Source organism: Pedobacter sp. UBA4863 (genome assembly GCF_002399615.1).
Taxonomy (GTDB): Bacteria; Bacteroidota; Bacteroidia; order Sphingobacteriales; family Sphingobacteriaceae; genus Pedobacter.
Map to the genome: position 1 here is coordinate 1 of NZ_DHDZ01000058.1, position 41,102 is coordinate 41,102.

At 37.7% G+C, this 41,102-nt stretch carries 35 protein-coding genes; 22 read left to right on the forward strand and 13 right to left on the reverse strand.

Annotated features, from left to right (window positions below; translation table 11 throughout):
* Window positions 1-49 precede the first annotated feature (49 nt).
* Both B3I52_RS14540 and mqnB read right to left on the reverse strand, forming a co-directional pair.
* A complete protein-coding gene (locus tag B3I52_RS14540) occupies window positions 50-901 on the reverse strand; it encodes a menaquinone biosynthesis family protein (protein WP_293302545.1) in 852 nt (283 codons plus the stop codon).
* A gap of 45 nt (window positions 902-946) precedes the next feature.
* Window positions 947-1,570 carry a futalosine hydrolase gene (mqnB, locus tag B3I52_RS14545; protein WP_349678685.1) on the reverse strand — a complete coding sequence of 208 codons (624 nt, stop codon included), beginning with the start codon at window positions 1,568-1,570 and terminating at the stop codon, window positions 947-949.
* A gap of 235 nt (window positions 1,571-1,805) precedes the next feature.
* On the opposite strand from mqnB, the gene B3I52_RS14550 reads away from it, so the two are divergent.
* The 5 genes from B3I52_RS14550 to B3I52_RS14570 all read left to right on the forward strand — a co-directional run bounded on the left by B3I52_RS14550 (window position 1,806) and on the right by B3I52_RS14570 (window position 11,176).
* Window positions 1,806-2,216: a 6-pyruvoyl trahydropterin synthase family protein gene (locus B3I52_RS14550; RefSeq protein WP_293302628.1), complete on the forward strand. Its 411-nt coding sequence runs from the start codon at window positions 1,806-1,808 to the stop codon at window positions 2,214-2,216.
* A gap of 12 nt (window positions 2,217-2,228) precedes the next feature.
* Entirely contained in the window at window positions 2,229-2,864 is a 636-nt protein-coding gene (gene folE, locus B3I52_RS14555) for a GTP cyclohydrolase I FolE (protein WP_293302547.1), read from the forward strand.
* 93 nt (window positions 2,865-2,957) lie between these two features.
* Window positions 2,958-3,842, forward strand: a complete 885-nt coding sequence (gene fabD / locus B3I52_RS14560) for an ACP S-malonyltransferase (protein WP_293302550.1) — start codon at window positions 2,958-2,960, stop codon at window positions 3,840-3,842.
* A gap of 162 nt (window positions 3,843-4,004) precedes the next feature.
* Window positions 4,005-7,730, forward strand: a complete 3,726-nt coding sequence (locus B3I52_RS14565) for a sensor histidine kinase (protein WP_293302552.1) — start codon at window positions 4,005-4,007, stop codon at window positions 7,728-7,730.
* On the forward strand, window positions 7,730-11,176 hold the full coding sequence (locus B3I52_RS14570) for a hypothetical protein (protein WP_293302555.1): 3,447 nt from the start codon (window positions 7,730-7,732) through the stop codon (window positions 11,174-11,176). The genes B3I52_RS14565 and B3I52_RS14570 overlap by 1 nt, the downstream gene beginning before the upstream one ends.
* A 266-nt stretch (window positions 11,177-11,442) precedes the next feature.
* Here B3I52_RS14570 and B3I52_RS14575 read toward each other — a convergent pair whose 3' ends face one another.
* A complete protein-coding gene (locus B3I52_RS14575; protein ID WP_293302557.1) occupies window positions 11,443-13,023 on the reverse strand; it encodes a peptide chain release factor 3 in 1,581 nt (526 codons plus the stop codon).
* A gap of 318 nt (window positions 13,024-13,341) precedes the next feature.
* On the opposite strand from B3I52_RS14575, the gene B3I52_RS14580 reads away from it, so the two are divergent.
* From B3I52_RS14580 to B3I52_RS14590, 3 genes are all read left to right on the forward strand, one after another.
* Window positions 13,342-15,210 (forward strand): T9SS type A sorting domain-containing protein, encoded by a 1,869-nt coding sequence (locus B3I52_RS14580; protein WP_293302560.1) that lies wholly within the window; start codon window positions 13,342-13,344, stop codon window positions 15,208-15,210.
* A gap of 159 nt (window positions 15,211-15,369) precedes the next feature.
* Window positions 15,370-16,416, forward strand: coding sequence for a 3-oxoacyl-ACP synthase III family protein (locus B3I52_RS14585; protein WP_293302561.1), 1,047 nt, complete (start codon window positions 15,370-15,372; stop codon window positions 16,414-16,416).
* A gap of 124 nt (window positions 16,417-16,540) precedes the next feature.
* Window positions 16,541-17,485 carry a Smr/MutS family protein gene (locus tag B3I52_RS14590; protein ID WP_293302564.1) on the forward strand — a complete coding sequence of 315 codons (945 nt, stop codon included), beginning with the start codon at window positions 16,541-16,543 and terminating at the stop codon, window positions 17,483-17,485.
* A gap of 223 nt (window positions 17,486-17,708) precedes the next feature.
* Here B3I52_RS14590 and B3I52_RS14595 read toward each other — a convergent pair whose 3' ends face one another.
* From B3I52_RS14595 to dcd, 4 genes are all read right to left on the reverse strand, one after another.
* Window positions 17,709-18,584 carry an SDR family oxidoreductase gene (locus B3I52_RS14595; RefSeq protein ID WP_293302567.1) on the reverse strand — a complete coding sequence of 292 codons (876 nt, stop codon included), beginning with the start codon at window positions 18,582-18,584 and terminating at the stop codon, window positions 17,709-17,711.
* Between the two features lie 84 nt (window positions 18,585-18,668).
* Window positions 18,669-19,433, reverse strand: coding sequence for an enoyl-CoA hydratase/isomerase family protein (locus B3I52_RS14600; protein WP_293302569.1), 765 nt, complete (start codon window positions 19,431-19,433; stop codon window positions 18,669-18,671).
* Window positions 19,434-19,511: 78 nt separating this feature from the next.
* Window positions 19,512-22,208, reverse strand: coding sequence for a TonB-dependent receptor plug domain-containing protein (locus B3I52_RS14605; RefSeq protein WP_293302572.1), 2,697 nt, complete (start codon window positions 22,206-22,208; stop codon window positions 19,512-19,514).
* Window positions 22,209-22,336: 128 nt separating this feature from the next.
* On the reverse strand, window positions 22,337-22,873 hold the full coding sequence (gene dcd, locus B3I52_RS14610) for a dCTP deaminase (protein ID WP_293302574.1): 537 nt from the start codon (window positions 22,871-22,873) through the stop codon (window positions 22,337-22,339).
* A gap of 172 nt (window positions 22,874-23,045) precedes the next feature.
* Between dcd and B3I52_RS14615 the strand changes: the two genes are divergently transcribed.
* The 4 genes from B3I52_RS14615 (at window position 23,046) to B3I52_RS14630 (ending at window position 26,097) form a co-directional block, all read left to right on the forward strand.
* Window positions 23,046-23,693: a 4'-phosphopantetheinyl transferase family protein gene (locus B3I52_RS14615; protein WP_293302577.1), complete on the forward strand. Its 648-nt coding sequence runs from the start codon at window positions 23,046-23,048 to the stop codon at window positions 23,691-23,693.
* Between the two features lie 95 nt (window positions 23,694-23,788).
* Window positions 23,789-24,484, forward strand: a complete 696-nt coding sequence (gene lipB / locus B3I52_RS14620; RefSeq protein WP_293302580.1) for a lipoyl(octanoyl) transferase LipB — start codon at window positions 23,789-23,791, stop codon at window positions 24,482-24,484.
* A 68-nt stretch (window positions 24,485-24,552) separates the two neighbouring features.
* Entirely contained in the window at window positions 24,553-25,425 is an 873-nt protein-coding gene (locus B3I52_RS14625; protein ID WP_293302583.1) for a hypothetical protein, read from the forward strand.
* 63 nt (window positions 25,426-25,488) lie between these two features.
* Window positions 25,489-26,097, forward strand: coding sequence for an SGNH/GDSL hydrolase family protein (locus B3I52_RS14630; protein WP_293302586.1), 609 nt, complete (start codon window positions 25,489-25,491; stop codon window positions 26,095-26,097).
* A 74-nt stretch (window positions 26,098-26,171) separates the two neighbouring features.
* Here the strand turns inward: B3I52_RS14630 and mfd are convergent, their stop codons facing one another.
* Window positions 26,172-29,504 carry a transcription-repair coupling factor gene (gene mfd, locus B3I52_RS14635; protein WP_293302588.1) on the reverse strand — a complete coding sequence of 1,111 codons (3,333 nt, stop codon included), beginning with the start codon at window positions 29,502-29,504 and terminating at the stop codon, window positions 26,172-26,174.
* Between the two features lie 357 nt (window positions 29,505-29,861).
* Between mfd and B3I52_RS14640 the strand changes: the two genes are divergently transcribed.
* Window positions 29,862-30,419, forward strand: coding sequence for a hypothetical protein (locus B3I52_RS14640; protein WP_293302591.1), 558 nt, complete (start codon window positions 29,862-29,864; stop codon window positions 30,417-30,419).
* Window positions 30,420-30,575: 156 nt separating this feature from the next.
* Here B3I52_RS14640 and B3I52_RS14645 read toward each other — a convergent pair whose 3' ends face one another.
* The gene (locus tag B3I52_RS14645) at window positions 30,576-31,085 is read right to left on the reverse strand and encodes a transposase (RefSeq protein ID WP_293302593.1); all 510 of its coding nucleotides are present in this window, start codon (window positions 31,083-31,085) and stop codon (window positions 30,576-30,578) included.
* A 262-nt stretch (window positions 31,086-31,347) separates the two neighbouring features.
* On the opposite strand from B3I52_RS14645, the gene B3I52_RS14650 reads away from it, so the two are divergent.
* The 6 genes from B3I52_RS14650 (at window position 31,348) to B3I52_RS14675 (ending at window position 35,914) form a co-directional block, all read left to right on the forward strand.
* Window positions 31,348-31,653 (forward strand): DUF2752 domain-containing protein, encoded by a 306-nt coding sequence (locus tag B3I52_RS14650; protein ID WP_293302594.1) that lies wholly within the window; start codon window positions 31,348-31,350, stop codon window positions 31,651-31,653.
* A gap of 2 nt (window positions 31,654-31,655) precedes the next feature.
* Window positions 31,656-32,015 (forward strand): TM2 domain-containing protein, encoded by a 360-nt coding sequence (locus B3I52_RS14655; protein WP_293302597.1) that lies wholly within the window; start codon window positions 31,656-31,658, stop codon window positions 32,013-32,015.
* 203 nt (window positions 32,016-32,218) lie between these two features.
* Entirely contained in the window at window positions 32,219-33,316 is a 1,098-nt protein-coding gene (locus B3I52_RS14660) for a Nif3-like dinuclear metal center hexameric protein (protein ID WP_293302600.1), read from the forward strand.
* Window positions 33,317-33,442: 126 nt separating this feature from the next.
* On the forward strand, window positions 33,443-34,639 hold the full coding sequence (locus B3I52_RS14665; RefSeq protein WP_293302602.1) for a tyrosine-type recombinase/integrase: 1,197 nt from the start codon (window positions 33,443-33,445) through the stop codon (window positions 34,637-34,639).
* Between the two features lie 239 nt (window positions 34,640-34,878).
* A complete protein-coding gene (locus B3I52_RS14670) occupies window positions 34,879-35,712 on the forward strand; it encodes a hypothetical protein (RefSeq protein ID WP_293302603.1) in 834 nt (277 codons plus the stop codon).
* 28 nt (window positions 35,713-35,740) lie between these two features.
* Window positions 35,741-35,914, forward strand: coding sequence for a hypothetical protein (locus B3I52_RS14675; protein ID WP_293302605.1), 174 nt, complete (start codon window positions 35,741-35,743; stop codon window positions 35,912-35,914).
* A 49-nt stretch (window positions 35,915-35,963) separates the two neighbouring features.
* Here B3I52_RS14675 and B3I52_RS14680 read toward each other — a convergent pair whose 3' ends face one another.
* The 3 genes from B3I52_RS14680 to B3I52_RS14690 are packed head-to-tail and all read right to left on the reverse strand — an operon-like array spanning window position 35,964 to window position 37,142.
* Window positions 35,964-36,119 (reverse strand): hypothetical protein, encoded by a 156-nt coding sequence (locus B3I52_RS14680; protein WP_293302608.1) that lies wholly within the window; start codon window positions 36,117-36,119, stop codon window positions 35,964-35,966.
* A 21-nt stretch (window positions 36,120-36,140) separates the two neighbouring features.
* Window positions 36,141-36,410: a hypothetical protein gene (locus B3I52_RS14685; protein ID WP_293302612.1), complete on the reverse strand. Its 270-nt coding sequence runs from the start codon at window positions 36,408-36,410 to the stop codon at window positions 36,141-36,143.
* A 6-nt stretch (window positions 36,411-36,416) separates the two neighbouring features.
* Entirely contained in the window at window positions 36,417-37,142 is a 726-nt protein-coding gene (locus tag B3I52_RS14690) for a DUF4595 domain-containing protein (protein WP_293302615.1), read from the reverse strand.
* A gap of 103 nt (window positions 37,143-37,245) precedes the next feature.
* On the opposite strand from B3I52_RS14690, the gene B3I52_RS14695 reads away from it, so the two are divergent.
* From B3I52_RS14695 to B3I52_RS14705, 3 genes are all read left to right on the forward strand, one after another.
* Window positions 37,246-37,473, forward strand: a complete 228-nt coding sequence (locus B3I52_RS14695) for a helix-turn-helix domain-containing protein (RefSeq protein WP_293302617.1) — start codon at window positions 37,246-37,248, stop codon at window positions 37,471-37,473.
* A 150-nt stretch (window positions 37,474-37,623) separates the two neighbouring features.
* A complete protein-coding gene (locus B3I52_RS14700) occupies window positions 37,624-38,241 on the forward strand; it encodes a hypothetical protein (protein WP_293302619.1) in 618 nt (205 codons plus the stop codon).
* 132 nt (window positions 38,242-38,373) lie between these two features.
* Window positions 38,374-39,117, forward strand: coding sequence for a zinc ribbon domain-containing protein (locus tag B3I52_RS14705; protein WP_293302621.1), 744 nt, complete (start codon window positions 38,374-38,376; stop codon window positions 39,115-39,117).
* A gap of 93 nt (window positions 39,118-39,210) precedes the next feature.
* Here B3I52_RS14705 and gdhA read toward each other — a convergent pair whose 3' ends face one another.
* Entirely contained in the window at window positions 39,211-40,539 is a 1,329-nt protein-coding gene (gdhA, locus tag B3I52_RS14710; RefSeq protein ID WP_293302623.1) for an NADP-specific glutamate dehydrogenase, read from the reverse strand.
* Window positions 40,540-41,102 lie beyond the last annotated feature (563 nt).

A 41,102-nucleotide genomic window follows, 5' to 3' on the forward strand; every position in this document is an offset into this window, starting at 1 on the left:
TACTTCGTGGTCAGGGTCTGTTTAGCTAAATTAAGACCCAAAACTCAGGTTAGATCACATACAAAGACTGCCCAATTGGCGGAATTATTTTCTTTTTAGCGGCAATATCAAACAGTGTATCAATGGCCTTTCGGCCTTCAGTTCCTAAATCAACAGAATAGTTGTTTACGTACAATTCAATGTGTTTGTACATTACCTCCTCATCCATTGCTTGCGCATGTTGGCGTATAAATTCGAGCCCCGATTTTGGGTTTTCAAAGGCAAACTCTACCGATTTCCTTACTAGCCTGTTTACTTTTTCCTGAATTTCAATGGGTAGTTTACGGTTTACCACAATACCGCCCAACGGAATAGCACAGCCCGAAAACTCTTCCCAATAAGCGCCTAAATCAATCACTTTGTGTAAACCTTTAGCTTCGTAAGTAAACCTGTTCTCGTGAATGATTAAGCCCAAGTCAATCGCGTTATTCAGTAAAGCAGCTTCAATTTCCGAAAAAACCATTTCTTGCTTATTGGTCAATTGCGGATAGGCTACCCCCAACAAGAAATTGGCCGTAGTATATTTGCCAGGAATTCCAATTTTCAGTTCCCAATCCCCAGTTTTCAATTGGTTTTCAATACGCTCTGCATTTTCTTTCTTGCAAATTAAAAGTGGGCCAACGCCGAAGCCTAAGGCACTACCAGCATTTAACAGTGCATACTGTGCCGCAACATAGGCAAAGGCATGAAAGCTTAACTTAGTAATATCTAGTTCGCCAGCTAAAGCCTTCTGGTTAAGCGTTTCTACATCATCGTAAAACACTTTAAAGCTTAAACCTTCGGTAGCTATTTTACCGTGGATAAGCGCATCGAAAATAAACGTATCATTAGGACAGGGCGAAAAACCAAGAGTTAATTCCATGTGGTAAAATTACGAGATAGTTTTTAGTTGAATATCATTTCTGGCTCACAGTTTTTCTATGAAACTGATCAACCACTCATTCAAGTTTTGAACCGCCAAGCCTATTTGCCAACCTTCCCTATTACGAGGTTCAACATAGTTAGAAATACTGCGAACCTGCAAAGCAGGAATATTTAATTTAGTGCAGGCATAAAATACAGCAGCACCTTCCATGCTTTCGGTTTGTGGCCGATATAATGCAATAGTTTTTGTGATGCTTTGAGCGTTGCCATGCACTTTGTTCACCGTAATTCCTTTAACTTTTTTAAGTGTTGGTGCGGCATTGGCCGAGGATGAAAATTCGTTTTCGCCAAAACCCAGTTGAGGCAAAGTGATGAAATTTTCACCAGCTTCGGCACCCAGTTCTGCAAAAACATCTTGACTGATGTTCACGAGCGCTCCCAACTCGATTTCTCTATCGAAACTACCAGCGATACCTACGTTGAGCACTAAATTGTATTTATTGCTTAGTTTTTGCCCCAGTGCAAATGCCGTTGCCACCATGCCAACACCCGTAATTAGCACATCAAATTTTTCAGTTTCGATAAAGCTTGCACGTCTAAGGCTAAAATGCGTTAAGGCTTGGGCTATTTCTGCTTCGGTGGCTGCTACAATTAGTAGTTTCATCATGCTAATTAACGATTATTTTCTGGTTGTTTTATTGTTTGCATGCTTGGTTTTTAAGTTAACGATTGTGCTATGGCCTACACTTCGTAGATTTTGATAATCTTTACCACCCTCCCACTTATCGTAAAAAACAAACAGCGCTTTTCAGGAAAAGAATAACCAGATGGCAATATCTTCCGGCATCAAACCTCCGTCTATCGACTTTATACTGTATATTTGCACTTTATTTTTTAAGCAGATGATTTATATCACACGTAGAGAGAGCTTTAACGCTGCGCATAAACTATCCAGACCCGATTGGTCTGAAGATGAAAATACGGCAGTTTTTGGCAAATGTGCCAACCCAAATTGGCACGGACACAACTACCAATTGTACGTAACAGTTAAAGGCGAAGTAAATCCAGAAACCGGTTTTTTGGTAGATTTGAAATGGTTGAAAAAAGTAATTAACATCCACGTAATTGATAAGGTTGACCACAGAAACTTGAACCTTGATGTGGATTTTATGAAAGGCAAATTGGCATCGACAGAAAATTTAGCCATTGCCATATGGGATATTTTACAACCACATGTTAACGAAAGCGGTGCGCAATTGCACTGCATTAAAATATACGAAACTGATAACAACTATGTCGAATATTTCGGCTAACAGCATCTAAATATGGGACACAATCACGACCACGATGAGGAAGAAATATTTGGCTACCAAAAAGTAGAACGATATGACGAAGATAAAATTAATGGCGTAGCCACTCATTACAAAGACATTTTAGCACGCTTGGGCGAAAACCCAGAACGTGAGGGCTTATTAAAAACCCCCGAGCGTGTAGCTAAAGCACTACAATATTTAACCCACGGCTATGATATTAAGCCCGAGCAGATCTTAAAATCGGCCATGTTTAAAGAAGACTACAGCCAAATGGTAGTGGTAAAAGACATCGAAGTATTTTCGATGTGCGAGCATCACATGCTGCCTTTCTTCGGCAAAGCGCACATCGCTTACATCCCTAATGGACATATTGTAGGCTTAAGCAAAATTCCCCGTGTGGTTGATGCCTTTGCCCGCAGGTTACAGGTACAAGAGCGTTTAACCAACGAAATTAGAGATTGTATCCAAAACACGTTAAACCCGGCGGGAGTTGCCGTGGTAATGGAATGTAAACATTTATGCATGGCAATGCGTGGCGTGCAGAAACAAAATTCGGTAACTACCACATCGGCATTTACTGGTGGATTTTTGAACAATGATAAAACCCGTGCAGAGTTTTTAAGGTTAATTACAGCAAGCTTGGATTAACCCCCAACCACCTAAAGGGAGCTTTAATGCACAAGAGATAACTAGAATAAATAAATATTAATTTTTAATTTCCCCTTTAGGGGATTAAGGGGTATGAAGGCATATATTTTTCCAGGGCAAGGCGCCCAATTTGTAGGCATGGGCAAAGACTTGTACGAAAGCAGTCTGTTGGCGAAAGAACTTTTTGAAAAAGCGAATGAAATTATTGGTTTCCGTATTAGCGATATTATGTTTAGCGGAACTGACGAAGAATTGAAGCAAACCAACGTAACACAGCCTGCAATTTTCTTACACTCGGTTATTTTAGCGAAGGTGTTAGGAGACGATTTTAAACCAGAAATGGTGGCCGGACACTCCTTAGGAGAGTTTTCTGCCTTGGTTGCCGCTAATGCACTTTCTTTTGAAGATGGCCTAAAATTGGTAATTGCCCGTGCTAACGCCATGCAAAAAGCCTGCGAATTACAGCCTTCTACAATGGCAGCCATTTTAGGCTTGGCCGATGAGGTGGTAGAACAAATTTGCGCCGAAATTGAAGAAGTGGTAGTTCCAGCAAACTACAACTGTCCAGGCCAACTGGTAATTTCTGGCAGTATCGAAGGTATTGATAAAGCTTGTGAGCAATTAACTGCAGCAGGAGCAAAAAGAGCGCTAAAATTAAACGTTGGCGGGGCTTTCCACTCGCCATTAATGGAACCTGCAAAAGTAGAGTTGCAAGCAGCTATAGAAGCCACAGAAATTAAGGCACCTGTTTGCCCAATTTATCAAAATGTAAACGCACAGCCAACTAGCGAGCCTGCAGTAATTAAAGAAAACTTAATTGCGCAATTAACCGGCGCCGTAAAGTGGACCCAAACCGCAACCAACATGATTGCTGATGGCGGCAATGAATTTGTAGAAGTTGGGCCAGGAAACGTATTGCAGGGCTTAGTAAAAAAAGTAAGCAGAGAAGTACAAACAAGCAGTGCTAGCTTAGCTTAGTAATAGCACTAAGGGATTTCTTTTATACCAAAAACCTCGTAGTTTTTTAAAGCCTACGAGGTTTTTGTTTAAACAATTTCTTGGTTTATACCTTGCAAATAAAGATTTTGCTTTCAAGAAAGCCTCATTTCTGTATATTTATACCTTAAAGTTAACTTGAATTTGAGTACAGGACTAAAAATTAGGCTACTGATGCTGCTATTGGGCATTTGCTGTTTTATTACGGCATTGTCCCTTCGTAACTCGATAACTAAGAAAGCCCTGTTACAAAACCAAGCCAACGAACTTCAGGAAAACCTGCTGAAAAAAGAAAGCGTAATTTATGATTACCTCGCCAATCCGGCAAAACTAGAAGAACTGAAGAAAATTAGCGTTGACGAAAAATTAGCAGAAGATTTTCTTGCCACTTATCGTTCCAATGGCATTAACCTGTTAGTTTATAAAAACCAACAACTAGAATACTGGAGCACCTATAAAGTTTTTCCGCCAAACGTAGATCGGCTAAAAGAAGGAACCTCTTTTGTGCTGTTGGCCAACGGCTATTATGAGCTGGTAAAAAAGACCGTTGCCGACTATGTATTCGTTTTCATGATTACGGTAAAAACACAATTTGCTATTGAAAATCAGTACTTGAAAAATGAAATTTGGCCAGGAATTTTCGATAACAACACGCTACAAATCGCCTCGTTTGCTGATAAGCAAACCACCGAAATTTTCAACCTAAATAAAGAGTACCTTTTTACAGTTAAACTAAGCAATAGTTATTCGGACAACATTTTCACCTCCATACAGCTTTGGCTATGGCTAATTGGCACCTTTTGTGTTAGCCTTTTTGTAAATGCTTGTGGCCTGTGGTTGCTTCACAAAGGCAAGCCCCTGCTAGGTACTTTGTTGGTGGCAATTTACTTTATCGCACTCCGATTATCAGATTTAAAACTCTTTTGGCTAAACCATCGGTTTAACTTAAAAATATTTGACCCAACCATTTATGCCGAAAGTGATTTTCTGCCCTCGTTAGGAGACCTATTACTTAACGTATTGGCTTTAACCTGGATTTTTCTGTTCGTATATATCCATAGAAAAGATTACTTACTACCCAAAAGCATTGCCAATAAAAAGCCTTTAAATTACTTGCTGCTGGTACTGTTCGCTATAATACTTGGCGCTGTTGGCTTTTTGGTAGAAGATCTGTTTTTTGGTTTGGTGTACTATTCAAAAATAGAATTCAATATTAGCAATATCATTAATTTAGGGTGGATAAGCTCGCTAAGCATATTTATTCTCTGTTTAGTGTGGTTTAACATTTACCTACTTATAAGTACATTATTGGTATTAACCAAGCAATTTGTAATTAGCAACAAAGAAAAACTAATAGTGTTCTTGCTTTTGGTATTGGGCTATACCATTTACGAACTAGTTACAGACTACAATGTATTTTACTTGATTTATGCGCTGCTTATTTTCATGATTGCCTATGGCGAAGAACAAGACAATAGATTTTCTATTTCTGTGATGGCGGTCATTTTCTTGTGCATGGCTACCATTAGCGCAATTAAATACATTAGGTTTGAAGACGTAAAAGAAAGAAGCATAAGGGTTGGCATTGCCGAAAAACTCATGTACGAAGATGACCCAAAAGTAATGAATGCCGTTGAGCTTTTGGAGCGTAGTCTAGCTGCCGATTCACAAATTGTAAGCTATTTTAAACAACCCTTGCTCACTCAAACTACCAACTTTCACAACTATATTTCCAAAAATTATCTCGATGGCTATCTTTCTCGCTTTGAGTATAAGATGTTCGAGTACAACAGCAAAGACCAATCGCTAAAAAATGCAGAAAGCTTACCCATTAACAAGTATAAAAACCTCGTAAAATTTGGTGCCGTAAAAACCCAACAAACCAATTATTTCTATAGAGTTAACGACACTTTCGGCTTCCAAAATTATTTTGGGATTATACCAATTTTTGAAGGCGAAGACCTCTTAGGCACCATAGTAATAGAACTTACCTCGAGACCTTACGACTACAATACTTCTTTTCCAGAACTATTAATAGATGGTAAGTTAAAAAGCGATGAAAACCTTAGCAGCTACTCGCTTGCCTTTTATAAGGAAAACCAGCTTTTCAGTCAATCTGGAAAATACATCTACCCAATGGTAAACACCACTTTTAAGGGCGAAAAAGACAGAATAGCATTTGTAAACGAATACACCCCAGATTATGGTTATAGCCATGCAGTATATAAACCTGCCAACAATCGTTTAGTAATTTTAAGTAAAGAAAAAGTAAGCTTCACCTCTCGTTTAGCTACCCTTTCTTTCTTCTTTCTTATTTTTATCATTTTTGGGGCAATTACCTACCTTATTATTTGGTTAACCATCAATATCAGTGAGAGTCGAGGCGGCATCTTCAACATCAACAGGTATTTAATGATTAACGCCAACAAAATACTGTACAAAACCCGTATCCAATTCTCTATTATATTTTCTGTTGTGGCTACGCTAATTATTGTTGGCTGGACAACTTTTTTTAACATCAAACACCAATACCTAGAGCAGCAGAACGACCAAGTAAGGGAAAAGCTAAGAAAGGTTCAGTTGGCTTATGAGAAAGAAATTGCGATGGCTGGCACCATTAGCAACGACACCGAATCTCAGTTTGCATTTAACCAATTTGCCGACGTAAATGGGGTGTACCTTAACCTTTACGACATTAATGGCACTTTATACCTTACCTCGCTCCCACGCCTTTACGACCTTGGCATTATAGGCCGTAAAATGGGCCCAACGGCCTATATGCAATTGGCCGTACAACACAAATCTGAATTTGTGAACCCCACAGAAAAAATTGGTGATTTTGCCTATGCCGCAGCGTATGCGCCAGTAAGAAATACCGACAACCAAACCATTGCCTATATCAGTATTCCCTATTATGCCAACGAAAAAGAATATCAAGATAAAATTGGGTTGTTCATTAATACCTTAATCAATATCTATGCACTGGTTTTTGTGCTAATTGGGGTATTGGCTGTGTTTTTAGCCAACCAGATTACCAGCCCGCTTACCTTTATCCAAGAAAATATCCGCAAAACAAAATTAGGCCAAACCAACCAACCTTTAGTGTGGCACCGACAAGATGAAATCGGGGTATTTATCAAAGAATACAATAAAATGATTGCCGAGCTCGAAATTAGTGCCAATAAGCTGGCACGTAGCGAAAGAGAAAGTGCTTGGCGTGAAATGGCAAAACAGGTGGCCCACGAAATTAAGAACCCTTTAACCCCTTTAAAACTAGGCGTCCAGCTATTAGAAAAGTCGTGGAAGGAGAAAGACCCTAACTTTGAAAAGAAATTTGCAACATTTAACAAATCGTTTATTGAGCAAATAGATAGCTTGGCCACCATCGCTTCAGAGTTTTCTAACTTTGCGAAAATGCCCGATACCAAACTAGAAAAAATTGCTTTGATACCAATTATTGAGCAAGCTAAAGACGTATTTAATGCAATGGGCCATGTAGAAATCCCTATCTTAAATAAGAGCACTACAGAGATTATGGTATGGGGAGATAAAGATCAACTGTTGCGCTCTTTTAACAACTTACTAAAAAATGCCATAGAAGCTACTGATGGCAGAGAGAAAGGCATCATTAAAATAACTATAGCCAATAATGATGTACAAGCTTTTGTAGAAGTGGAAGACAATGGAAAGGGAATTGAAACTAGTTTACAAAGCAGTATTTTTAGGGCAAACTTTACCACCAAATCATCGGGTACTGGTTTAGGCTTGGCCTTTGTAAAACAAGCTATAGAAAACGCTGGCGGAAATGTAGATTTTTCATCGACAGCCAACAAAGGCACTATCTTCTATTTAACTTTCCCATTGGTATAATGATGTTTAGGGTTGGCCTCATATCGCTTTTAGTGATTTTGGTAAACACTGGAATAAAAGCACAGCTTAACAGCAACCAGCGTGTAAAAAAAATTACCAGCACCAATAGCGTAATTATCTTAGACAGCTTAAGTATTGTACCACAATCTGTAAAACTTTGGTATGCCGCAAATCTACCAGCCGATACCTCTTTGTACCATATAGACTATGCCAAAGCTACTTTTTTATGGAAGGGGGCCGAAGGTTTAACGCTTACCTTAAACTACAAGGTTTTTCCTATTCTTTTCTCGAAGAGTTATTTCCATAAAGATGTAAAACTAATAGCAGAATTACCGATAGACAACAGCGGCTTTTATAACTACAAGCCTCAAACCACAGAAAACACCCTTTTTTCGATGAAAGGGCTAAATAAAAGCGGTAGCATTTCGAGGGGAATTATGTTTGGCAACAATCAAAACCTGTCTGTAAACTCTAATATGGTGCTGCAAATGGCCGGTAAGATTGGAAATGACATTGAAATTTTAGCAGCCATATCTGATGACAACCTACCCATACAACCAGATGGGAATACACAACAACTGAATGAATTTGACCGTGTGTTTGTGCAAATTAAAAAAGACAGCACCATGCTTACTGCCGGAGATTACGAGCTAAAACGTCCGGATAGCTATTTCATGAACTTCTACAAACGTACCCAAGGGGCAATGATCAGTCATGATTTTAAAGCAGAAAATGGCATTAGATACAGCACTACGGTAGCTGCGGCAGTAGCCAAGGGGCGTTCGGCACGCAATCAAATTGTTGGGCAAGAAGGCAACCAAGGGCCTTACCGTTTAACCGGCAATAATGGCGAAACTTACATTGTAGTTATTGCCGGAACCGAGCGAGTTTATATTGACGGTGTTGCTTTGGTACGCGGTCAGGATAACGATTATGTCATCGATTATAACACTGCCGAAATTACATTTACCGCCAAGCAGCTCATCAACTTAAATTCGCGTATTTCTGTAGAATTCGAATATTCTGACAAGAACTATTCTCGCTCGTTAACTTATTTAAACCAACGGGTAGAAGCCGCTAAAATGGCCTTTCGCTTAAACTACTACAACGAAAAAGACAACAGAAACCAACCTTTCTTGCAAACCTTAAACAATGAGCAAAAGCAGTTCATGTCAACATTAGGTCGTGACATTTCGCAAGCCTATTACCCCAACGTTACCGAAGTACCTTTTAACGAGAATGAGATTTTGTACGAAAGGCTAATTTCAGCAGGAGGTATCGAATATTACAAATATGCTATCGATCCTGCTTTGGCCAAGTTTCGGGTAGGTTTTTCTTACCTTGGCGAAGGGCGAGGGAACTATCGTATCAACAGCCAATCGGCAGCAAACGGTAAGGTTTACGAATTTGTGGAGCCCCTAAACGGCGTTATGCAGGGTAGTTACGAACCCATTACCTTACTCATTACCCCAAAACAGCGACAATTAATTACTGTAGCTGCAGATTTCAAACCAAAAAAACAAAGCCTTTTCAGTTCAGAATTTGCCATCAGCAATAATAATGTAAACCTATTTGCTGATAAAAGTACTGCCAACACCACTGGCTACGGATTGAAATTGGAAGCCTTACATCCCATTTTATTAAATGAAAAAGGCCTCAAGCTAAATACAACTGCCAATTACGAATATGTAAGTAGCACTTTTAAGCCAATAGAGCGCTACAGAACGGTAGAGTTTAACCGCGATTTTAACCTAGAAGCGCTTACTACAACAGCAACTGAGCATCTATTTTCGGCAGGCTTACAGTTATTTAAAAAAGACACCCAAAACATTGGCTACACCTTAAATACATTTACAAGAACAGCGCAATACCAAGGTTATTTACACAAAGTAAATGCTTTATACAAAGCTGGAAAATATAGTTTTAAATACGATGCCAGCTTGCTCAATACTGATGCGACCACAAATGATGGCGCTTTCTTTAAGCATTTTTTAGATGCCAATAGAGAAGTGTTTAACCTCGTAGCTGGCTTTGTATTTGAGCAGCAACAAAACATCACTGCCGATAAACAAACCAATGCCTTAACTGGAAATAGTTTCTCCTACAACATCTACAAACTGTATTTACAGCGCAAGGCTAACCAAAGCAATCGTTATAAAATTGATTACAGCTTTAGGCAAGACCAATTGCCCCGAGGAACAGCATTACTAAACAGTTCGCATTCGCAAAACATTAACCTAGGAGTAGATTTAACCAAAAATGCAAACTCCACCCTTAGCCTAACAGCAGGCTACCGTAAAACGGGATATGAAAATGAATTTGCCTCGGTAAATAATGATGAAAGTTTGGTAGGCAGGTTAGATTACAACCTCAACGCAATGAAAGGTTTCATCCGTACTTCCGTTTACTACGAAGTAGGCAACGGACAAGAACCACGACGAGAAATTACTTACTTAGAAGTTTTGCCCGGACAGGGAATTTATGCTTGGAACGACTATAATGGCAACGGCGTTAAGGAACTAAACGAATTTGAGGTTTCCCGCTTTCCAGACCAAGCCAAGTACATCCGTATTTTTATTGCCGGAACCGAATATGTACGCACTAACTTTACAGGCGTAAATCAGAATATCAGCATAATGCCAAGTGCTATTTTAAAAGGCGGTAAGGGTTTACAAAAATTTGCAAGCCGATTTACCAACCAACTTTCCTATAAAATAGACCGGAAAATTTTAGCCAGCCATGGTTTCGAGGTCTATAATCCCTTCCATACCGGTATAGATGCCGCTAATCTCATCGCTTTAAGTTCTTTTTTGCGCAATACTCTTTTCTTCAATCGTAACAACCCGAAGTTTGGGGTTGATTTTAATTACTTGGCTGATGGTGGAAAAAGCTTTTTGAGCAATGGTTTTGATAGCCGTAAACGTAACGAAAGAGGTTTGCGAATTAGAACTTCGCCGGTAAGGAGCACGACCGTAAATTTCACACTTAATCAAGGCAATAAAAACTACAATTCAGAACTTTTTGCGCAACGCAATTATCAAATCAATTACTTGGAGCTATTGCCAGAATTTAACTACCAATTCAGTACCGATTTAAGGTTAACTTTTGCTGGAACCTACGGCAACCAGCATAACGCTAGTAGGTTTGGTGGCGAGAAAAACCAACACATCACCTTTAGCACCGAAACTCGCTACAATGTGCTAAAAAAAGGTGTATTAACAGGTAAAGTGAGCTATATCAACCATAAGTTTACTGGCGAAAGTAACAGTACCATTGGTTACGAAATGCTATCGGGTTTACAAATTGGCAACAACTACACATGGGGCTTGGGCTTGCAACGAACCGTTGGCAATGGCATACAGCTCAATATAAGCTACGAAGGGCGCAAATCTCCAGAAGTAAACGCAATTCATACGGGCAATATGCAAGTGAGAGCTTATTTTTAAAATGGCGAGATTAGCCGATAATCTTGCAACGTGGCACCCTTATCTATGGATTTGTAATCAATACAAATAGACTTGCAATTTGGGTTGTAAACCCAATGATAATGTTTCGGAATTACAAACCCCGAAGAGGAGAAACAAGCTTAAACGGTACTGCAAAAAAATAGCAGCACAAAATTTGCACTGCTAAAAAACTTATTTACGATAATCCTAACCCGAGGAGAGGTCTCTCACCTTTTAGGGAGAGATGCCCAACCGGCAGAGAGGGTTTACTTAAACTCGCTGGTAGTATGAAAATTAATATCTGGATAATCGCGTTTGGTCATCTCAATCATAAAATCATTATCAGCCAAATAAACCGGATTTCCTTCTTTATCCGTGCCAATGTGCTGTTGTTTCCGTTTTACAAATTCGTCCAATTTCTTCTTATCATCAGCAGTTACCCAACGCGAACGACTGTAAGTTAGCATACGGAACCTACATTTTGCACCGTATTCGTGCTCTAAACGGAAGTTAATTACCTCAAACTGTAGTTCGCCCACGGCACCAATTACCTTACGGTTGCCTGGTTGCATTACAAAAAGTTGCGCCACCCCTTCGTCGGTTAATTGCTCAATGCCTTTTTCCAACTGCTTGGTACGCATAGGGTCCATGTTTTCTACTTCTTTAAAAATGGCAGGAGAGAAACTAGGAATTCCTTTGAAGTGCAATTTTTCACCTTCGGTCAAGGTATCGCCAATTTTAAAGTTACCACTATCGTACAAGCCAACCACATCGCCCGGCCAGGCTTCCTCTACCAAACTTTTTTCGTTGGCCATAAAATCCATAGGGTTGGCAAACTTCATTTTCTTATCCTGACGGGTGTGGTAGTAAAACTTGTTACGCTCAAACTTACCCGAGCATATCCGTAAAAAGGCAATCCTATCGCGGTGTTTTGGGTCTAAGTTGGCATGAATTTTAAATACAAAGCCACTAAAGTTTTTCTCTTCAACTAATACATCACGCTCTTCTGCCTCACGGTGTTTCGGGCTTGGGGCAATCTCAATAAAAGTATCTAAAAGCTCTTTAATACCAAAGTTATTAATGGCCGAACCGAAAAATACGGGCGCCAACAAACCTTCTTTGTATAGCGAAACATCTAAATCGCCATAAACGCCGTTTACCAATTCGGTTTCGTCTTTTAAATTGCCCACTTCCTTCTCCTGTAAATAATCAAGCAGTGCAGCGTCATTCAAATCGTTAACCTTTACTACCGAATCGGTTACTTTAGTCTTGTCAGAATGAAAAAGATTTAGTTGATGATGATAAATACTGTAAACCCCTTTAAAGGTATGCCCTTGTCCAATAGGCCAAGATTGCGGACATAAGCTGATATTTAATTTCTGTTCAATTTCATCTAATAAATCGAAGGCTTCCTTACCCTCACGGTCCATCTTGTTGATGAAAATAATCACAGGTGTATTACGCATTCTACAAACCGACATTAATTTTTCGGTTTGCTCCTCTACCCCTTTCACGCAATCAACTACCAACACCACGCTATCTACTGCCGATAAAGTGCGGTAAGTGTCTTCTGCAAAATCTTTGTGGCCCGGCGTATCTAAAATATTGATACGTTTGCCGCTATACTCGAAACCCATTACCGAAGTTGCCACCGAAATACCACGTTGGCGCTCAATTTCCATAAAATCGGAAGTATTGCTTTGGTTGGCCTTATTACGTTTTACGGCACCGGCGGTATTAATAGCGCCACCAAAAAGCAAAAACTTCTCGGTAAGCGTGGTTTTTCCAGCATCGGGGTGACTAATAATAGCAAACGTTTTTCTTTTTTCTATTTCGGGGTGTAGCATACAAATTTTGGAATTATAACAATAGCCTAGACAGGGTTATAAAAACCTCAAATCGAATAATATAACTAAGCAATGTTTCATCGAGCGGCAAAGGTACATAAAAAGCTTGAGGCTGAAAAGTATTTGAAAAAGCAAGTTACAGTTGTTGTACCGAAGCCTGCCGAGTTGGTGGTACGTTTGAAAAATCATAGTATTTGCCTTCTTTTTGCCATTTAAAATAAAGACTTAAGTGTACTCGTTTTGTTACGCTATTTTTTGATAAAGTTTTATAGCTTTGCCCCCTTTTAGTGTTAGCCGTTCTATATGTTTCTTAATTCTTTGCTACGAAGTCTAGGTACTTCGCTTTTTTTGTTTTTCCTTTTAAGTTTTTCTTCAAATTTATTTGCCCAAGATTGTAATATCGAGATTACAATAAAAGGTCGTACTGGAAAATGGGCCGACAGGGTGTTTTTTAAATTAATTGATGGTTCGAATAATGTTGTTTTGCATGGGGGTGCCTATGGTTCTGGTGCTTTTACTGAAAACTATACTTACAATGGTGTAAACCCGCCCTATAGTTTTAAAATAGATATCATTAATGACCAATATAAAGATAACGTAGTTGATTATTCAATTAAAGTAGGTGCCGTAAACGATATTTCAGGCACATTATCTTCAGTAAAAATTGGTGCTAACACTTATCCAACAAGTGTAAATACATCCTTAAATAATACTTTTAATGGTTGCGCAGTGGCAGGTGGCACACCATGTCCCGATTTTGTTTCATTGCGTTTTTTTAGCCAACAAGATTTAGATGATTACAAAAGGGCTTTTGGCAAGTGCTCAAATATAACTGTAGAGAACATTTACATAGGACAAAATTACGATGGATTTAATCAAAGTCAGTTAAGTGCGTCGCATACAAGCGATATTATAGATCTATCTGCATTGTATAATATTACCCAAATTACAGGCGATTTAGTAATAGAAAATAACTTGCGTTTAACCAATATAAATGGGTTAATGAATTTAGTTGAAATTGGTGGAAATAATTTAAAGATAAAGAGAAATTCTTTACTCACTTATTGTAATAACATTGCTATTAAAAATTATCTTGCTAAATCAGCAACTACTTTTAAAAGAGAAATTACTGGGAATTTACAAAATTGTTTAAATGAAGCAGCTGTGAAGAATGCGAATAACAATACTTGCCCATCTGGTAGTTTTAACTTTACAACACAAAAACAAATTGATGATTTTGGAGGGCTATATAGTAATTGTCAAACATACAGCATTACTGATATGACAATTAATGGTGTAGATATAAAAGACTTACGACCATTACAGAAAATCAAATCACTAACAGGAAATTTAATTATTCAGAATAATACAATACTCGAAAGCTTAACGGGTTTAGAAAATTTAACTGCTGTAAATGGATATATTTCTGTAGCTACCAACGCTCAATTAAAAGATATTTCGGCTTTAAAAAATATAAGTGCTAGTAGTATAGAGAAATTAGATATTGGATTAAATATTCAAGGAAATCCAGTGTTGAATGTTTGTAACTTACCTAATTTTTGTGCATACCTATCAAATCCTTCTAATCCAAAAACCATAAGCGGTAATGCAGCGGTTTGCGTGAATGAGCAAGCGTTTTTAAGCACTTGTAACACACTACCAGTAAGCCTATTATCATACAATGCAACAGCTACAAATACTGCCGTTAAGCTACAGTGGCAAACTTCTTTCGAGTTAAATAATAAAAAGTTTGAAATTTACAGGAGTGGTGATGACCAACAGTTTATTAAGATAGGCGAAATTAAAGGCTTAAATACAAAGGGAAATTACCTGTTTTCAGACCAGCAGCCGCTTAACGGCAATAACTACTATAAATTAATACAACTAGACACTGATGGCAAAGAAAGTAATTTAGGACTTAGATACATAAACTTTAGTGTCGTTAAAAAACATATCCAAGTATTTCCTAATCCTACAACAAATAAAGTAACGATTTCTTTTAGGCCAAGTATTTATCAGGTTCTACAACTTGTTGATTTGAATGGAAAGACAATTTCTACCATTCAAATCCATAAGCAAGACAATCAGAAAGAAATATCGTTAGAAAATTATCCGGCAGGAGTGTATTTGCTGAGACTTATGGGCAACGATGGTTCCGAAACCATGAAAGTGGCTAAAAACCCTTAAAACAGCTTAAAATTTTAACACTGAAAGTCGTTTGGTCTGTAGCCAAACGACTTTTCTGTTTGTTGATAATTAAACAATTGGCAGTATTCATATACTAGAGAAGTCCCTCTACGAAAAGCATAAATTTAAACTATCTTTGGTTTATCAAACCCACCTGCTATGTACAGTTCAAAAATTGCCGGTATTGGCCATTACGTACCAAAAAACACCTACACTAATAACGATTTATCGCGTTTTATGGAAACCAGCGATGAATGGATACAGGAACGCACGGGCATTAAAGAACGCCGTTTTGCAGACAGGTATAATGAAACCACTACCACCATGGGTATTGAGGCCGCCAAAATAGCCATTGAAAGAGCCGGCATTACCAAAAACGATATCGACTTTATCATTTTTGCGACACTAAGCCCCGATTACTATTTTCCGGGTTGCGGTGTGTTATTGCAACGCGAAATGCAAATGAAAGAAATAGGTGCTTTAGACATTCGCAACCAATGTTCTGGCTTTGTCTATGCACTTTCGGTAGCCGATCAGTTCATTAAAACGGGCATCTACAAAAATATATTGGTGGTGGGTAGCGAGAAGCACTCTTTTGCTATGGATTTCGAAACTCGTAGCCGCAACGTATCGGTTATTTTTGGAGATGGGGCAGGTGCAGCAGTTTTACAACGAGCAACAAAAGCACGACAAGGAATTTTAAGTACCCACTTACATAGTGATGGCGCTGATGCAGAAATTTTGGCCATGCACTATCCTGGTGCCCATGCCAACAAATGGCTGAAAGATAAACCTGCATTCCCAGATCAAGAGTTGGGAGGTTTATTTTTTAGTAAAGAGTTATTAGAAAGTGATGCCGCTTTACCTTACATGGATGGGCCAGCAGTTTTTAAAAAGGCCGTGGTTAAATTTCCAGAAGTAATTAACGAGGCCCTAGCAGCCAATAATTATACGGCAAAAGACATTGATTTGCTCGTACCGCACCAAGCTAATTTACGCATTAGCCAGTATGTACAGCAATTATTGGGCTTAAGCGATGATAAGGTATTTAATAACATTCAGAAATACGGAAACACCACCGCAGCATCGGTACCAATTGCCTTAAGCGAAGCTTGGGAAGCAGGCAAAGTAAAAGACGGCGATTTGGTTTGCCTAGCCGCCTTTGGCTCTGGCTTTACTTGGGCAAGTGCTTTAATTAGATGGTAAACTGAATTACGATTGTTGAGATAAAGTCGCTCTGTCGTTTTCGAAGCTTTTGTACCTTTGTGTTTAATAATAGAGATTTTATCTTCCGAATCGGACATTCGATTTTCGGACTAAAAAATAAAAAATGTTCAAAATAGGAGATTACGTTCGTTTCATCGACGAAAAAAGAGAAGGTTACATTACCAAAGAAATAGACGATTTAACGGTGGGCGTTACCGATACCGATGGATTTGAAATTCCGGTTGCTAAAGGCAATTTAACGTATGTGCATGGGCACCATAGCAATGCAGATACTGCCAATAATGCCATGCCCACACCACAAGCAGATGAAAAGTTTATAGAAGACGGCGTGTATTTGGCAGTGGCCGAAGATAATAAGGCTTCGATTGTAGCTCATTTTACTTTAGTGAATAGAACTTCTTACCAATTGCTGCTATCCTTAAAAACAGAAAAAGCAGGCATCTACAAAGGCGAATTTGTAGGAGTGATACAGCCTAAAAGCAGTGCCCAGGTTTATACCGCCAACCTCGGCGATTTAGACAATTGGCCCAATTTCACTTTTCAAACCTTGTTTTTTACTTCGCGAAATGTGAAGCCTAAAGCTCCATTACACGTAGAAAAACGTTTTAGATCTAAAGATTTTAGTGGAGCTAAAAATCAAATTACAGAGATTAATAAATATGGTTGGCTAATTAGACTAGATGAGCCCGCCTTGGTAATTGATGCACAGAAATTAAAGGAAAGCTTTTTTAGTGTAAAAGAAGAAAAACCGAAAGTTGCTAAGCCTCAACAAGAAGTAGATTTACATATTGAAAGATTAAGGGACGACCATCATTTTTTATCTCAAACGGAAATATTAAATGCACAATTAGACGTTTTTCAAAAAACTTTGGATGCTGCTATTGTTCACCAAATCCCATCCATTGTGTTCATCCACGGTGTGGGGAATGGCACATTAAGAGACCATATCCATAAAACGATTAGCAAACATCCGCAGGTGCGTACGTTTATGGACGCCCGTAAAGAAAAGTTTGGCTATGGAGCTACGGAGGTGGTTTTTAAGATTTAGTTTTTATAGGAGTTATTTTTATGCTGTTCGACATTTGTAATGTCGAACTCCCTATCGTGGAATTTTTAATTCCATTTATGCAATACCACAGATTTTATCTAAAACTCGGATTTAAAATCCTATGATAGTGCTTCGGAATTACAAATTGCGAAGAGCGAATACACAGCTACTACTTCCATCAAAAAAGATTTCTCCACTTCGGTCGAAATGAAGGAGTTAACATTTAACTCCCCTTAGCGCCTCTAGTCATTTGTTCCAGCATATCCCACATTTCATTCGGAATGGCTTCCAGCCCGTTCATTTGTCCAGCACCTTGCAGCCACTCGCCACCATCAATGGTAATTACTTCGCCGTTAATGTAGTTAGAGAAATCGCTTACTAAAAAAGCAGCTAAATTGGCCAATTCTTGGTGGTCGCCTACGCGTTTTAAGGGTACTCTATTTTTAAAATCAAATTTCTCTGCCAAATCTCCTGGTAATAATCTATCCCAAGCGCCCTTGGTAGGGAATGGCCCTGGTGCAATGGCGTTGGTCCTGATACCGTATTTGCCCCACTCTACCGCTAAAGAACGTGTTAAGGCCAGCACACCACCTTTTGCACAAGCCGATGGCACTACGTAAGCAGAGCCCGTAAAGGCATAAGTAGTAACAATATTTAAAACGCTGGCAGCTTGTTTTGCGGCAATCCAATGCTTACCAAAAGCGAGTGTGCAATTTACGGTTCCTTTCAATACAATATCGATGATGCTCGAAAAAGCATTAGCCGATAAACGCTCGGTAGGAGAAATAAAATTACCAGCGGCGTTATTTACTAAAACATCGGCACTACCAAATTTCGAGATGGTTGCTGCAAGCACATTTTCTACTTGCCCATAATCTCTAACATCACATTGTACCGCCAACACTTTGCCGCCTGTTTCGGCTTCCATTTCTGCTGCTGTTTTTTGCAAAACCTCTAACTTTCTACTAGTGATGACCAAATTGGCACCTAGTTTTAGGAAATAAGTTCCCATCGCTTTGCCTAAGCCTGTTCCGCCGCCGGTTACTACAATAGTTTTGCCTTTTAGCGCATCGTCTTTTAACATGGGTTGATTGTACATTTGCTAGTATTTAGTGGTTAGATATTAGTATTTAAATTTTAGTCCGAAAGTCAGTAAAGTCAAACAGTCCGAAGCTTTAGGCTTTCAGCTTTTAGCTTTCAACCCTTCTACCAACGATTTTAGAATAGCTCGAGTACCCATAGACCACCATTGCTTTAGCATCACTTCTAAATCTTCGCTTTGGTTGGCACTGGTAACAGCAATTACATCTTTACGTAGGTTAAGCTTACTTTGCTGCCATGTATTTGCTTCGAAAGCCATGTATTTCCTTACCTTTCTTTCGGCAGCAGTCATAATACTTTCGGATTTTACCACTTCATCTACCAAGCCAACCGCTAAAGCTTCTTCTGGCGAAAACAGTTTGCCCTCTAGCAAATTGCGATAGGCATTGCCTTGCCCTAACCAAAAAGAATACAAGTGAAATATACTATTGGGCACCACAATGCCCACTGGCACTTCGTTTAGTCCAATAATGAATTTACCTTCGGCCATTACTCTCGCATCGCAGGCAAGTGCAATAACACAACCACCCGCCGGACTATGGCCATTAATAGCGGCAACTAAAGGTTTCTTGAAAGCCGTAATTTTTGCGCTAAACTCCAAAAATAAGTTCCAAAAGCTTTTAATTTCTTCTTCGTTGTAGTGGTAAAGTTCTAGCAAATCTAAACCTGCCGAGAAGAAGTTTTCTCTTCCAGTAATAATTACACCGCCAATGTTATCGTCGTTCTCACTGTTTATTAACATTTGTTGCAACTCGGTAACCATTTCGCGGTTTAACGCATTAGCCCTGCCCCGGTTTAAGGTAATAATGGCAAGCCTGTCTTTTACAGATGTGGAGATTGTATTCATTCCTCTTAGCTATATGTTTATATTTTCATAAAGCTAAGAGGATTAATTTTATTATGCAAGCATAAAATTGGCGCTCTCTTATTTTACTTCGTAGGTAAGTACTTTTCTTGCTAAGTTGCCATTTACATCTATACCTTCTACCACCATGCGGTAAATACCTGGTACATCTGTATTAAAATAGCTAATTTTTGCTTTGCCGTTGGCATCGCTTACCATTTGAGGTTCCCAAAAAACGGTAGTTCTTAAATCTGGTCTGCTGTCGGGTTTTACATCGTATTTTGGAGAATAAAACTCACGAACAACCGCATAACCTTTAGGGGTATAGTTTATTAAGCCTGGTGTATAAGGATTAACAGAACGTAAACCTTGACCACGCTTGGTAGTAATTACAATAACACCAGCGCCACCTCGCATACCATAAATAGCTGTGGTAGCACCACTTTTTAAAATCTCTACCGTTTCAATATCTTGCACCACCACATCATCAAGGTTAACATCTTCACCTTCCATCATCATTCCATCAACCGATATTTTCATTGGGCTTTGATTGCCTCTAGCATAAGCCTGCCCATCTCTAACTTGAACGCCAGCAATGCGCCCTTGTAAATATTGTGATAGAGAAAAAGCAGTTTCTAGATCTTTTGCGGTAAATACGGCATCGGCATTACCCGACCCACCTATATTTGACGATTCGTAGCTAGGTTTGCGTTTCTCTACAATGTTTACCTCATCTAATAAAATAGTTCTGTTTAACAGCCCTCTTTTGGTCTGGTCATCAAAATATTTGTTGCTCTCTTGTAAATACGCGGCCAACGATTGGTTTACATTTACTTCAATATCGCCTGTATTAGGGTTTTTAGTTACTATTTGTCCAGGTACTGTATCCATTACAATATCTACAAATTTCTTGTCTTTTTCGGTACGTGCCTGTACCACAAATTTAGTGCTATCTAAAAATTCGATATTGAAATTAAAACGGCCTTTATCATCTGTTAAGGTGTCGGTGGCAAAAAATCCACCAGTAAAAGAAACCAGCATAATCTTGCCCTTTACTACGGGCTTACCTCCTTTAGTTACCGTACCGCTTATTTTCAATTGTTTTTCTGCCGGAAAGGTAGCAGGTGGCACAACGCCATCGGCAACCTGTTTCCAGTTTATTTTTCTCCAACCTTGGGTCAGCATCAAATTGTCTAAATCTAGGCGGGTATCTCTGTCGTTATTTAAAAAGTAATGATTTGGTTTTTCTACATAACCTACCAAATCGGAGGTAAGCAACAATTTGGTTAAAATATTGGTTTCGTTTTCTTGATCTGGCTTTACGGCCGTTGTATTGGTTACCGCTACCGAAAAACTGCCCATAACAGGTTTATCTTTGTTGCTTGCCGTAAATGAAAGGTTCATTTGTTCTCTTTTACCATAATTTGGCTTAAGATTTTCTGGCTTAACATCAATCTTGTCGTTAATGTTATTTACAAAAACAATACGCTCATTTAATGGGACAAATGTAGAAGAAAGCAACGAAATTTGAATAATGCCAGAAGGCAAGCTGTCTTTAGGTACCGTTAAGGACATGACCTGTTTGGTAGAAGCTATCTTGGTAGAGAAGTAAACAACACCATTATTTTGGGCAATAAGATTATATTCTTCTTTACCCAGCAAGTCTTCGGTAAAGTAAATTTTTATAGCCATTTTAGTGCTATCTGTATTATTAACCGACAACACTCGCCCACTTACCTCGGCTATTGGTAATTGCACAGTCTTTTTAGTACCATCGGCAAAAGTTAAATTAGCCTTGTACACTTGTTGTGCAATTGGGTTAAGAAAAAAAGATCCCATACCCATTCTATTCGTTTCTATTCTGGAAATCTCTACCCCTTCGGCGTTAACAATTACTCCCGAAGTAAATTCGCCAAGACCATTACTGTTAACTGCTTTAATGGCAACCTTGTTGGGCAAGTTTTCAATCAATTTACCTCCCTCTGGGAAAAACTGCACATCTATTTCTTTCGAGGTGGTTTTTAAAGGAAATTGTTTGGTGATAACTTGTTTATTGGGCAGCGTAATATTTGTAGTAATAAAGCCTGTGCTTAAAGCTGCCGTTTGTTTGTTGGTGGCGTCGATAGTAAGTTCGCCCTGCGCATTGGTAACACCCTTGCCCCTTTCAATGGTTTTATTGCCTACCTTAACTTCGTAAGTTACATTACAATTGGTATAAGGCAAATTTTGCTTATCGGTAAATTGTATGGTGGTACTTATTTTTTGTTGGTTGTTTTCGGTGCTTAATACATTGCTCGATTTGGTAAATACTTTATTTGCCCAAGAGTTACCAACTTTTATGGTCTTATCAAAGAAAAATGCTGTACCGGCATTTCTCATCCATTGCGTATAGGCCCTGATACGATAATTTCCTTCTTTTAAGGAATCTACCAGTTTAAAATCGCCCCAGGTAATACCGCTCCTCATTGGCAACTTTAATTGTTTGGTTACCGAATCCATTTCGTTAATCAGCTCTACATAGAGCAGGTTACTAATTGTTGATGGAAGGCCTGTTTTGGCATTTATTACATAAGCTTTAAACCAAATATCATCTCCTATGGCATAAAACGGCTTATCTAAATGCAAGTGCACTTTTTCTTGCGCACTTTTACTTGAGATTTCTGCTAGCTGTTTAGTAAAGTTGTTTAAACGGTTATCTTGGGCCCTTAGCGAAAAAGAGCTAATAACACTTAAAAGCGCTGCGCTAAGAAATGAGACCGTTAAGAATTTAATTTTCATTGTATGCCAATTAGGTTTGCTATGGGTTAAAACATACTTTTTATGTTCGTTTACTGGTATTTATAAATGAAGTTACAAAAAAGCTTGTCGTAATAATTACATTATAGACTATTATTTTAGCGCTAAGGTTAAAAATTATTTTTCCACATCATGCTTTCTACCGGGCGAGTGGTTTTATTATTGTACTTGGCGTTGTCTTTGGTATTGTACATTTTCTCGATATTTCCCTCCACCACAAAATAAATTAGTTGCCCAATAGGCATTCCTGCATAAATTTTTACTGGTTGTACACAAGAAATTTCTAACGTCCAGGTATTGCAAAAACCAACATCTCCTTTACCGGCAGTGGCATGAATATCAATACCTAAACGGCCCGTACTACTCTTGCCCTCCAAAAAAGGAACGTGCCCGTGTGTTTCTGTATATTCTACCGTAACGCCCAGGTAAAGTGTACCGGGCTGTAGCACAAACCCATCTTTCGGAATTTCGAAATGTTCTATTTTATTGTGTGCTTTTGCGTCTAATACACGGTCTTTATAGGTGGCCAAATATTTACCCAAGTGTACATCGTAAGAGTTGGTGCCCAAACATTCTGGCTTAAAAGGCTCTATAATAATGGTGCCTTTGTCTATTTCTTCAAGTATCCGTTTATCTGACAATATCATTTTTAAGTTTTTTGGACTAAATTAGGAGAAAAATAGCAAAGGGCAAAGGCATAATACCAGGCAATATGAGGTGTTTAGGATATGCCGATGAGAATTTGTGGCATTTAGCAGTTATTGATCCATACGCTCTGCCAAAATTTCTTTACTTTTGTAGTGATTTTCTAAATAGAGGATGCCCGTAGTTTTTGATTTAAAAATTGATACCCATACCGAACTTGCCGTATGGAAAATTGAAGAGAGCCACCAGGACCTAATGGCTGGTTTACAGCTCAAACAGCACGAGCTGGATATCATCGAATCTTTTAAGAGCGAGAAACGAGCACTGCAATGGCTAAGTACCCGTTTGCTGCTGAGAACCATGCTCAACACCAAAGAATATATAGACTGCCAAATGGACGACCATGGCAAACCCTATTTGGTTAATTATGACTATCACATTTCCTTAAGCCATTCTTATGATTATGCCGCGGTGATGATTAGCCGCGATAGCCAGAAAAAAGTAGGCTTGGACATGGAGATCATCAAACATAAAATTAAGCTAATTAGGCATAAATTCCTCTCTGATGTGGAACTGGCGCAAAAACAAATTGGCGATAACATTAACGGCCTGTACGTTTGTTGGTGTGCCAAAGAGGCCATTTACAAGTGGCACGGCAAAAAAGAGCTAGAGTTTAAACGAGATATCCATATTAAACCCTTTAAACTAAAAGACCAAGGCATGTTGACCGCCCTAGTTGAACTACCAGCAGGCATTAGAGAACTAGAAGTAAATTATTTTAAAACTGATGACGACTATATGCTGGGCTATGTAATTGGGTAAGCGCCTAGCTCCTAAAGGGGAGTTAGGGTAACAATAAAGCAATACAACAATTTAACAATTTAACAATAAATTCCCCCTTTAGGGGGCTAGGGGGCATGAATAAAAAAGTAAAATACATAGATTGGGGCTTAACCGATTACCAGGAAGCTTGGGATAAACAGGAAGCAATTTTTAATGAAACTGTTGCCTTAAAAACCAAGAATAGAACAGAAAATACTGCACTAGAAACACCCAACTACCTTATTTTTAATGAGCACCCGCATGTTTATACCTTGGGCAAAAGTGGTAAGCCAGAAAACTTATTGCTTAATGAACAAGGTTTAAAAGACAAAGAGGCTACTTACTATAAAATAAATAGGGGTGGCGACATTACCTACCATGGTCCAGGGCAAATTGTTGGCTATCCAATTCTAGACCTGGATAACTTCTTTACCGATATCCATCTTTATTTACGCACCCTAGAAGAAGCAATAATACTTACTTTGGCCGATTATGGTATCGAAAGTGGAAGATACGAAGGCTTTACTGGCGTTTGGCTAGATGCCGACAATGACAAAGCCCGAAAAATTTGTGCCATGGGAGTACGTTGCAGCAGGTGGGTAACCATGCACGGTTTTGCATTTAACGTAAATACCAACCTCGATTATTTCAAAAATATTGTTCCCTGTGGCATCGACGATAAAGATGTAACCTCCATGCAACGCGAACTAGGGTATGTTTTAGATATGGAGGAAGTAAAACAAAAGTTGAAAGAACATATTGCTAATTTATTTCAAATGTCAATCATATAGCTCGGTCCGTTGATGGGCTACTACCAGTCTAATAGTTTAGCGTACCAACTAAATCTAAAGGAGTAACCATGACGATTAAAAAAATACTATTTGCACTTTCCTTATTACTGTTGCTAAGTCCAACTTATGCTCAAATTAGCGGAGGTAAAGGGAGCTATGAATTTCAGTTGCCACCTTCGTTTGGCGAGAAAAAAATGGAGGTATATTACTATAGGCCATTGGGCGATGTAACCACAATGCCGATTTTGTTTGTAATGCATGGAGTATTACGTAATGCAGATGTTTACAGGGACAATTGGGTAGAATTAGCAGATAAGCATAAGATTTTAGTTGTAGTCCCAAGGTTTACCCAAGAAGATTTTAAAGGAGATCGCGGCTATGCCTTTGGAAATGTACAGGCGAAGGGAGGTAAGTTAAATGACCCTTCTATTTGGTCGTTTAGCTTAATGGATAAGATTTTTGATGATGTTGTAACACAAACAAAGAGTAAGCAAAAAAAATACGATTTATTTGGTCATTCTGCAGGTTCTCAGTTCAGTCATCGTTTTGTGCTGTTTATGCAAAAAAATAAAGCTGATAGAATAATTGCAGCAAATGCAGGTTCTTACACAATATTAGATGAAAATGTAAACTATCCATTTGGCATAAAAGATCTGGAGATTGATGACAACCGCTTAAAAGCATTATTGCAAAAGGATTTTGTAGTTCAATTAGGCGATAAAGACACAGATCCAAACCACTCTCAGCTACCCAAATCTGTAGCGGCAATGAAACAGGGTTCAAATAGATTTGAAAGAGGTCACTATTTTTATGAAAAAGCCAAAAAGCAAGCCGAACGATTAGGAGTGTCTTTGAACTGGAAAATACGAATAGTAAAAGGAGCTGCACATCAGAACAGTAAAATGGCCGCTGATGCCGCAAAATATTTGTACGGAGAGTAGAAAACTAATATTCTATAGCAATTTTGATGATAGAATATTACCTTTATTTGTTAACGTACAAAAATGAATAAAGAACTTTCTTATTTAGCCATAGGCGATTCGTACACCATTGGCGAAGCGGTAGAGCAAGTCGAGTCTTTCCCTTATCAGCTAGTAGAACTCTTAAGAAAAAAAGGTGTTAGGGTGGCAAATACAAAAGTAATTGCTAAAACAGGTTGGACTACCGATGAGCTTGCCTTGGCAATTGAACAAGAAAACATTTCTCAGACTTTTGATTTAGTTACCTTACTTATTGGCGTGAACAACCAGTATAGGGGTTATTCGGCAGAGAATTACCGTATAGAATTTAAACAACTGTTGCAAAGCGCCATTGCTTTTGCCAACGAAAAATCAAACAATGTTTACGTGCTTGCTATCCCCGATTGGGCTTACACTAGTTTTGCTAAAAAAAGCGATAGAGATCTCTCAAAAATTAGCCAAGAGATTGATGCTTTCAATGAAATTAATTGTTCTGAAACCGCAATGTGCGGGGCAACATATATTGATATTACCCCAATTTCACGTAGGGCAAATCAAGATTTATCATTAATAGCCCTTGATGAATTACACCCCTCTGGTAAAATGTATGCGGAGTGGGCAAAATTACTTGCAGAACAAATAATCAAAGCGTAAATTAGCTTTATTGGTGATAAACTTCCGTAGTAAAATAAATTTAGCAAGGACAAACCGCACATCTCGTTTCACCGCTAAACCATCTCCAGCATTTCTACGGCTTCGTCTATGTTGTTAATGTTATCGAACGAGATGCGCAAGCTGTCTTTCACCTCTTTTAAGTTACACAAACGTGGGTGCATTTGCGCAAAAGCCAAAACCTTATTAAAGGTTTCCGAATCGAAAAACTTAGATTGCTTATCGCTCACAAAGTAACCTCTTAGAACATTTTTCTTATAGCTCACCTTTTCAAATCCCAATTTCTTGGCTATCCATTGTAGGCGTACCACTTTAAGCATGGCCAACACCTGCGAAGGGATAGGGCCAAACCTATCTCTCATTCTTTTCTCGAAAACTGCAATTTGTTGCTCGGTTTCTAGTTTCGATATTTCGGTGTATAGGTTATAGCGTTCGGTAATGTTGGTTACGTAGCTATCTGGAATATGCAATTCTACATCGGTATCTACTTGGGTAAAGCTTACATATGGTCTTTCGGGCTGGTCTTTAAACAGATCCTTAAATTCATCGTCTTTTAGCTCCTGTATGGCTTCGTCCAAAATTTTGTTGTACATCTCAAAACCAATCTCGGCAATAAAACCACTTTGTTCGCCACCTAAAAGGTTTCCGCTGCCGCGTATGTCTAAATCACGCATAGCGATGTTGAAACCACTTCCCAAATCAGAAAACTCTTCGATGGCACTTAAACGTTTGCGAGCCTCGTCTGTTAAGGTTGAGAGCGGTAAACTCAATAAATAACAGAAAGCTTTTTTATTAGAGCGGCCTACCCTACCACGCATTTGGTGCAAATCGCTTAACCCAAATAGGTGTGCATGGTTAATGATGATGGTATTGGCATTTGGCACGTCCAAACCTGTTTCTATAATGGTGGTTGCTACCAAAACATCTTTTTCGCCATTAATAAAATCGAGCATTACATCTTCTAGGGCATCGCCTTCTAATTGGCCATGTGCAATGCCAATTCGAGCGGTAGGCACCAAGGTTTGTATCAGCCCTGCTAATTGTTGTAGGTCTTGTACACGGTTATGCACAAAGAAAACCTGTCCGCCGCGGTCTAGTTCAAACTGAATGGCTTCTTGCAGTAATTTATCATTAAACACGTGTAGCTCGGTGGTAACGGGCTGCCTGTTTGGCGGCGGCGTGTTAATAATAGACAAATCTCTGGCGCCCATTAAAGAGAAGTGCAAAGTGCGGGGAATTGGTGTAGCGGTTAGCGTTAGCGTATCAACACTTACCCGTAAAGCACGTAGTTTTTCTTTGGCGGCTACCCCAAACTTTTGTTCTTCGTCAATTACCATTAAACCTAGGTCTTTAAACTTCACATCTTTGCTCAGCAAACGGTGCGTACCTATAATAATATCTATTTTACCTTGTGCTAGCTTCTCTAAGCTTTCCTTTATTTGCTTGTTGGTTTTAAACCTGTTGATATAATCTACCGTACAAGGGAATTCTTTTAACCTAGATGAAAATGTTTTGAAGTGTTGCAGGGCCAAAATGGTAGTAGGCACTAAAATAGCTACTTGTTTGCCATTGGCTACTGCTTTAAAAGCGGCACGAAGGGCTACTTCGGTTTTGCCAAAGCCTACGTCGCCACAAACCAAACGATCCATAGGGTGCGGTGCTTCCATGTCCTTTTTTACATCGGCGGTGGCTTTCATTTGGTCGGGCGTATCTTCGTAAATGAAAGAGGCTTCGAGTTCGGTATCTAGGTAGCTATCTGGAGCAAAAGCGGTACCCACCTGCGCTTTGCGTAGCGCATAAAGCTTAATCAAGTCGCGGGCTATGTCTTTAACTTTTTTTTTAGTGCTTTTTTTTAGCTTGTCCCAAGCTTCGGTACCGAGCTTGTTCATTTTTGGCGGGGTGCCGTCTTTGCCGCTGTATTTCGCTATGCGATTTAACGAGTTAATATTTACATAAAGTAAGTCGTTATCGGCATAAACCAAACGGATCATTTCTTGCATTTTTCCGTTGTTTTCTACTTTCTCTAAGCCTGCGTATTTACCAATGCCGTGGTCTATGTGGGTTACAAAATCGCCGGGCTTTAGGTCTCTCAGTTCTTTTAAGGTAATGGCTTGGCTGCGCTGGTATCCTTTTTTAAGTTGGTATTTATAAAAACGATCAAATATTTGATGGTCGGTATAAAAGGCTACTTTTTGGGTAAAGTCCACAAAGCCTTCGCGTAGCGGAATATGGATAGGAATAAACTTTACCGTTTTATCAATATCGTCTAAAATGGCATAAAGGCGTTCTATTTGCTTTGCCGAGTTGCTAAAGATAAAATTGTTAACGCCTTGCTTTTCGTTTTCCTTAAAATTATGGATGAGTAGGTTGAAATCTTTATTGAACGAAGGTTGTGGCTTAGTATCGAAGTTAAATACTTGATCTGTTTGGTAGAAAAATTGTTTTCCGAACTCTACCAAGGTAAAGTCTTGGAACAAATCTGCCAACATTTTCTCGTCAGAGAAAGCAAACTTTGGATCTAACCAATTGGGATTTTGCTGCTTTTCTGCTGCCGAAAGTGCTTTCCAAAGTTCGTTCGCTTTTTTATATCCAGACTTGATAATGTCTAAGGTAAAGGCCACGTCTTTAAACCAAAGTTGGGTGTCTTTTTCGATATAATCTAACAGGTTGATGTTGCTTTCTGTTAAAAACTTGGCTTGTACGTTTGGTACTATGGTTAGGTTTTTAACATCATCAACCGATAGCTGGCTCTCGATTTCGAAAGTACGGATGCTTTCTACTTCGTCGCCAAAAAACTCGATGCGGTAAGGTAAATCGTGAGAGAAAGAGAAAATATCTACAATGCCTCCGCGAATAGAGAACTGCCCTGGTTCGTACACAAAATCTGAGCGTTGAAAATCGTATTCGAATAAAAATTCATTAATAAAATCGATGCCTAAGCTAGTGCCAACAGCTATTTCTAAGGTGTTTTTTTCGAGTACGCTGCGGTCTATTACTTTTTCGGCCAGGGCTTCGGGGTAAGTAACCACAATTTGGCCATATTCGCTTTGGTGGTTTAGCTCGTTAAGTACTTCGGCCCTTGCCAATACGTTTGCAGTATCAACCTGTGTAAATTCAAAGGGTTTACGAAAGGACGAAGGAAATAATAAAATCTCTTTGCCTAAAATGCTTTCTAAATCAGAAGAGAAATAAGCGGCCTCTTCTCTGTTGGGCAGTATAAAAAGCTGTGGCTTATGTTGTAAAAAATAGGTGGTAAGTGCAATAACTGCATCAGAAGAACCCACCAATCCTTTTAGTTGCGTTTTGCTTTTGCCAATATTCAGCGATTTAGCAAGGTCAAGTACCCGTTGGTCGGTTTTAAATCTATTAATTAAATCTCTAACGTTCACTAGCCAAAGATACGCATTGTATTATTGTTGTGTGGTTAAATTGTTAAATAAGTGGGCAAGTGCACTAGCGGGAGAGTTTGTTAATCTAATTGGGCATTGGGTCTGCTGCGCCTTCAAAAATTGCATCCTGCATCGTAGCTGCTTCTTCCTTCCTTCGGTACAGCAGTAAAACAACCGAAATATACACTCATTTAAGTATTAAAAACCTAAAAAATAATAAAAGCCCATTTGATGACTTATAATAATTTATATATATTGGATAAGTTTATGAGACAAACAACCATTTACTGATGTATATGCCTCATTTTATGAGATGTATATATAAGTTAGGCGACATTTACCAAAACACACAATCAAATGAAAATCAATAAATTAGTTTTATTAGCATTTATGATGGTATTCACATCTTGTTATGCACAAAACACAAAAGAACCAAAAATTAATACTAAATTTAACAAAGAATACGCATCAAGTAGAAAATCATTTGTAGGAAAACTAAATAATGTAGAATATAAAGAATTAAGAAATAGATTATTGAATGTTCTGAGAGCTGAAATACCTGATAACAATGCTATTCTAATTAATTATTATCAAAAAGGTTCAAACTGTTATGAATATGGACTTGGAAAAAAAGACGCTTTAACCGTTATCGAAAACTGTATTCGGATTTCTTCTCAAATATCAAGAGAAAATAATACAACAGATTTTTTTCTTTATTCAGACAAAACACCGAATAAAGAAAGAATTGAGAACAGAAATAATTTTATTCTAGATTCGGGATTTTTTGAAGAAAACATATTTACCCTAAAAGAAAATTGTAGGGCTTTTTTTATTCTAAAAACAAATGGAGAATTTATGAAATATTATGGTTCAGACTATTATTCTGAAGTAAAGAAATTCCTTGAAAAAAAATAAAAACATCGCCTAACATCGGTAACTGTTACACAACTTCAAATTTTACGTAAAACCGAAGAAAACGACCTGCTTTAAGCCCCTATAAACAAGGCCAATGCTAACGCTCAATAAAACATTCAGCAAATTACACGAGCCTATAAAGCTTTGTATGCACCCTCAAAAAAACGTTTCCAGATGGCAAGAGCAATCCTTTAATTGGGGCATGCCTTGCGCCATTATTGTTGGGTTTTTACGAATAAATTTGAGCAGTTTCTTTAGATTATAGCTCAATGCGGCCATTAAGACATGCTTGTTGGCCTGTGCCATGCCCCTGCTATTGATCCGTTTCATGTTCTGGTGGTTAATTAAAGTACCAAGTACTGGTTCTACCGTGCTACTTCGGCTTTTAACCAGCCTACGGTGATAGGCTTTGTTATCCGTTAATTTTTGGTGCATCCTATCATAAAGTGGCTTATGGATAATTTCATCTAGCTTTTTAAACTTACTTACCCTGCCGCAACATTGTGCCCTAACTGGGCAGTGCTTACAATCGCTCTCACTGCTGCGGTAAGTTTTCTTCTGGTAGCCCTTGCTATCGGTATGGGTGCTTTTGTATGGCAAAATAGCACAATTACCTCCTGCCTGTAGGCATTCGTATTGGTTTTTTTCTACTATTAATCGGACCAATTTCACGGAAGCACACACGTGCTGAATATCGATTGCGAAACTTTATCGAAAATGAAGTAACTGCTTTTTCTAGGAAGCGGGCATCTATTTATTTTAAATGTATGCCCGCTTTTTTTATACCTTTTCTATTGCCAAATTTTTTCTTTGGTTAGTTAATTTTTCCACTTTGTCGGGTTTTATTTCCTTTTGGTCGAAAATGATTTAAAATAAGTAACAATACCCTTATTATTGCTTCTAATTAATAAACAACAAAGAAACGGCGATGAGCAAAGCTGGGAATTATGTAGAAATTGTTTTTTGGATTTTAGCGTTAACGTTACTGGCCACTGCCCATCCACAAGAGCATCATTTTACACTATGCCCACTGGCAAACCTAGGTTTCGAATGGTGCCCGGGATGTGGTTTAGGTAGATCCATTACGGCCATCTTTAATGCTGATTTTAATGCAAGTTTTAGGCAACATTGGTTTGGCATACCTGCCCTACTCATTATCCTTTACCGCATTTATCAGTTAGGTAAACAATTAATTTTTAAACAAAACAACTATCTAAAATATAAGGAGATTTAATCATGTTCGACCAAAATTTTATGACATTGCCGGGGATTAGCCCTCAAGAATATTCTTACTTGCAATCTGCAACGCAAGGTTTCAACGAACAACAATTGCGTACGTTTTTAATGGTATATGCCGGTAAACGCAAAAATCCTAGCGATATTTTATTATTCACGCTATTAGGCTTTTTAGGCTTTGCAGGTATCCAACGTTTCGTTGTTGGACAAATTGGAATGGGTATCTTATACATTTTAACTTGCGGTTTGTGTTTTATCGGTACCATTATCGATTTAATTAACCATAAGCAAATTACCTTTGAGCACAACCAACGCATGGTTTTCGAAAGTATGCAAATGGTTAAAATGAGCAACTTTTAAGCTGCAACTCTTAAAGCAAAATAGTTTATACACACAAATACCAAATCCCTATGGCCCAAAAACTATAGGGATTTTTTAGTTTGATGGATTCTAAAAACGCAATTGTTCTAATTGCAACTTTTCTACAGACGTGCTCATGTTCGAATAAAGAAGACTAAAGGATGGCGGGGCTATAATTTGTCTATTTTCCGTATTTTTATACCATGAAGTTATTCGAGATTACCAATTTTTTGGAAGATTTGGCTCCGCTCAGCTACCAAGAAGATTACGATAATGCAGGTTTAATAGTAGGCAACCCAAACGATGATATTCATGCGGCATTAGTTTCCTTAGATTGTACCGAGCAAATTGTTGATGAGGCCATTGCAAAAAACTGTAATCTCATTATTGCCCACCACCCTATCGTTTTTAAAGGTTTAAAAAAACTAAATGGCAAAAATTATGTAGAACGTGTGGTTTTAAAAGCCATTAAAAACAACATCGCATTATATGCCATACACACCAATTTAGACAGTGTACAGCATGGCGTAAATGCCGAAATTTGTAAACGATTGGGCTTAGTGGACACAAAAATTTTAGCGCCCAAAGCCGGTATCTTAAAAAAACTGGTTACTTTTTGCCAACATAAAGATGCCGAGCAATTACGAAATGCCCTATTTAGTGCGGGGGCCGGGAACATTAACAATTATAGCGATTGCAGTTTTAATGTAGATGGCACAGGAACCTTTACAGGAAATGAACAAGCCAACCCAACCCTAGGCCAAGCAGGTGTACGCGAATACGCTAACGAAACCCGTATCGAAGTTATTTTTAAGGCCCCTAACGAACGTAAGATTTTAACCGCATTGTTTCAAAACCATCCTTACGAAGAGGTGGCCTACGATATTTATGCCTTGGAAAACAAATTACAAAATGTAGGTTCGGGCATGGTAGGCCAGTTAGAAAATGCTTTGTGGGGCAAAGATTTTTTGCATTTGGTAAAAAACAACATGCAGGCAACAGTATTGCGCCATACCGCTATACTGCCCCAACAAATTAAAAAAGTAGCCGTTTGTGGTGGCTCTGGTAGTTTTTTGCTAAAAAATGCCATTGCCGCAGGTGCCAACGTGTTTGTTACCGCCGACTTTAAGTACCATGAATTCTTCGATGCTGAAGATAAAATCATGATTGTAGATTTGGGACATTTTGAAAGTGAACAGTTTACATCTAATTTGTTGATAGCTAATATTCAAGAAAAATTTCCTAACTTTGCAATCCGTTTAACGGAGCATAACACAAACCCCATAAATTATTTCATTTAATGGAGGTGTTTTAGTTGGTTTAAAAGCCGTTTTTTATTTATATAATCTCGCTTAAATATCCATTTAATAGTAATATGATACCATAATTGATACCAATTATTTTCTTATATTTGGTCTGTGGAATCGTTGAATAAGCATTGTGAAACCCCTTTTGTAGCTAAAGACAAATCAAAGTGGTACATCCAATTTTGGTACAAGGATAGTTTTGGGGCGAGAAAACCTTACAAGAAGGCATACGATTTAAATAAGGCTGACTATCTAAAAAAGGTTGGTAATAATCTTGTAGAGATTAATAAAACAGAGAGAAAATCACATGCCCAAAATCTTGTAAACAGTCTCAAAAATTCTCTATTAAAACAATACTTTAATCCCAATACTAGACTATTCGAATCCCTAGATAAAGCAGATTTGCCTTTTATTGGATACCTCAAAGATTTTGTAAATTATAACCCAAGAAAGAAACGAAGTGACAACACTAAAGAGCTTTATAAATCTTACAATAGGGTTATTGAAGAATTCCTAACAAAAAGGAATTTATCTGCAATTGCCCTAAATAAAGTTACCAAGGAATTAGTCTCTGAATTTTTATTAAAGGTTGAGGACAATGGTAAAACAGGTCATCGAGATAATTATTTGCGATACTTAAAAGGTTGCTTTAAATATTGTGTGGATTATTTGGAGGTTCTGCCTAAGAATCCTTTGCAGATTTTAAACACAATCAATAATCAAGATTCAGAGACAAATAAGGCATATCCGAGTGAACTACTAGAATTGGTATTAGCTGAAAGTAAAAAGCTTGACTATCATTTCTATCTGTTGCTGCGGTTGATATATTATACTCTAAGGCGACCAAGTGAATTACTTGCGCTTCAGTATAAGAATTTTGATTTTGATAAAGGAACAATATCTTTTCATAGCAGTATTATCAAAACTAACAGGACATTATCAACACGATTACCGAAGCATTTACTCGAAGAACTAAAAAATAATATTCCTAGAGGTGTCAAGAGGGATGATTATTTCTTTGGGAATGTTGGCAGAGCTGGAAAAAAAAATGAATACATTAAGTCTTTATTTGCATCCTGCAAAACTCCATTTGTACACTTTCAAGACAAATTCAAAACGATACAGAAACGGCTAAACTTGGAGAAGGGTTATACTTTGTACTCATTTAAGCATAGCGGTATCGTTTATGCTATCGAGGAGATGCAATGGAGCGATTACGATATCATAAGCTATACAGGTCATACAGATACTGCAATCTTAGGGAGATACTCCCGTGATGCTAAAAGACCTGTTAAAGAGCATACGGGTACGATATAGGGGCGTGAATTGTAACATAAATATTACAATTTGAATATCTTTCTTATAATCAATTTGTTATCTATATAATTTCAAGAATCTTTTTATAAAAACTTGTTTTTTTTCAATTCTACAGTATTGTTGCTGTATTCGGTCACTATTTATATATGACCGTCACAAGCAGCTATCTAGATGCAAGCCATGTAGTAATGGTGTCAAGATTCTGTGTAAGTGTTTGATTAATAAGGTTTAATTAATATATGAATACATCGGAGTACAATAAAAAATACTATCTAAATATAACAAAGAAGAAGAGAAAGATAGCAAGGTTAAAGAGGCAGTACGGTTTTATAAATAAGGATATAGCCAATAGAATATACAAAAAGGGAATAGTCGAAGAATTTGCAAACTATGCTTTCAATTGTTTTTTTACAGGTACTGCAAATCCAAATTATAAAGTAAGGGAACAGCTTAAACTTGACAATGAATGGTTTGTTTCAATAAAAAAAGAGTACGATATAGATTTAGGAATAAAATATTTCAAGCCCATATCTATAGCCAAACTAACAAGATATACATTGCAATATGTCAGTTACTTAATTAAATTGAGGGCAATAGATAGGGCATTTATAGTTTTTGAACAGAATAAACAAAAAGATTGGCATACTCATATAATGCTAAATGTTGTTAACTCTAATATAATAGATATAAATGGATACTTGGAAGAAAAATGGTCGCTAGGTATTAGCCTAAATGTTCCTGTTAGAAGCCAGATTTCTAAGGTCAAACATCTTTGGTATTCAGTTAAGGAAATTGACATTTACGGAGTGTCAAGGTGTGCAAAAGAGAAAGTCTTAATGTGGAATTTTTTAGGTGATTATAAAGAAGATATGAGGGAAATAAGATTAAGTCAAATCGAGCTTACTGAGCTGTACAAAAAGGAATGTGAGACAAGAGTAAATCAAAGACCAATTAAGAAGTGTGAGAATGACTTAGACCTATTTAAACTAAAAAACAATATACATGTTATAGTGGATTGGAATCAGCAAAGAGAATTAGCAAGTAAATACAATTCTCGTTGGAAATCGGCATAATACTTCTGATTTAGAAAAGATAAATAGGATGGACAAAAAAGAATACGACCAAAAGAATAAAGTGCTAAAGGAAATTGGCGGCTATACTTTTGAAGACTATAATGCTTTTGTATTTGCAAAAGATGAAGCAACGAGTAAGAAATATGAAGATATTGTATTTAAAAAGTTTGATGAGCATTGGGGAGCAATGTCAAAAAAATAGGAAAGCTCAATACTAACTATCCTATTTTTTAAAAATTAAAGAACTGACATTATCTAGCTTCTACTAATTGTGATATGGATTTTAGATTAGAGCCATATTGTCCCTCTATCAATTTTTTTGCATCTCCATAGGTCTTAGCCTGTATCATTGTTTGTATGCTACCTGCTTTATTGTGCAGGAAGATTGTTGCTTTCCATGTTTTCATAATATTTAGTCTTTCTAGTAATTAAAAATTTGTCATTAACAGATAAGCTACAACGCATAGAAGTATCGCTATTGCCCATGATGTAAGTGTCTCTTTTTTTCTAAATTTTTCTGTGGGTTCTTGGGGCTGGATAGATTCGGAGTTCAATCTTTCCTTTTGCTTGTTGACCTTTAATTTTCTTTCCTTATTAATTTCATGTAGCGTTTCTAATTCTATACCGTCAAGATTATATAGCTGGTTAAAATCATTTATAGAATTATTAACCTTATCAAATAAATCGTCTGATTTCATATTTATTTATTTGCAGGTATGTTTATATGTGTAAACAGTTTCTCTTCCATCTCCATCTTTTTTGGTCATGTTAATGATATTACCGTTGTTGTCCTTAGTATAGCTGTAAGTGCCTCTATAATAGCTATATGATTCTGTAATCTTTGAAATAAGGTTTTTTGATTGTTTGCCAAAATACTTTGCTAAAATCCCGTCTTCTACACGAACATCTGTTCTCAAGGCTAGGGCGAATATATCGACAAAGTTTGAGGGTCTAGTTTCGGAGCTGTATTCAAGGTTGGTAGTATTGTAGATGCCCCATTCATCACTTCTCTCTATCTTGCTAAGGTTTCCATTGCTCCAACTGTATTTGATAATCGTTTTTCCGTAAGATTCTTCAATGAGATAACCTTCTGAATTGTATTTGAAAGACCTTTCTCCTTGGCTTTTAATTATTCCCTGTGCATCCAAAAGATAAGTTCGCATATCATTATGGCTTCCTGCTGATGAATTTTGTGTAATTGTAGAGGTTGTGTAAATATAGGAGCTTGTTATGTTTTCATTGCCGTATGTAACAGCAGTTAAATTTCCTTTGTCGTCAAAAGTAAATTTCACATTACCGTTATTGCCAATTATAACTTCGGATAGAGCGCAATTTTTAGGTGTTCCATTTTTCACGTCATTATCATTAGAGGATTTTTTACATGAAGCGAATACGCTGATAGCAATAAGAAAGATTAATGTTCTGTTCATAATTGATTTTGTTAATTTATTAAGACAATAATAAGTGTTTTAATTTCAAAATACAACAAATCGGTTGTGATGTATTTGAGTGTTTAACTTTTCCTTTATACCGATGGAAAAGAAGGATGCCATATTGAGGAGATTGGGGGAGCGTATCAGGCAGATACGTAAAGAAAAGGGTATCACACAGGGGCAATTGGCATATTCTATTGATAAAGACCAACAATCCATACAAAGGTTGGAAAAAGGTAATGTAAATCCATCATTGTACTACTTATGTGAAATAGCGGACGGATTAGGTGTTGAAATAAGTTATTTATTAGGGGGACAGGGTCGTTGAATTAAAATTGTCAAAATGGTTGATAAAAAGTTGTTTTGAATGTACTGAATGACGATTTTAACGTACTAATTGCCTACGTAAGCGTACCAAAAGAACTTAATAATACCATATCCCACTATATAGTTCTTATGTTGAAAGGCTTATGTTATAATGAATGCCCTTCTCTCCGCAAGTAAAATCAAAAAATTTTTTTTAGAAATTTTAAATTTTAGGGATTTGCTAAATTTGAACATGGAAGGTATGGCTCTTATATCAAAAAAATGGCTTGATGTAGATTCGAAGTACATCAAGACTTATGGAGAGAATTACTTGCTCATTTTTTTAAATGTGCTAGGTCAATGCAGTAAAAAATTACTAAAAAGTGTAAACGATTCAAATGGGGCTACAGTTGCTAGGATAGGTGTAGTGTTAAGCAGTTATTGCCAAAGCAATGAAATTGACATTGTTTGCTACAATCTCCATTCATTGCAGGCGATTTTGAAATCAAATCTTTCTGAGGAAGTAAAAGAAGATGTGATTAAAAAATTATCCAAATTAGATGCCATAGAAAATTTGATTGTGCCAAGCGGTAAGATTGATAATATTGAAGTTATGGGCAATAAGCTAAAAGAAATTTTCAATTCTGTATTAGGCAAGATTGATGATTTACATGAGCAATTTATCGTACCCAAAGACAATAGTTTAACAGCTAAGCAAAAAGCGGAGATTAGAGCCGATGCTTTAATCGCAAATACCAATCAATCAACAAGAAAAATAAAAAATAAATAACTATCTTTGCAGGCTTATTAGAATAGAATAAAAAGCTATTTGAGGCAAAGGAAAAATAATTGATACCATTTTTGATACCATTGTTTTCTTAAATTGCTGATAATCAACATATACAATTAAATATTTCATTTAATGGAACAAACAGTAGAGCAAAAGCTAAAAGCTTTATACGAATTACAAAATTTACACACCAAAATTGATAAAATACGCCAAATTAGAGGCGAACTGCCAATTGAGGTTGCCGATTTGGAAGATGAGGTAGCTGGTTTGGAAACCCGTATACAAAAGATAAAAGCAGAGTTGGATGATACGGAAGATGCAATTGTAAATCGTAAAAACATGATTAAAGAAGCTCAAGCTTTAATCAAAAAATACGACACTCAACTTAAAGACGTAAAAAATAACCGTGAATATGATGCCTTAACCAAAGAGGTAGAAATTCAGAACTTAGATATTCAGGTGAGCGAGAAAAAAATCAAGGAATTTGGTTTTGAAATCAATAACAAAACTGAAATCTACGAAAAAGCGCAAGCTAACCTTGATTTAAGGAAAGGTGATTTAGAAGCGAAGAAAGCTGAGCTTGAAACCATTACTGGCGAAACAGAAAAAGAAGAGCAGGCTTTAGTTAAAAAAGCAGAAAAAGCACAAGAAAACATTGAAGAGCGCTTATTATTTGCTTACAACAGGTTAAGGGGTAACGCCATTAACGGTTTGGCAGTAGTAACTATCGATAGAGATTCTTGCTCTGGTTGTTTCAATAAAATTCCGCCTCAACGCCAGTTAGATATCCGTCAGCGTAAAAAAATTATTGTTTGCGAGCACTGCGGCCGTATCTTGGTTGACGAAGCCTTAACACACGAATTAGCAGAAGCTTAATAACTGCTGTAGTTATAACCAAAAAGTCCCGATGTAAAAACCGGGACTTTTTGGTTATAACCTATTTCTATTGCTTGGCACAAAGCTCAAGTTTTAAACAACTCCTTGGTCAATCATGGCATCGGCAACCTTAACAAAACCGCCAATATTAGCGCCTTGTTCGTAATTTACATGGCCATCGGCTTGTTTACCATAACGCACACAGGTATCATGAATACCTTTCATAATGAGGTGCAAACGGTCATCTACTTTTTCGCTAAACCACGAGTAGCGTAACGAGTTTTGGGTCATCTCTAAGCCAGAAACTGCCACCCCGCCAGCATTTGCCGCTTTTCCGGGTACATAAAACACCTTAGCTTTATTGAACAAACTAACGGCTTCGGAAGTGCTGGGCATATTGGCCCCTTCGCCTACATATTTGCAACCATTGGCAATTAATTGCTTGGCGTCTTTATCGTCTAATTCATTTTCGGTAGCACAAGGTAGGGCAATATCGCATTTTACTTTCCAAGGGCGTTCATTGGCAAAGAATTTAGCTTCGGGGTACTGATCAAGGTATTCTTTAATACGTCCACGCCTAACTTCTTTCAGCTCAATTACCCAGGCCAATTTCTCTGCCGTGATACCTGTTTCATCGTAAATAAAACCTTCCGAATCGGATAGGGTAACAACTTTTGCGCCGCATTGAATACTCTTCTCGGCCGCATATTGCGCCACATTGCCCGAGCCAGAAATGGCCACAACTTTTCCTACTAAAGTGTCTTCTTGGCTTTTTAAAATCTCTTGTATAAAATAAATTAAGCCATAGCCCGTAGCTTCTGGCCTAATTTTACTGCCACCCCAACCTAAGCCTTTTCCGGTAAGTACCCCTGTAAATTCGTTTTTTATTTTTTTATACTGACCAAACATGTAAGCTATTTCACGTTTTCCAACGCCAATATCCCCTGCGGGCACATCAAGGTTGTGGCCTATATGTCGGTATAGCTCAGTCATAAAACTTTGGCAAAAACGCATTACCTCATTGTCAGATTTCCCTTTCGGATTAAAGTCTGACCCGCCCTTGGCACCACCCATAGGCAGTCCAGTTAAGCTATTTTTTAGGGTTTGCTCAAAAGCAAGAAATTTTAGGATGCTTAAATTTACTGTGGGGTGAAAACGTAAACCGCCTTTGTATGGTCCAATGGCCGAGTTCATTTGCACACGATAACCACGGTTTATTTGTATCTCGCCAGCATCATCTAACCAAGCAACCCTAAAAATAATTACACGCTCTGGTTCTGCCATGCGATCGAAAATCTTGTGTTTTTTATATTTCGGATTTACTTCGATGTAAGGCAAAATATGCTCGGCTACTTCTTTAACGGCTTGTATAAACTCTGGCTGATACGGATTTTTCTCTTCGATTTCTTTTAGTAAGTTCATTAAACTGGGACTAGTGGCTTGGCAGCTTGCAGCTATTGGTGAAAAACAGCAAACGCCTAAGATATATTTAAAATTTCGTATTTAATGAACTAAAATTATACAAATTACATTTAAAACAAAATGATATTTTTAATTTTTGATAAAAAATCGTTCTGTTTTTTACAAATAAACCAACACAAGACTTTAAAGGTGCTCGCTCCTTATGTTCTTAGTATTGGAAGAGCTGTAACTATCTCGAAAAGATTTGATTGCCTTCTTTTTGAAAGGCCAAGAGTGGCATAGCGGATGACAAGTGGTAAAAAAAAATTCTACATTGCAACTATTGAACAGCGGGAGAACGAACTGAGGCTATAAGGGCTTTATTTATCGTTAATACCGTCTTTAAAACCTTCTACAAAATCGCTCCAGTTTAAGGCTAAGCCTATTAAAAAAACTGCTAACAAAATAATTAATGTGAGTTTTGGGTCTTATTTTTAGGCTATGCCACATGTCAAGCCCTAGCAAACCCCATTAAATTCACTTAAAACAGACCTTGGTCTGTGCGGTAGTGGTAAAATTGCCTT

What these genes read in the sequence shown, in the direction of transcription:
- B3I52_RS14540 (WP_293302545.1), bottom strand. Translation starts at nt 901, where the DNA reads ATGGAATTAACTCTTGGTTTTTCGCCCTGTCCTAATGATACGTTTATT.
- mqnB (WP_349678685.1), bottom strand. Translation starts at nt 1,570, where the DNA reads ATGATGAAACTACTAATTGTAGCAGCCACCGAAGCAGAAATAGCCCAA.
- B3I52_RS14550 (WP_293302628.1), top strand. Translation starts at nt 1,806, where the DNA reads ATGATTTATATCACACGTAGAGAGAGCTTTAACGCTGCGCATAAACTA.
- folE (WP_293302547.1), top strand. Translation starts at nt 2,229, where the DNA reads ATGGGACACAATCACGACCACGATGAGGAAGAAATATTTGGCTACCAA.
- fabD (WP_293302550.1), top strand. Translation starts at nt 2,958, where the DNA reads ATGAAGGCATATATTTTTCCAGGGCAAGGCGCCCAATTTGTAGGCATG.
- B3I52_RS14570 (WP_293302555.1), top strand. Translation starts at nt 7,730, where the DNA reads ATGATGTTTAGGGTTGGCCTCATATCGCTTTTAGTGATTTTGGTAAAC.
- B3I52_RS14575 (WP_293302557.1), bottom strand. Translation starts at nt 13,023, where the DNA reads ATGCTACACCCCGAAATAGAAAAAAGAAAAACGTTTGCTATTATTAGT.
- B3I52_RS14585 (WP_293302561.1), top strand. Translation starts at nt 15,370, where the DNA reads ATGTACAGTTCAAAAATTGCCGGTATTGGCCATTACGTACCAAAAAAC.
- B3I52_RS14590 (WP_293302564.1), top strand. Translation starts at nt 16,541, where the DNA reads ATGTTCAAAATAGGAGATTACGTTCGTTTCATCGACGAAAAAAGAGAA.
- B3I52_RS14595 (WP_293302567.1), bottom strand. Translation starts at nt 18,584, where the DNA reads ATGTACAATCAACCCATGTTAAAAGACGATGCGCTAAAAGGCAAAACT.
- B3I52_RS14600 (WP_293302569.1), bottom strand. Translation starts at nt 19,433, where the DNA reads ATGAATACAATCTCCACATCTGTAAAAGACAGGCTTGCCATTATTACC.
- B3I52_RS14605 (WP_293302572.1), bottom strand. Translation starts at nt 22,208, where the DNA reads ATGAAAATTAAATTCTTAACGGTCTCATTTCTTAGCGCAGCGCTTTTA.
- dcd (WP_293302574.1), bottom strand. Translation starts at nt 22,873, where the DNA reads ATGATATTGTCAGATAAACGGATACTTGAAGAAATAGACAAAGGCACC.
- B3I52_RS14615 (WP_293302577.1), top strand. Translation starts at nt 23,046, where the DNA reads ATGCCCGTAGTTTTTGATTTAAAAATTGATACCCATACCGAACTTGCC.
- lipB (WP_293302580.1), top strand. Translation starts at nt 23,789, where the DNA reads ATGAATAAAAAAGTAAAATACATAGATTGGGGCTTAACCGATTACCAG.
- B3I52_RS14625 (WP_293302583.1), top strand. Translation starts at nt 24,553, where the DNA reads ATGACGATTAAAAAAATACTATTTGCACTTTCCTTATTACTGTTGCTA.
- B3I52_RS14630 (WP_293302586.1), top strand. Translation starts at nt 25,489, where the DNA reads ATGAATAAAGAACTTTCTTATTTAGCCATAGGCGATTCGTACACCATT.
- B3I52_RS14640 (WP_293302591.1), top strand. Translation starts at nt 29,862, where the DNA reads ATGAAAATCAATAAATTAGTTTTATTAGCATTTATGATGGTATTCACA.
- B3I52_RS14650 (WP_293302594.1), top strand. Translation starts at nt 31,348, where the DNA reads ATGAGCAAAGCTGGGAATTATGTAGAAATTGTTTTTTGGATTTTAGCG.
- B3I52_RS14655 (WP_293302597.1), top strand. Translation starts at nt 31,656, where the DNA reads ATGTTCGACCAAAATTTTATGACATTGCCGGGGATTAGCCCTCAAGAA.
- B3I52_RS14660 (WP_293302600.1), top strand. Translation starts at nt 32,219, where the DNA reads ATGAAGTTATTCGAGATTACCAATTTTTTGGAAGATTTGGCTCCGCTC.
- B3I52_RS14670 (WP_293302603.1), top strand. Translation starts at nt 34,879, where the DNA reads ATGAATACATCGGAGTACAATAAAAAATACTATCTAAATATAACAAAG.
- B3I52_RS14675 (WP_293302605.1), top strand. Translation starts at nt 35,741, where the DNA reads ATGGACAAAAAAGAATACGACCAAAAGAATAAAGTGCTAAAGGAAATT.
- B3I52_RS14680 (WP_293302608.1), bottom strand. Translation starts at nt 36,119, where the DNA reads ATGAAAACATGGAAAGCAACAATCTTCCTGCACAATAAAGCAGGTAGC.
- B3I52_RS14685 (WP_293302612.1), bottom strand. Translation starts at nt 36,410, where the DNA reads ATGAAATCAGACGATTTATTTGATAAGGTTAATAATTCTATAAATGAT.
- B3I52_RS14690 (WP_293302615.1), bottom strand. Translation starts at nt 37,142, where the DNA reads ATGAACAGAACATTAATCTTTCTTATTGCTATCAGCGTATTCGCTTCA.
- B3I52_RS14695 (WP_293302617.1), top strand. Translation starts at nt 37,246, where the DNA reads ATGGAAAAGAAGGATGCCATATTGAGGAGATTGGGGGAGCGTATCAGG.
- B3I52_RS14700 (WP_293302619.1), top strand. Translation starts at nt 37,624, where the DNA reads ATGAATGCCCTTCTCTCCGCAAGTAAAATCAAAAAATTTTTTTTAGAA.
- B3I52_RS14705 (WP_293302621.1), top strand. Translation starts at nt 38,374, where the DNA reads ATGGAACAAACAGTAGAGCAAAAGCTAAAAGCTTTATACGAATTACAA.
- gdhA (WP_293302623.1), bottom strand. Translation starts at nt 40,539, where the DNA reads ATGAACTTACTAAAAGAAATCGAAGAGAAAAATCCGTATCAGCCAGAG.